Origin of the sequence: Aequorivita iocasae (assembly GCF_016757735.1) — a bacterium.
Classification (GTDB): domain Bacteria; phylum Bacteroidota; class Bacteroidia; order Flavobacteriales; family Flavobacteriaceae; genus Aequorivita; species Aequorivita iocasae.
On record NZ_CP068439.1, the window covers coordinates 2,918,358 to 2,976,028 of the forward strand.

57 protein-coding genes (2 of these 57 cut by a window edge) are annotated in these 57,671 nt (G+C 37.6%); 32 read left to right on the top strand and 25 right to left on the bottom strand.

All coding sequences use genetic code 11. From position 1 onward, the window contains the following. Window positions 1-1,040 carry the beginning of a DNA gyrase/topoisomerase IV subunit A gene (locus JK629_RS13430; RefSeq protein ID WP_225626031.1) on the bottom strand. It extends 1,630 nt beyond the left edge of the window, so the window shows 1,040 of its 2,670 coding nt (coding positions 1-1,040); its start codon is at window positions 1,038-1,040; its stop codon lies beyond the left edge, outside the window. Between the two features lie 156 nt (window positions 1,041-1,196). Beyond that, on the bottom strand, window positions 1,197-3,047 hold the full coding sequence (locus JK629_RS13435; protein ID WP_202336120.1) for a DNA topoisomerase IV subunit B: 1,851 nt from the start codon (window positions 3,045-3,047) through the stop codon (window positions 1,197-1,199). A gap of 272 nt (window positions 3,048-3,319) precedes the next feature. Between JK629_RS13435 and JK629_RS13440 the strand changes: the two genes are divergently transcribed. The 3 genes from JK629_RS13440 (at window position 3,320) to JK629_RS13450 (ending at window position 5,609) form a co-directional block, all read left to right on the top strand. Beyond that, window positions 3,320-4,228 (top strand): DnaJ C-terminal domain-containing protein, encoded by a 909-nt coding sequence (locus tag JK629_RS13440; protein WP_202336121.1) that lies wholly within the window; start codon window positions 3,320-3,322, stop codon window positions 4,226-4,228. Continuing rightward, on the top strand, window positions 4,228-4,518 hold the full coding sequence (locus tag JK629_RS13445) for a chaperone modulator CbpM (RefSeq protein ID WP_202336122.1): 291 nt from the start codon (window positions 4,228-4,230) through the stop codon (window positions 4,516-4,518). Before JK629_RS13440 ends, JK629_RS13445 begins: the two co-directional genes overlap by 1 nt. Before the next feature lie 86 nt (window positions 4,519-4,604). After that, on the top strand, window positions 4,605-5,609 hold the full coding sequence (locus JK629_RS13450; RefSeq protein ID WP_202336123.1) for a phosphatase PAP2 family protein: 1,005 nt from the start codon (window positions 4,605-4,607) through the stop codon (window positions 5,607-5,609). Between the two features lie 64 nt (window positions 5,610-5,673). On the opposite strand, the gene ychF is transcribed toward JK629_RS13450, so the two are convergent. Then, window positions 5,674-6,768 (bottom strand): redox-regulated ATPase YchF, encoded by a 1,095-nt coding sequence (gene ychF / locus JK629_RS13455; RefSeq protein WP_202336124.1) that lies wholly within the window; start codon window positions 6,766-6,768, stop codon window positions 5,674-5,676. A 164-nt stretch (window positions 6,769-6,932) separates the two neighbouring features. On the opposite strand from ychF, the gene JK629_RS13460 reads away from it, so the two are divergent. From JK629_RS13460 to JK629_RS13470, 3 genes are all read left to right on the top strand, one after another. Beyond that, window positions 6,933-7,406 (top strand): hypothetical protein, encoded by a 474-nt coding sequence (locus JK629_RS13460; protein WP_202336125.1) that lies wholly within the window; start codon window positions 6,933-6,935, stop codon window positions 7,404-7,406. 208 nt (window positions 7,407-7,614) lie between these two features. Then, window positions 7,615-8,151, top strand: coding sequence for a hypothetical protein (locus JK629_RS13465; protein ID WP_202336126.1), 537 nt, complete (start codon window positions 7,615-7,617; stop codon window positions 8,149-8,151). A 147-nt stretch (window positions 8,152-8,298) separates the two neighbouring features. Further along, window positions 8,299-8,835 (top strand): hypothetical protein, encoded by a 537-nt coding sequence (locus JK629_RS13470; protein WP_202336127.1) that lies wholly within the window; start codon window positions 8,299-8,301, stop codon window positions 8,833-8,835. Between the two features lie 83 nt (window positions 8,836-8,918). On the opposite strand, the gene JK629_RS13475 is transcribed toward JK629_RS13470, so the two are convergent. Further along, window positions 8,919-9,269 carry a 4Fe-4S dicluster domain-containing protein gene (locus JK629_RS13475; protein ID WP_202336128.1) on the bottom strand — a complete coding sequence of 117 codons (351 nt, stop codon included), beginning with the start codon at window positions 9,267-9,269 and terminating at the stop codon, window positions 8,919-8,921. A gap of 63 nt (window positions 9,270-9,332) precedes the next feature. Here JK629_RS13475 and JK629_RS13480 point away from each other — a divergent pair, with 63 nt between their 5' ends. The 8 genes from JK629_RS13480 (at window position 9,333) to JK629_RS13510 (ending at window position 16,572) form a co-directional block, all read left to right on the top strand. Continuing rightward, a complete protein-coding gene (locus JK629_RS13480; RefSeq protein ID WP_202336129.1) occupies window positions 9,333-10,358 on the top strand; it encodes an acyl-CoA reductase in 1,026 nt (341 codons plus the stop codon). Between the two features lie 68 nt (window positions 10,359-10,426). Continuing rightward, the gene (serC, locus tag JK629_RS13485) at window positions 10,427-11,494 is read left to right on the top strand and encodes a 3-phosphoserine/phosphohydroxythreonine transaminase (RefSeq protein WP_202336130.1); all 1,068 of its coding nucleotides are present in this window, start codon (window positions 10,427-10,429) and stop codon (window positions 11,492-11,494) included. Window positions 11,495-11,521: 27 nt separating this feature from the next. Then, a complete protein-coding gene (locus JK629_RS13490) occupies window positions 11,522-12,478 on the top strand; it encodes a D-2-hydroxyacid dehydrogenase (RefSeq protein ID WP_202336131.1) in 957 nt (318 codons plus the stop codon). A gap of 41 nt (window positions 12,479-12,519) precedes the next feature. Beyond that, window positions 12,520-13,155 carry a DUF937 domain-containing protein gene (locus JK629_RS13495; RefSeq protein WP_202336132.1) on the top strand — a complete coding sequence of 212 codons (636 nt, stop codon included), beginning with the start codon at window positions 12,520-12,522 and terminating at the stop codon, window positions 13,153-13,155. A 109-nt stretch (window positions 13,156-13,264) separates the two neighbouring features. After that, window positions 13,265-13,687 carry a DUF6146 family protein gene (locus JK629_RS13500; RefSeq protein WP_202336133.1) on the top strand — a complete coding sequence of 141 codons (423 nt, stop codon included), beginning with the start codon at window positions 13,265-13,267 and terminating at the stop codon, window positions 13,685-13,687. A 56-nt stretch (window positions 13,688-13,743) separates the two neighbouring features. Then, window positions 13,744-13,974, top strand: coding sequence for a DUF6787 family protein (locus JK629_RS15560; RefSeq protein WP_317193698.1), 231 nt, complete (start codon window positions 13,744-13,746; stop codon window positions 13,972-13,974). A gap of 7 nt (window positions 13,975-13,981) precedes the next feature. Further along, window positions 13,982-14,311 (top strand): hypothetical protein, encoded by a 330-nt coding sequence (locus JK629_RS13505; RefSeq protein WP_202336134.1) that lies wholly within the window; start codon window positions 13,982-13,984, stop codon window positions 14,309-14,311. Between the two features lie 47 nt (window positions 14,312-14,358). After that, window positions 14,359-16,572: a TonB-dependent receptor gene (locus tag JK629_RS13510; protein WP_202336135.1), complete on the top strand. Its 2,214-nt coding sequence runs from the start codon at window positions 14,359-14,361 to the stop codon at window positions 16,570-16,572. Window positions 16,573-16,599: 27 nt separating this feature from the next. Here JK629_RS13510 and JK629_RS13515 read toward each other — a convergent pair whose 3' ends face one another. Next, complete coding sequence (locus JK629_RS13515) at window positions 16,600-16,902, bottom strand: hypothetical protein (RefSeq protein WP_202336136.1); 303 nt, start codon at window positions 16,900-16,902, stop codon at window positions 16,600-16,602. 47 nt (window positions 16,903-16,949) lie between these two features. Beyond that, complete coding sequence (gene folE / locus JK629_RS13520) at window positions 16,950-17,549, bottom strand: GTP cyclohydrolase I FolE (RefSeq protein WP_202336137.1); 600 nt, start codon at window positions 17,547-17,549, stop codon at window positions 16,950-16,952. Between the two features lie 120 nt (window positions 17,550-17,669). Here folE and JK629_RS13525 point away from each other — a divergent pair, with 120 nt between their 5' ends. The 3 genes from JK629_RS13525 (at window position 17,670) to JK629_RS13535 (ending at window position 20,432) form a co-directional block, all read left to right on the top strand. Continuing rightward, complete coding sequence (locus JK629_RS13525; protein ID WP_202336138.1) at window positions 17,670-18,332, top strand: ABC transporter ATP-binding protein; 663 nt, start codon at window positions 17,670-17,672, stop codon at window positions 18,330-18,332. Beyond that, window positions 18,333-19,097 (top strand): TIGR02757 family protein, encoded by a 765-nt coding sequence (locus JK629_RS13530; RefSeq protein ID WP_202336139.1) that lies wholly within the window; start codon window positions 18,333-18,335, stop codon window positions 19,095-19,097. It begins immediately after the preceding gene. A gap of 129 nt (window positions 19,098-19,226) precedes the next feature. After that, entirely contained in the window at window positions 19,227-20,432 is a 1,206-nt protein-coding gene (locus tag JK629_RS13535; protein WP_202336140.1) for a sensor histidine kinase, read from the top strand. Window positions 20,433-20,441: 9 nt separating this feature from the next. Here the strand turns inward: JK629_RS13535 and JK629_RS13540 are convergent, their stop codons facing one another. Further along, on the bottom strand, window positions 20,442-20,645 hold the full coding sequence (locus JK629_RS13540) for a hypothetical protein (RefSeq protein ID WP_202336141.1): 204 nt from the start codon (window positions 20,643-20,645) through the stop codon (window positions 20,442-20,444). A gap of 28 nt (window positions 20,646-20,673) precedes the next feature. On the opposite strand from JK629_RS13540, the gene JK629_RS13545 reads away from it, so the two are divergent. From JK629_RS13545 to JK629_RS13565, 5 genes are all read left to right on the top strand, one after another. After that, complete coding sequence (locus JK629_RS13545; RefSeq protein ID WP_202336142.1) at window positions 20,674-22,608, top strand: BatA domain-containing protein; 1,935 nt, start codon at window positions 20,674-20,676, stop codon at window positions 22,606-22,608. After that, window positions 22,605-23,861, top strand: a complete 1,257-nt coding sequence (locus tag JK629_RS13550) for a dihydroorotase (RefSeq protein ID WP_202336143.1) — start codon at window positions 22,605-22,607, stop codon at window positions 23,859-23,861. Before JK629_RS13545 ends, JK629_RS13550 begins: the two co-directional genes overlap by 4 nt. Next, window positions 23,862-24,182, top strand: coding sequence for a hypothetical protein (locus JK629_RS13555; RefSeq protein ID WP_202336144.1), 321 nt, complete (start codon window positions 23,862-23,864; stop codon window positions 24,180-24,182). A 48-nt stretch (window positions 24,183-24,230) separates the two neighbouring features. Next, complete coding sequence (locus JK629_RS13560) at window positions 24,231-24,554, top strand: hypothetical protein (RefSeq protein WP_202336145.1); 324 nt, start codon at window positions 24,231-24,233, stop codon at window positions 24,552-24,554. Between the two features lie 76 nt (window positions 24,555-24,630). Beyond that, on the top strand, window positions 24,631-25,287 hold the full coding sequence (locus tag JK629_RS13565; RefSeq protein ID WP_202336146.1) for an alpha/beta hydrolase: 657 nt from the start codon (window positions 24,631-24,633) through the stop codon (window positions 25,285-25,287). A 22-nt stretch (window positions 25,288-25,309) separates the two neighbouring features. Here JK629_RS13565 and JK629_RS13570 read toward each other — a convergent pair whose 3' ends face one another. Beyond that, window positions 25,310-25,741 (bottom strand): hypothetical protein, encoded by a 432-nt coding sequence (locus tag JK629_RS13570; RefSeq protein ID WP_225626041.1) that lies wholly within the window; start codon window positions 25,739-25,741, stop codon window positions 25,310-25,312. Window positions 25,742-25,806: 65 nt separating this feature from the next. Further along, complete coding sequence (locus JK629_RS13575) at window positions 25,807-26,583, bottom strand: MBL fold metallo-hydrolase (RefSeq protein WP_202336148.1); 777 nt, start codon at window positions 26,581-26,583, stop codon at window positions 25,807-25,809. Window positions 26,584-26,662: 79 nt separating this feature from the next. On the opposite strand from JK629_RS13575, the gene JK629_RS13580 reads away from it, so the two are divergent. Beyond that, the gene (locus tag JK629_RS13580) at window positions 26,663-28,117 is read left to right on the top strand and encodes a TonB-dependent receptor (protein ID WP_202336149.1); all 1,455 of its coding nucleotides are present in this window, start codon (window positions 26,663-26,665) and stop codon (window positions 28,115-28,117) included. On the opposite strand, the gene bcp is transcribed toward JK629_RS13580, so the two are convergent. After that, on the bottom strand, window positions 28,114-28,566 hold the full coding sequence (bcp, locus tag JK629_RS13585) for a thioredoxin-dependent thiol peroxidase (RefSeq protein ID WP_202336150.1): 453 nt from the start codon (window positions 28,564-28,566) through the stop codon (window positions 28,114-28,116). The genes JK629_RS13580 and bcp overlap by 4 nt on opposite strands. Before the next feature lie 30 nt (window positions 28,567-28,596). Here bcp and JK629_RS13590 point away from each other — a divergent pair, with 30 nt between their 5' ends. Next, window positions 28,597-29,253 carry an endonuclease III domain-containing protein gene (locus JK629_RS13590; protein ID WP_202336151.1) on the top strand — a complete coding sequence of 219 codons (657 nt, stop codon included), beginning with the start codon at window positions 28,597-28,599 and terminating at the stop codon, window positions 29,251-29,253. A 93-nt stretch (window positions 29,254-29,346) separates the two neighbouring features. On the opposite strand, the gene JK629_RS13595 is transcribed toward JK629_RS13590, so the two are convergent. Next, the gene (locus JK629_RS13595; RefSeq protein WP_165586667.1) at window positions 29,347-29,499 is read right to left on the bottom strand and encodes a hypothetical protein; all 153 of its coding nucleotides are present in this window, start codon (window positions 29,497-29,499) and stop codon (window positions 29,347-29,349) included. 57 nt (window positions 29,500-29,556) lie between these two features. Further along, window positions 29,557-30,141, bottom strand: coding sequence for an RNA polymerase sigma factor (locus JK629_RS13600; protein WP_202336152.1), 585 nt, complete (start codon window positions 30,139-30,141; stop codon window positions 29,557-29,559). 255 nt (window positions 30,142-30,396) lie between these two features. Here JK629_RS13600 and uvrA point away from each other — a divergent pair, with 255 nt between their 5' ends. Both uvrA and JK629_RS13610 read left to right on the top strand, forming a co-directional pair. Beyond that, a complete protein-coding gene (uvrA, locus tag JK629_RS13605; RefSeq protein ID WP_202336153.1) occupies window positions 30,397-33,174 on the top strand; it encodes an excinuclease ABC subunit UvrA in 2,778 nt (925 codons plus the stop codon). 278 nt (window positions 33,175-33,452) lie between these two features. Then, window positions 33,453-34,754: a hypothetical protein gene (locus JK629_RS13610; protein WP_202336154.1), complete on the top strand. Its 1,302-nt coding sequence runs from the start codon at window positions 33,453-33,455 to the stop codon at window positions 34,752-34,754. Window positions 34,755-34,826: 72 nt separating this feature from the next. On the opposite strand, the gene JK629_RS13615 is transcribed toward JK629_RS13610, so the two are convergent. From JK629_RS13615 to JK629_RS13625, 3 genes are all read right to left on the bottom strand, one after another. Next, window positions 34,827-36,104: a glycosyltransferase family 4 protein gene (locus JK629_RS13615; protein ID WP_202336155.1), complete on the bottom strand. Its 1,278-nt coding sequence runs from the start codon at window positions 36,102-36,104 to the stop codon at window positions 34,827-34,829. Beyond that, complete coding sequence (locus JK629_RS13620; RefSeq protein WP_202336156.1) at window positions 36,105-38,540, bottom strand: YfhO family protein; 2,436 nt, start codon at window positions 38,538-38,540, stop codon at window positions 36,105-36,107. It lies immediately after the preceding gene. Between the two features lie 151 nt (window positions 38,541-38,691). After that, the gene (locus JK629_RS13625) at window positions 38,692-38,955 is read right to left on the bottom strand and encodes a DUF4834 family protein (RefSeq protein ID WP_225626043.1); all 264 of its coding nucleotides are present in this window, start codon (window positions 38,953-38,955) and stop codon (window positions 38,692-38,694) included. 106 nt (window positions 38,956-39,061) lie between these two features. Between JK629_RS13625 and JK629_RS13630 the strand changes: the two genes are divergently transcribed. Both JK629_RS13630 and JK629_RS13635 read left to right on the top strand, forming a co-directional pair. Next, on the top strand, window positions 39,062-40,039 hold the full coding sequence (locus JK629_RS13630) for a transporter (RefSeq protein WP_202336157.1): 978 nt from the start codon (window positions 39,062-39,064) through the stop codon (window positions 40,037-40,039). 14 nt (window positions 40,040-40,053) lie between these two features. Continuing rightward, on the top strand, window positions 40,054-41,172 hold the full coding sequence (locus tag JK629_RS13635) for a GTP cyclohydrolase (protein WP_202336158.1): 1,119 nt from the start codon (window positions 40,054-40,056) through the stop codon (window positions 41,170-41,172). A gap of 68 nt (window positions 41,173-41,240) precedes the next feature. Here JK629_RS13635 and JK629_RS13640 read toward each other — a convergent pair whose 3' ends face one another. The 3 genes from JK629_RS13640 to JK629_RS13650 form a co-directional block, all read right to left on the bottom strand. Further along, a complete protein-coding gene (locus JK629_RS13640) occupies window positions 41,241-42,506 on the bottom strand; it encodes an aminotransferase class I/II-fold pyridoxal phosphate-dependent enzyme (RefSeq protein ID WP_202336159.1) in 1,266 nt (421 codons plus the stop codon). 165 nt (window positions 42,507-42,671) lie between these two features. Further along, complete coding sequence (locus JK629_RS13645; RefSeq protein WP_202336160.1) at window positions 42,672-43,709, bottom strand: PLP-dependent cysteine synthase family protein; 1,038 nt, start codon at window positions 43,707-43,709, stop codon at window positions 42,672-42,674. A 78-nt stretch (window positions 43,710-43,787) separates the two neighbouring features. Next, complete coding sequence (locus JK629_RS13650) at window positions 43,788-45,923, bottom strand: S9 family peptidase (RefSeq protein WP_202336161.1); 2,136 nt, start codon at window positions 45,921-45,923, stop codon at window positions 43,788-43,790. 62 nt (window positions 45,924-45,985) lie between these two features. Between JK629_RS13650 and JK629_RS13655 the strand changes: the two genes are divergently transcribed. Together JK629_RS13655 and JK629_RS13660 are read left to right on the top strand one after the other, a co-directional pair. Beyond that, a complete protein-coding gene (locus JK629_RS13655; RefSeq protein ID WP_202336162.1) occupies window positions 45,986-46,309 on the top strand; it encodes a YbaB/EbfC family nucleoid-associated protein in 324 nt (107 codons plus the stop codon). 100 nt (window positions 46,310-46,409) lie between these two features. Next, window positions 46,410-46,730, top strand: coding sequence for a YegP family protein (locus tag JK629_RS13660; RefSeq protein WP_202336163.1), 321 nt, complete (start codon window positions 46,410-46,412; stop codon window positions 46,728-46,730). A gap of 1 nt (window position 46,731) precedes the next feature. On the opposite strand, the gene JK629_RS13665 is transcribed toward JK629_RS13660, so the two are convergent. Beyond that, window positions 46,732-47,754 (bottom strand): threonine aldolase family protein, encoded by a 1,023-nt coding sequence (locus JK629_RS13665; protein ID WP_202336164.1) that lies wholly within the window; start codon window positions 47,752-47,754, stop codon window positions 46,732-46,734. Between the two features lie 9 nt (window positions 47,755-47,763). Beyond that, the gene (locus JK629_RS13670) at window positions 47,764-48,393 is read right to left on the bottom strand and encodes a hypothetical protein (RefSeq protein ID WP_202336165.1); all 630 of its coding nucleotides are present in this window, start codon (window positions 48,391-48,393) and stop codon (window positions 47,764-47,766) included. A gap of 124 nt (window positions 48,394-48,517) precedes the next feature. Here JK629_RS13670 and prfB point away from each other — a divergent pair. Both prfB and JK629_RS13680 read left to right on the top strand, forming a co-directional pair. Further along, window positions 48,518-49,625, top strand: a protein-coding gene (prfB, locus tag JK629_RS13675) for a peptide chain release factor 2 (RefSeq protein ID WP_202336166.1) whose coding sequence is annotated in 2 segments (ribosomal slippage) — window positions 48,518-48,580 and window positions 48,582-49,625 — 1,107 coding nt in all. Because the reading frame shifts where the segments join, the coding sequence is not laid out codon by codon here. A 144-nt stretch (window positions 49,626-49,769) separates the two neighbouring features. Then, on the top strand, window positions 49,770-51,281 hold the full coding sequence (locus JK629_RS13680) for an Ig-like domain-containing protein (protein ID WP_202336167.1): 1,512 nt from the start codon (window positions 49,770-49,772) through the stop codon (window positions 51,279-51,281). A gap of 185 nt (window positions 51,282-51,466) precedes the next feature. Here the strand turns inward: JK629_RS13680 and JK629_RS13685 are convergent, their stop codons facing one another. From JK629_RS13685 to JK629_RS13705, 5 genes are all read right to left on the bottom strand, one after another. Then, window positions 51,467-51,637 carry a DUF1328 family protein gene (locus tag JK629_RS13685; protein WP_202336168.1) on the bottom strand — a complete coding sequence of 57 codons (171 nt, stop codon included), beginning with the start codon at window positions 51,635-51,637 and terminating at the stop codon, window positions 51,467-51,469. 96 nt (window positions 51,638-51,733) lie between these two features. Further along, window positions 51,734-53,461: a hypothetical protein gene (locus tag JK629_RS13690; protein ID WP_202336169.1), complete on the bottom strand. Its 1,728-nt coding sequence runs from the start codon at window positions 53,459-53,461 to the stop codon at window positions 51,734-51,736. A 2-nt stretch (window positions 53,462-53,463) separates the two neighbouring features. Then, on the bottom strand, window positions 53,464-54,675 hold the full coding sequence (locus tag JK629_RS13695) for a DUF4249 domain-containing protein (RefSeq protein WP_225626045.1): 1,212 nt from the start codon (window positions 54,673-54,675) through the stop codon (window positions 53,464-53,466). Window positions 54,676-54,677: 2 nt separating this feature from the next. Continuing rightward, window positions 54,678-57,440 (bottom strand): carboxypeptidase-like regulatory domain-containing protein, encoded by a 2,763-nt coding sequence (locus tag JK629_RS13700; protein WP_202338069.1) that lies wholly within the window; start codon window positions 57,438-57,440, stop codon window positions 54,678-54,680. Window positions 57,441-57,459: 19 nt separating this feature from the next. Then, window positions 57,460-57,671 carry the final stretch of a hypothetical protein gene (locus JK629_RS13705; protein ID WP_202336170.1) on the bottom strand. The gene runs 523 nt beyond the window's last position, so only the last 212 of its 735 coding nucleotides appear in the window; the start codon falls outside the window, past its right edge; the stop codon is at window positions 57,460-57,462.

Below are 57,671 nucleotides of genomic sequence, written 5' to 3' on the forward strand. Positions count from 1 at the left end.
GTACTTCTGCGAAGCATTTCAGAAACACCAACAAATAACGGCCGGTTATCCTCAATTACACAACCCAATGGCGAAATGGAAGTTTCGCAAGCTGTGAATGCATACAGCGCATCAATGGTTTTATCGGGCGAAATGCCGCTCGGCAAATGGATTTGGATTTCCACTTCGGCAGCGGTGTTATCCTCTATTTTTTTAATTTTTATTTTTCCCTTCTCGTTGGCTTTTAGAATGGTATCAATCAATGATGACGTATTGGTGCCAAAGGGAATTTCGGTAATTACAAGCGTGTTTTTGTCGAGTTGGTTTATGCGCGCTCGACTGCGGATTTTTCCGCCGCGCATACCATCGTTGTAATCGGCTACATCCATCAGTCCGCCCGTTGGGAAATCTGGATAGATAGTAAACTTTTTGCCCTGCAAATGCTTGATGGAAGCATCAATAAGTTCAATAAAATTATGCGGAAGGATTTTGGTGGAAAGTCCCACAGCAATCCCTTCCCCGCCTTGGTTCAAAAGCAACGGAAATTTTACCGGAAGGTTGATTGGCTCTTTTCTTCGTCCGTCGTATGAAGCTTGCCATCTCGTAACTTTTGGGTTGTAAACCACGTCCAACGCAAACTTTGAAAGACGCGCCTCAATATATCGCGAAGCAGCTGCGCTATCACCTGTTAAAATATTTCCCCAGTTACCTTGCGTGTCGATGAGCAAATCCTTTTGGCCGATTTGTACCATTGCATCGGCAATACTCGCATCGCCGTGCGGGTGGTATTGCATGGTGTGCCCAACGATGTTTGCAACTTTGTTGTAACGCCCATCGTCCAAATCTTTCATCGATTGCATAATGCGGCGCTGCACAGGTTTAAAACCGTCCTCAATTGCAGGCACGGCGCGTTCAAGGATTACATAGCTGGCGTAATCCAAAAACCAATCGCGGTACATTCCGGTTACCTTTTTAATAGATTCTCCGGAAGTATCGCCGTTTACGCCCAAATAGTCTGGGCCTGTTTGTTCTTCTTCGTTATTGTTGAGTTGGTCACTCATTATTTATTATCTATTCTTTATTTCTATTCCTTGCATTCTCTGCGTTGTTGCGGTAAGTTTTCACCACAGAGGCACAAAGGTCGCAGAGATTTTTTATAATGCACGCGATAAATTGCGAGCGCACTGTGAACTGCTACTGAACACTAAATACTTTTTTCATTCCTCCACCCTATCAAGTTCCACCTTCAAATTATCAATAATAAACTCCTGCCGGTCCGGCGTGTTTTTTCCCATATAAAACGAAAGCAGTTCCTCAATACTCATAGATTTATCAAGCATTACAGGATCCAAACGGATGTCGTTGCCAATAAAATGCACAAACTCATCCGGAGAAATTTCACCCAAACCTTTAAAGCGGGTGATTTCGGGTTTTGGTTTTAGCTTTTCTATAGCGTTGATGCGTTCTTCTTCGGAATAGCAATAAATGGTTTCCTTTTTGTTTCGAACACGGAACAGCGGCGTTTGCAAAATATATAAATGCCCTTCTTTTATCAATTCAGGAAAAAACTGCAAGAAAAATGTGATTAAAAGTAAACGAATGTGCATTCCATCCACATCGGCATCCGTGGCGATTACGATATTGTTGTACCGCAAATCCTCCATCGAATCCTCGATATTCAACGCGGCCTGCAAAAGATTGAATTCCTCGTTTTCATATACAATTTTTTTGGTCATACCGTAGGTATTCAACGGTTTCCCACGAAGTGAAAAAACGGCCTGCGTATTTACATCGCGGCTTTTGGTAATGCTTCCGCTTGCGGAATCTCCCTCAGTAATAAACAAAGTAGATTCCAGATTGCGTTCGTTCTTCACGTCGCCCAAATGCACCCGGCAGTCGCGTAATTTTTTATTGTGAAGACTCGCTTTTTTAGCGCGATCCTTTGCGAGTTTACGAATGCCGCTAAGTTCCTTTCTTTCCCTTTCCGCTTGAATTATTTTTCGTTGAATAGCGTCGGCCGTTTCTGGGTTTTTATGCAGAAAATTATCAAGCTGCGTTTTTACGAAATCGTTTATAAACGTCCGCACTGTGGGCAGATCGCCGCCCATATCGGTTGAGCCGAGTTTTGTTTTTGTCTGGCTTTCAAAAACCGGCTCCATTACTTTGATGCTGATTGCCGAAACGATCGATTTCCGCACATCGCTGGCATCGTAATTCTTATTGTAGAATTCGCGTACAGTTTTAACCAAAGCTTCGCGAAAAGCGGCCAAATGCGTTCCACCCTGCGTGGTATTTTGCCCATTCACAAAACTGTGGTATTCCTCGCTATATTGGGTTTTACTGTGGGTTAAGGCTATTTCAATATCATCTCCACGAAGATGGATGATTGGGTATGCGCAGTCTTCTTCGGAAATGGTTTCCATCAAAAGATCTTTCAAGCCATTTTCGGAATAGAACTTTTCGCCATTGAAATCTATCGTCAGTCCCGGATTGAGATAGACGTAGTTTTTCAGCATTTTTTCTACATATTCATTTCTGTATTTGAAGTTTTTGAAAATGCTTTCATCAGGCATGAAAACCACTTTGGTTCCTTTTCGTTTTGTGGTTTCCTCAACGGCAACGTCATTGGTCAACTCCCCCAAGGAAAATTCAGCAGCTTTTATTTGATTATCGCGAACCGATTCCACTTTAAAAAATGCGGAAAGCGCATTTACGGCCTTGGTACCAACGCCATTCAACCCAACAGATTTCTTAAACGCGCGGCTGTCGTACTTTCCGCCCGTGTTCATTTTTGAAACTACGTCGATCACTTTCCCCAATGGAATGCCACGCCCGTAATCACGCACTTTTACTTCTTTGTCTTTTATTCGAACCTCGATGGTCTTTCCGGCGCCCATTACAAACTCGTCGATACAGTTGTCTATCACCTCTTTCAGAAGAATATAGATACCGTCATCGGGCGAGGAACCGTCACCCAACTTACCAATATACATCCCCGGGCGCATGCGGATGTGTTCTTTCCAGTCGAGCGAGCGTATGTTGTCTTCGGTATATTGCGTTTCGGCCATAAGATTTGGTGTAGGGTTGCTAATATAAATATACGCTACCACTTGTGAAACCAATACTTCGGAAAGTAATTAACAATAAAACGTCTGCTATTGTTAGTAATTATTTGTTGACACAAAATCAGGAATATTTGGAGGGTTGAATAAAATAATTTGGAATGACTTATGGAATTTGGTAGGGAATTAGAGTATTGCTAAACTTTTGCAAAGAATGAGGTTCGTCATTGCCTTGTTGCATATCTTTTCATAATTTCATCCCACAAACAAAAACTTCAATGGAATTTATAGATTACTACAAAGTTCTCGGGCTGGACAAGAGTGCCACTGCAGCGGATATAAAGAAGGCATACCGCAAACTTGCCAGAAAACTACACCCCGATTTAAACCCCAATGATAAAACTGCCCAACAGAAATTTCAACAAATAAATGAAGCGAATGAAGTGTTGAGCGATCCAGAAAAACGTAAAAAATACGACCAATACGGAAAAGATTGGCAACACGCCGATGCCTTTGAAGAAGCCAAGCGGCAACAAGGTTCACAAGGTTTTGGAAGACAACGCACCTATACTGGCGGCGCACAGGGTTTTGACGAAAGCCAGTTTTCAGACTTTTTTGAATCGATGTTTGGCGGTGGTGGTTTTAGTCGCAGCGGGGGGCGCAAGCAGACTGCACAGTTTAAGGGACAAGACTTGAACGCTACCCTTCGACTTAATTTGACTGATATTCTGAAAAGCCAAAAACAGACCATTACCATTGGCGAAAAGAAAATTCGGCTAACGATTCCTGCAGGAGTTGAGGATGGACAGACCATCAAAATAAAAGGTTACGGTGGCGAAGGGATGAACGGCGGACCAAAAGGTGATCTCTTTATCACTTTTGAAATTTTCAACAATACGCGCTTCAAAAGACTGGAGAGCGATTTATATTCCACTGAAAATATTTCACTTTACACAGCACTTTTGGGCGGCGAGATAACCATTGAAACCTTAACCGGAAAAGTAAAGCTGCAAGTAAAACCTGAAACACAAAACGACACTAAAGTTAAACTGAAAGGCAAAGGATTTCCCAAGTACAAAAAAGAGGAACAGTATGGTGATCTTTATATAACCTATAAAATTGACTTGCCGAAAAACCTTTCAAAAAAAGAAAAAGAACTTTTTACTGAACTTTCAAAACTGAGATAATGGAACGAGAAAAATACATATTGGTAAAGCATTTTTGCGAAAAAACCCATATAGAGGATACTTTCGTTAAAAATCTGTTTGAATACGATTTGATAACCTATGAAAAACAGGATAACGATTTCTTTATTGATTTGAAGGACATTGCGGAAATAGAACGTATGTTTCGCCTACACAATGATTTAGGCATCAATTTTGAAGGGCTGGATGCCATAAAACAGATGTTAAAACGGATGAAAAAACTAGAAAGGGAAATGGATTTGCTTCAAAAAAGACTGAGGTTGTACGAATAGTTATTTCCAAAAGGAACGGTAAATTCTTTTTAATGAAATGTTAAATGGAATTTAGGGAAATGCACAATCCCATATCTTTATCTTCTATGAGAAAAACAACGATACTATTCACTTTATTGGTTTCTATTAATCTTTTTGCACAGCAAACCAATTTCAATTCAACAAATTCAATCAGCCACGAATCAGCACCTCAAAATAATACGGAAACAGGTTCGGGTGATTTAAGTTCAGACGCTGAAAATATCCATGACCTAACTTCAGCAACAAACTTCAATCCAACCGATAAAACCGTTTATGACGCCCAAAAAAGTAATTCCCCCTATGAATGGAAATGGGTTCGTGATGGGATCTGGACGGGTGCGGCACTTGGAGCTAGCGCCTATGGATTGATACTTATTAAAAACAAAGAAGATCTGCCTTTGTCAGAGCGGGAAAAGTTTTTGAATGAAGAAAGTCTACAAAAAGAGATCGACAAATTAAACTTTTTAGACCAATGGGTAGCGGGGAAACATAACAAAAGTGCAAATGCTATTAGCGACATTCCATTTGCACTATCTTTTGCAGCGCCTTTTGCCTTTTTATTTGATGACGAAATTAACGACCATACTGGCCAATATGTGGGACTTTACATTGAAAGTTTGGCTACAACAGCAGCTATTTATACAATAACTGCAGGATTGGTAAATAGAAGTCGTCCGTATGTATATGATAACAGTGGAGATACGGGTGATGATAGAAGGTTTAAAAATAACGGACAACGCTCCTTTTATTCGGGGCACGTAGCAGCTACGGCCACCGCAACCTTTTTTGCCGCAAAGGCTTTTAGCGATTTTAATCCAGATGCAAACGGAAAAGTTTTTGTTTGGGCAGGTGCCGCAACACTTCCGGCCGCAGTTGGTGTGTTACGGATGGAAGCTGGACAGCATTTTTTAACTGATGTACTTCTCGGATATGTTTTAGGAGCGGGGACCGGGATTTTGGTCCCAGAACTGCATAAAAAGAAGGTGGAAAATATAGATATTTACCCAAGCTCTGGAACCAGTTTTAATGGTGACAGTTACAATGGAATGGCTTTTAGATATACGTTTTAGAACTTCTTTTTGAAAATTTTCTTAAATAAAAAATCCCGCAAGAGCGGGATTCTTTTTTTTCTGATTATACATTGAAACGAAAATGCATCACATCGCCATCTTTTACGATGTAGTCCTTTCCCTCTACCCCCATTTTTCCAGCTACCTTTACTTTGGCTTCGCTGCCGTAGGTAACATAATCATCATACCGAATTACTTCAGCACGAATAAACCCTTTTTCAAAATCGCTGTGGATTACACCCGCAGCCTGCGGCGCAGTAGCTCCTACAGGAATGGTCCATGCTCTTACTTCTTTTACACCTGCTGTAAAATAGGTTTGTAGGTTTAATAATTTATAGGCACTGCGGATCAACTTTGCTGAACCCGCTTCTTCAAGTCCCAGGTCTTCCAAAAACATTTGGCGTTCTTCAAAAGTTTCCAGTTCGGTAATATCTGCTTCTGTGCCAACTGCCAGAACAAGTACCTCAGCATTTTCGCCAGCTACGGCTTCCTTTACTTTTTCAACATAGGCGTTACCGGTGGCTGCCGAGCCTTCATCTACATTACAAACATACATTACGGGTTTATCTGTAATGAACTGTGCGTTTGCAATAAATTCTTCCCTTTCTTCTTGGGATAATTCAATAGCGCGTACAGAGATTCCTGCTTCCAATCCAGATTTTACTTTTAGCAATGCGGCTTCTTCTTTTTGTGCATCCTTGTTTCCGGTTCGCGCGGCACGTTTCACTTTTTCAAGCTTTTTATCAACCGTTTCCAAATCCTTCAATTGAAGTTCAATATCAATTGTTTCTTTATCGCGAATTGGATTTATATTGCCATCAACGTGGACTATATTATCATTATCAAAACAACGCAAAACGTGTAGGATAGCATCGGTCTCACGGATGTTGCTCAAAAATTGGTTGCCCAATCCTTCACCTTTACTGGCCCCTTTTACCAATCCTGCGATATCAACAATTTCAACAGTTGCTGGAATTACGCGTTCGGGTTTCACCAATTCTTCAAGTTTCAACAATCTTTTATCGGGAACGTTCACTACCCCAATGTTGGGCTCGATAGTACAAAAAGGGAAGTTTGCACTTTGTGCCTTTGCATTTGATAGACAATTAAAAAGAGTGGATTTCCCTACGTTTGGCAATCCTACGATACCTGCTTTCATTATTTTATTTTTTCAGGGTGCAAATATACATTATCAAAAAAGAATTTTGCTAATTGTAAGAGAATGGTTTTCTGAAAAAGATTGGGTTTTATTTCACTAAAAATTTACAAGAATTTAACGATAATAGGTTTAGTTTTACTTCTTAACAATAAATAACCAGTTATATGAAAAAAGTAATCTTAAGTCTAGCCGTTGCAGTTTTGACCATAACGGGTGTATTCGCCCAGGAAAATACAGATGTTCAATCTACAACCACCGTAAAAAAAGTTACCCAAAAGGGTACTGATGTGAAAACCAAAGTTGTTGCCGAAACCGAAACCGATAAGGAAATTATAAAGGTGGAAGACAACGATAAACAAGATCAAGCATCAAAAGTAATTACTAAAAGAGATGTAGATTCAAAAGTAGTGGCAGATGATGTTTCTATTGATGCTGCCAATCAACAAGGGCAGATAGCAATTAAGCAAAGACAGGAAGCCGAACTTGCAAAAAATATTGCCATTCAAAAAGAAAAAGCTGCTGCGGAGGCTGAAAAACAGCGTCAAGAAAAATTAATGCAACAACAAAAAGAGCTTGAAGCGAGAAGAGCTGCCTTAACAAAACGTCCAGAAGGAATGGCCAAGTTGAAAAAAGATTAAAATAACTATATTCTATTTATTAAAGCCCCGTCCTTTTATTATGGACGGGGCTTTTTTTTATTGAACGTTTTCATTTTAATAGAAATTAACAAAATGAAGTGTGTATCCAAAAAAGTTTAGCAAAAAGTTATAAAATTAAGTTGGTCAATCTTGTCTTCAATAGTTATATTAATACGTAAGAAAATTAATAATCACAAAATAAACTATTATGAAAAAGATACTCATTGTTTTTGCTCTTGCAGCGTTTACCTCAGGTTTCGCACAAGTTGACAGAAACACGAACACAAAAGAAACAACTATTGTAAAGAAAACTTATATTGAAGACGACAAGGGAATTGATGTAGAAACCCAAAAGGCCACAATTTCTCAACAACGCCAATTAGCGTTGAAGAATACAGATGTGGTTAAAACTAACTATAGTGTTACAATGACGCCTATAACCATCAATACTGACTACAGTTATACTTTTAACAATAACAAATATAGTTTCAGTGCTGACAACAATGGATACATTCTGAATCAAATTGTTACCGGAGCACAAAACTCAGAATACGCTAAATTGAAACCATTAGGTCAAAAAGGATATTACCTTTTTAAAAAAGATGGTCAGACATCAGTTGGCTATTTTAACCAATACGGTAATTTTGTAGTTGAGGGATTTGATTCCAATACAGATAATGTTTCAACAACTATTTTCAAGCTTGATGATAAAAGCAAAAGCATGATGAAGGAACAAAAGATGTAAAATACCTTTTAAAGAGAGCGATAAAAAAATACCAGAAAACTGGTATTTTTTTTGCATTTAAATGAATTAGCTTTTCATTATCAAACCTTTACCACAAATTAACAAACACAAGTCCTAATTTTGAATATAACCTTTAAAAACTATATTATGAAAAAAGCAATGTTACTTTTAGCAATATTTTCCTTTTCGGCTAATTTCGCCCAAGTAGATAAAAACACAAACACAGAAAAGCAAACAGTAGTTACCAAGACCTCGGTAACCGACGATAAAGGAACTGATACGGCTACCAAGGCAGTGACCCAAACCAAAAAAGAGGTGTTGACATTAAAAGATAGTGATGCCAACCAAACCAACCAAAGTGTGGTTATGAAACCTATTGAGGTAGATACTGATGTAACTTACGACTATGAAGGAAACCGTTTTAAGTTTCTTAATCAAAAGGATGAGGAAGGTTACCGTTTAATGACTATTAAGGACAATGCAACTAATGAAGAATACGCTGTTATAAAACCAACTTCCCAAAATGGTTATTATATTATGTCTCAAGATGGAAAATCCTCATTTGGTTACTTTAATACAGAGGGCAACTTTGTGGTAGAACGATATGACGCAAAAACAGACGCAATCGTCTCGGAAGTTTATAAACTCAATGTAAAAAGTGATGTGAAAAAAGATAAAATGTAGAATAATTATTAACTATCCCCACAAAATGAAAAACGGCTCTCAGTTTGAACTGAGAGCCGTTTTTTAATTATAATAGTATTGTTTTAGTCTTTATGCATAAAAGCCTGCTTTGCCAAAAGTTCCTCCTCAGACTCCACGTGATCATCATCGGGAACACAGCAATCTACCGGGCATACTGCCGCACATTGCGGTTCGTCATGAAAACCTTTGCACTCGGTACATTTATCTGGTACAATAAAATAAATTTCATCGCTCACGGGCTCTTGTGCCTCATTGGCATCTACTTGTTTTCCGTTTGGCAAAACTACTTTACCCTCTAAATCGGTTCCATCGGCATAGCGCCAATCATCAGCACCTTCATAGATTGCGGTATTAGGGCACTCAGGCTCGCAAGCGCCACAGTTTATACATTCATCGGTTATTATAATTGCCATGGGATATTCTTTTTCTAACTTTGCGCAAATTTAATGCCTATCAATCGCAACTCCAAAATAAGTATGCAATTAAAACAAAGAATTAACGCTTTTATCGCATTAGGAACCTATCTAAAACGTATTGCATTCGAAAATGATTATGAGGAGGCGAAAAGAATATTTCAAATTGCCGAAGCTGAGAATGGCTGGTTTACACAGGACAATATAAGGTTTGCGTTAAAAAGCTGGAGCGAAGCACTTTCAGAAGAAAATATTCAGCAGTGGATTTCTAATTACCAAATGGAAGAGACCAATCCAAAAATCGTTGCTATCATAATGGCGGGAAATGTTCCCTTGGTAGGTTTTCACGATTTCCTTTCAGTGCTTATAACCGGAAACAAAGTGCTAGCAAAACTCTCTTCAAACGACAAAACACTTTTACCCTTCTTTTCAAATTATTTAATTTCCGTGGAGCCGGACTTCAAAAATTATATTGAATTTACCGAAGGTCGATTGAAAGATTTTGATGCAGTCATCGCCACGGGCAGTAATAATACCGCTCGTTACTTTGAATATTATTTTGGAAAATATCCGCACATTATTCGCAAGAACAGAAATTCCGTTGCGGTGCTAACAGGCAATGAAACCGAGGAAGAACTCACGGCCCTTGCCGATGATATATTTAGATATTTTGGTCTCGGCTGCCGAAATGTATCAAAAATATATATTCCTGAAAATTATGATTTTGAAGCTTTTTTCAAGGCAATGTACAGTTGGAAGGAAATTATTCATAACCACAAATACATCAACAATTATGATTATAACAAGGCGGTGTATTTGATGGATAGCTTTCCGCTATTGGACAATGAATTTTTATTACTGAAAGAAGACAATGGTTTCTCCTCTCCTATTTCGGTAGTTTTCTATGAAAAATTCAGTTCTTTCCAAAAGCTTAAAAAAGTATTGGAAGTCCAGTCAGAAAACATACAGTGTGTGGTTTCAAATGCCAATCTTCCAAATGAAGTACCTTTTGGAATGGCGCAAACTCCAGATTTGTGGGATTATGCTGATGGAGTAGACACAGTTGACTTCCTGTTGAAACTTCCTTGATAAAATATTCTTAATTCCCACATAATTAGTGGCATAATTCACATCTTTGTAATATAAATTTTCATCCAATGAAAAAACACAATTTTAGTGCAGGGCCCTGCATTTTGCCACAATCTGTTTTACAGAAAGCTGCGGAAGCCGTCTTAGACTTCAACAATTTAAATCTTTCATTAATTGAAATTTCCCATCGCAGCAAATATTTTGTGGAAGTAATGGAACATGCCCGAAATCTTGCATTGGAGCATTTGGGTCTTCAAGATAAGGGATATAAAGCATTATTTTTACAAGGAGGCGCGAGTCTTGAATTTTTAATGGTAGCCTATAATCTTTTAGAAAAAAAAGCAGCATACCTAAACACGGGAACTTGGAGCGATAAGGCGATTAAGGAAGCAAAACTTTTTGGGGAAGTTGTGGAGGTAGCCACATCAAAAAGTGACAATTTCAACTTTATTCCTAAAAATTTCCAAATCCCAAAAGATGCTGATTACTTTCACTGTACCAGCAACAACACTATTTTCGGAACACAGATTCATGAATTCCCGGAGTCTGAAATCCCCATGGTCTGTGATATGAGCAGCGATATCTTTTCGCGTCAGCTCGATTTCTCAAAATTCAGTTTAATCTATGCCGGTGCCCAAAAGAACATGGGGCCAGCAGGAACAACACTTGTAGTTATAAAAGAAGATATTTTAGGAAAAGTTTCACGCGCCATTCCTTCTATGTTGAATTATAAAGTGCATATTTATAAGGACAGTATGTTTAACACCCCGGCGGTATTTTCGGTGTACGTATCCATGTTGACTTTGGAATGGTTAAAAGATCTGGGAGGCATTTCAGCAATTGAAAAAGTAAACAACCAAAAAGCCGAACTTCTTTATAATGAAATTGACCGAAACCCTTTATTTGAAGGGTTTGTGGCAAATAAGGAGGACCGCTCAAAAATGAACGCTACCTTTAATTTAAAAAACGACGAACTAAAAGCCACTTTTCACAATCAACTTAAACAGGCCGGAATCAATGGTCTAAATGGTCATCGCAGCGTTGGGGGCTACCGCGCCTCTATGTATAACGCCTTGCCATTAGAGAGCGTGCAGGTTTTGGTGGATGTAATGCAAACCGTGGAAAGAGGCGCTTAGAAAATAATAATACAGAATTTTTAACAAATGAAAATATTAGCAAACGACGGAATCTCAAAAAGTGGAATCACCACTCTGGAAAAAGCCGGTTTTGAAGTATTGACCGTGCATGTTGCACAAGAACAACTTCAAAATTACATAAATGAACATAAAATTGAAGTACTACTAGTGCGCAGTGCAACCAAAGTGCGCAAGGATATTATAGATAATTGTCCCTCCCTAAAAATCATTGGTCGCGGCGGCGTGGGAATGGACAATATTGATGTGGAATATGCACGAAATAATGGTATTGAAGTAATCAATACCCCTGCAGCTTCTTCGGCTTCTGTAGCAGAATTAGTTTTTGCACATTTGTTTGGAAGCGTACGTTTTCTGCACGATTCAAACAGAAACATGCCCTTGGATGGCGATACAAAATTCAAAGAATTAAAGAAAAATTACGGCGGCGGACGCGAGTTACGTGGAAAAACACTCGGCATTATCGGTTTCGGAAGAATTGGTCGCGAAGTAGCAAAAATAGCCTTGGGCTGTGGCATGAAGGTTATTGCTAGTGATAACGAAGTGGGCGAAGCAGATATAACACTTGACTTTTACGATGGTCAAACAATAACACTCAAAATAAAGACCGAACCCGTTTCTGAATTGATACAACACAGTGATTTTATTACGCTTCACGTACCCGCACAAAACGGGTATGTAATTGATAAGGAAGAAATTTCGCAAATGAAGAAAGGAGCTGGAATAGTTAACGCTGCACGTGGCGGCATACTCAATGAAAAAGCACTTTTGGAAGCTATTGAAGATGGAAAGATTTCATTTGCAGCATTAGATGTTTTTGAAGAAGAACCTACACCTTCAATAAAAGTTTTAATGCATGATAAAATTTCATTAACGCCTCATATCGGTGCTGCTACTAACGAAGCACAAGACCGAATTGGCATCGAGCTTGCAGAACAAATTATAAGTTTAATGGCCAAAGCATAACATTTTTCTTTACCTTGTATAAGAGTTAATTTTCACAAATAATGGCTTCAATTTTAGATTTACTTAGTAGTGATATAGGCAAGCAACTTATTAGTGGCGCTAGTGCGAAAACCGGTCAACCCACAGATAAAACAGCAAGTGTATTGAGTATGGCACTACCCGTGATTTTGGGCGCAATGCAAAAAAATGCTTCAACTTCCCAAGGAGCAAAAAGCCTGAACAATGCTTTAGAAGACAATAAGCACGATGGTTCTATTTTGAGCCGATTAAGCAGTCTTTTGGAAAACCAAAACGAAGAGAATGGACTAACAAAAGATGGGGCAGGTATTTTAAATCACGTACTTGGCGGGAACCAACAGAAAGTACAGCAAGGCATTAGTAATGTTAGTGGTGTAGATGCAAGTTCCGTTGAAAAAATCATCCAAATGGCCGCACCCATTCTTATGGGAGTCTTAGGCAACCAAAAAAGAAAAGACAATGTGGGAGCCGAGGGTCTTGGCGATCTTTTGGGTTCCGTTATGGGTGAAAGCACCCATCATGACAGATCGTTAATTGAAACACTTTTAGATGCCGATGGTGATGGGAGTGTGATTGACGATATAGCCGGAATGGTTTTGGGAGGCAAAAAGAAAAAAAGTGGAATTGCCGGAATGCTCGGCGGACTTTTCGGAAAATAAGCGCCTTATATATTTAAACAATACAATTTTCCGGTCTAATTATTACAAATGAAAGTTAAATCAGGCTGTCTTCATTTTTACATTTGTTAACTTTGAAAAAATCTTTGATATGAAAATTTTTCTACTAATTGCAGTATTTTCATTTGCATTTTTTAGCTGTGGAACAGGAAATACTTCCATAAACAGCTCACCAATTGATGGAAATACAAAAAAAGATACAGTTAGAATTGCGAATGATAGCCTTGAATATGAAATAATAATTGTAGAACCAGGGTTTCAATCTTGGCTGATTTCCCAGCCACCACGGGGTTTCTATGGTCAAGCAAAATTAGAAGGGAAAAACCGACAGTTTGTAGCTGAGTACAATAGCCGTGTTTTACAGCCAAACTTATATTCCAGAAACTTGTATGGCGAACAAATAAATTACGATCCAACCATAGATTATGGATATGAAGTGAATTACTTATTGTATAATTATTTTGTCTATTTTCAGGAAAAGTACAATCAAAAATTTGTAGGCGGAAGAAATTGAAGAAGTTAAAAGAACGATGGAATATTGAAACCAACGGCCAGCTATTTATAATTTTATTGGTATTTGCAATCACTGGAAGTTCCGCAGCCAAGTTGGCTGCTCCGCTAACAGATTTCTTTAATATAACTAAGGAAATGGGATGGTACATATACTGGCCATTTCGCATTTTTATTATCTTGCCAATTTATAAAGTACTTTTAGTATTTTTTGGATGGGTGTTTGGGGAATTTGATTTTTTTTGGAATTTTGCAAAAAAAATGCTCCGAAGCATGGGATTCAAATTTTAATTAAGAAATGATACTTCTTAAAACAAAAGTTACACAAATTTTAGTCGCTACAATATTCTCGTTGGCACTGCTGCTTCCTACTGCTGTACAATTTGCGCATACTTTTGAAGGTCACGAACACAAAGCCTGTACCGATATTTCAACGCATCTTCACGAAAAACAGCTAGACTGTTTCATTTGTGATTTTCACTTTTCAATATTTGCCTTTACTCCTCAGGAAGTTCTCGACTTCCCTTTATTTCACAGGTTTCAGCATATTGAAATTTTTTACTTTACTTCTACTTTTAATTTAGATCCCGCCCCATATTTTCTTAGAGGTCCTCCGCTATTTTCTTGATTTTTAACATTTTATTTTATTAAACTTAATTTTTAAATCAAGAAAGCATGAAAAACATACTATGCTTACTTGTGGTGTTCTTTGCATATACCACGGTAAGATCACAAAATACCTTGACGGGAAACATAACTTCAAAAAACACAAAAGAACCAATACCGGCAACAATCTATATTCCACAACTTGAAAAAGGAACGGTTGCAGATTTTAACGGTAGCTACACGATAATTAACATTCCCGACGGAAGCTATAATATAGTTTTTTCTTCACTAGGGTTTGCAAGCATTTCAAAAAAAATTAATTTTTCAAACGGAAAAAGCGTTACGGAAAATATTGAAATGCAGGAAAGTGCCGTAGAAATGGAAGAAGTTATAGTTTCTACTCCTTTTCATAAATTACAGAGTGACAATGTTATGAAGGTAGAACGAATTTCCACCGAAGATCTAAACGCCTCTGGGGCTGTAACCCTAGTCGATGGCATTAAAAATATTGCGGGTGTTGATATTATTAGCACAGGTACAGGTATTGGAAAACCAGTTATTCGCGGACTAAGCTCAAACAGAGTTTTAACTTATGCGCAAGGTGTACGTTTAGAAAACCAGCAATTTGGCGATGAACATGGCCTAGGTATTAATGAAGCCGGAGTAGAAAGCGTAGAGGTTATTAAGGGCCCTGCATCTTTGCTTTACGGAAGCGATGCACTGGGCGGAGTACTTTATTTGAATCCTGAAAAATTTGCATTGTCCGGTGAAACTCACGGTGATCTAAGCAGCACTTATTTTTCAAATACATTGGGAACGGCTACAAATCTTGGAATTAAAACCTCAGGTAAAAAGCTGAAGTTTTTGGCACGGGGCACCTATGCAAGATTCAGTGATTATGATACGGGAGCAGATTATCGTGTAACCAACACTAGGTTTAATGAAATAGATTTCAAAACTGGATTGCAATATTCTGATAAAAAATTTAAATCAACACTTCGCTATAATTATAATCGCTCCAATATTGGTATACCTGAGGAAATCGGTGAGCAAACGCGTTCAAAAGATTTAGAACTTCCTTTTCAGGAAATTGACAACCACATTTTAAGTTTTGACAATACGCTGTTTTTTAATAATTCCAGTCTAGATATAAAAGCTGGCTATTTGTTTAATGACAGACGGGAATTTGAAGAAGAACCAGATGTAGCAGCCCTTCGTCTTAAATTAAATACTTTTAATTATGATGTGAAATATCACTTACCTCAATTGGGTAATTTTGAAACCATAGTTGGTCTGCAGGGAATGTTGCAAAATAATAAAAACGAAGGTGAGGAAATTTTAATTCCCGATGCTACAACTACTGATATCGGAATTTTGACAACTACACACTACCACTTGGAAAAAATTGATTTTCAAGCTGGAATCCGTTTTGACTCCCGAAAAATTAAAAGTGAAGCCGCTAGAAATCCAACTGACATGGATTTTATTCCAGCACTAAATACAACCTTTAATAGCTTTACGGCGGCCTTAGGGGCTAAACTCGATATTGTTGAAAATTTTTCAACACGAATCAATCTTGCCAGTGGATTTAGAGCCCCAAACTTAGCAGAACTAACTTCTAATGGCGTTCACGAAGGTACAAACCGCTATGAACGTGGTAATACAGCATTAACAAACGAGCAAAATTTTCAAGCTGATGTTGCCTTGGAGTACAGAAACGAACATATTGAGTTTTTTGCAAATGGTTTTTACAACGCCCTTAATGACTACATTTTTCTGTCGCCTACCAATGAAACCATTGACGATGCACAGGTATTTGATTATTTGCAGGACAACGCATCACTTTATGGAGGCGAATTGGGCTTTCACCTTCACCCCCACCCGTTGGATTGGCTTCATTTAGAAAGTAGTTTCGAAACGGTTACGGGTAAATTGAGCAATGATGATTACTTGCCATTGATACCGGCAAATTCACTACGGAATACATTCCGTGTAGAATTAAATGACGGAAAAATCAGAAAATCAAGTTCAGCTTTTATAACACTCGAAAATACCTTTGACCAAAAAAATGTAAGCAATTTTGAAACAAGAACTGGTGGTTATTCCCTATTGAGTGCAGGAATTGAAAGCAGTTTTAAACTTCAAAAGGTTTTATTTAAAATCGGCTTGAATGGAACAAATCTTACCGATAAAAAATATATAGCCCATTTGTCTAGATTAAAACCCGATGGTATCTTTAATATTGGAAGAAGTATTAATGTAAACCTAAAATTGGAAATTTAAAGAAAAAGCCCCGATCTGGGGCTTTTTTTATTCATTTACGCGAATTTCAATAGTTTGGGGTGTGGGTTGCTTTTTCCACACAAATGTGTATAACCACATTAGTGTAAATGTTGGAACTACGTCAGTAAATGGCAGAATTTCTTCTAAAAATACAAGCACAGAGGCTATCTTACCTTCCGTTCCCTTATACATTTCACTCATTTTTTTGGCTGCAATGGGCGCCCAAAGTAAATCTAAAAAGGGGCCAATTACTGGAATGGCCATTGTAGCCATACCGATTATATCATAAAAGACACTTTTTCGAAGCAATTTATATTTTTCGTTTTTCATTTGTGTTGTGCTTAATTTTATTACAAATAGCAAAAAACATTCCAAAATTAAGAAAAATCGCTACTAATCAATTTCAAAAACTCATTTCTGGTTTCTATCGCTTCAAATTGACCGCGAAAACCAGAGGTTGTGGTTACACTGTTCTGCTTCTGTACGCCGCGCATCATCATACACATGTGCGAGGCTTCAATAACTACGGCCACTCCTTTAGGCTTTAGTGTGTTATTTATACATTCCAAAATATCATGGGTAAGCCGTTCCTGCACTTGTAATCTACGTGCAAAAACATCTACAACACGTGGGATTTTACTAAGCCCAACAATATGACCATCTGGAATATAAGCGATATGCGCTTTTCCGAAAAATGGTAAAATGTGGTGCTCGCACAATGAGTAAAGTTCAATGTCTTTTATGATAACCATATCGTGATAGGCTTCAGCAAACATGGCGCTTTTTAAAATTTCAGCGGGATCTTGACAGTTTCCCGAAGTTAAAAACTGCATAGCCTTTGCGGCGCGTTCGGGAGTTTTTACAATTCCATCGCGTGAAATATCCTCGCCTACCGAACTTAAAATTTTACTATAATTTTCAATCAAGGTATCGGTTACAGGTTGATCGTATTCTTCAAAATATCTATAGGAAGCCATCTAATTATGTTTAACAATAAGCTTTCAAAAATAAACACATAACTTGGAATAAAAACAATATAACCCATTGGATTGTATTATAGCGCTATAAATAGTACTTTCACGGTTTAAATTTTTGCTATGATCGAAGCCCAAAATATCCACAAATTTTACGGGAACCTCCACGTTTTAAAAGGTGTTGACCTCCACATAAAAAAAAGTGAAGTTGTTTCAATAGTTGGTGCCTCGGGCGCAGGAAAAACCACCTTGCTGCATATTTTGGGAACACTGGATGCTTTTGACAAATCAAAAAGTAAATTAGCCATAAATGGTGTAAACATTGGCTCCCTTTCGGGAAAGAAATTAGCACAGTTCAGAAATGAAAACTTGGGGTTTATTTTTCAATTTCATCAATTACTTCCAGAATTTACAGCCCTTGAAAATGTTTGCATACCAGCATTTATTAAAAACACCCCAAAAGCCAAAGCTATTAAAAGAGCTAAAGAATTACTTGCCTTTTTGGGGCTTTCGCACCGTGAAGACCACAAACCTAACGAGCTCTCTGGCGGTGAGCAACAACGGGTAGCCGTGGCGAGAGCGCTAATAAACAATCCTTCAATAATTCTTGCAGATGAACCCAGTGGAAATCTCGATACTGAAAGCGCAGAGAATCTTCACAATTTATTTTTCAAATTGCGGGATGAATTTGGGCAAACCTTCGTAATTGTTACGCACAACGAAGAGCTTGCAGATATGGCCGATAGAAAATTGGTGATGCAGGACGGAAAAATTGTAAGCAATTAAATGAATAAGACCGAACTGAAATCATTTCTTGACGAAAAAGTCAATACATACAATAATCCTAACTTTATTGAAACAGACCCCATTCAAATTCCGCATTTATTCACATTAAAGGAAGATATTGAAATCTCTGGTTTTTTAGTAGCTACCATTGCTTGGGGAAATAGAAAAAGCATCATAGCCAACGGCAAAAAGTTAATGAAATTGATGGGTAATTCGCCCTATGATTTTGTAATGAATTTTTCTGAAACCCATTCAGAATCGCTTTCAAACTTTGTCCATAGAACTTTTAACAGTGACGATCTTTTCTATTTTTTGAAATCCCTTCAAAATATATATAAAAACCACGGCGGACTGGAAACCCTGTTTGCAAAATATGCCGAAAAAGATTCGATGCAGCCCGCAATCCATCACTTCAAAAAAGTTTTTTTTGAATTGCCCCACCTACAGAGAACACAAAAACACATCAGCGACCCCTTAAAAAATTCTGCGGCAAAAAGAATAAATATGTTTTTGCGGTGGATGGTTCGCAATGACAATACTGGTGTCGATTTTGGAATTTGGGAAAACATAACACCTTCACAACTTTCTTGTCCGCTGGATGTTCACAGTGGAAACGTTGCGCGAAAGCTTAAACTGCTAAAACGCAAGCAAAATGATGGTAAAGCATTAGTAGAACTTGATAATTCGTTGAGAGCCCTTGATTCTGAAGACCCTGTGAAATATGATTTTGCCCTGTTTGGCCTAGGTGCTTTTGAACGATTTTAGTTTTAATCTTAACCCATTTCACATAAATTTTCAACCTTAAACAATTCTTTGTAAAATGTTGTACATTTACGTTTGAACCTGCCAAAAATAGTATTTGCAGAATTTTAATCAAAAAAAGAGTACCACACTTTGATAGCACCCGAATTTCCCATAGATGAAGCGCAACGTTTGGACGCGGTCCATTCCTACCATTTATTGGACACTTTGCCTGAAAGAGATTTTGACAATATTACGGCCTTAACGGCAAATATTTGTGACGTGCCTATTTCATTGGTAACCCTATTGGATGCAGACCGAAATTTTTTAAAATCACATTACGGCATTCCGTTTAATGAATCTCCGCGTGATATTTCTTTTTGTGGACACGCTATTCTGGAGGAAAAAGACATTTTTATAATAGAAGATGCCAGAAAAGATCCTCGATTTAAAGATAACCCCTTGGTAACCGATATGAACGCCGTGTTTTATGCCGGCGTTCGCTTGATAAATACTGACGGTTATCCGCTGGGCACGCTTTGTATTTTTGATACTAAACCACGCGTTTTATCAAAATCCCAGAAAAATGCACTTATTGCAATGGCTTACCAAGTTGTAAATTTGTTTGAGGCCCGAAAACGTAACAGAGCATTGCTTTCTGTCCAAAAAGAACTTAGAGAACGCAATGAGGAACTTAAAAATTTTGCCGGCGTAGTATCGCATGATATGAAAATGCCTTTGGCAAATATGATTATCACTTCAGATATGCTTCGCTCAAAATATGGCCAGCATTTAGACCAACAGGGCAAGGAGTATTTAGATTATATTAAGCAATCATCATTCACATTGAGTGAATACGTTACAGGTCTTTTAGAGCACTACGAGACTGATAAAACCGCCTCATTAAAGAGCGAGCCCTTTGACAGCCAAGATCTTTTAGAAGAAATTATTGAGTTGTTAAACATAAATGTGGACTGTGAAATAAATTTGCCAGAAGAGAACATTGAAATGCACGCGAACAAAGTTGCATTAGAGCAAATTATGCTTAACTTAATTGGCAACAGTCTAAAATATAATGATAAGGACAAAATAAAAATTGACATCGAGTGTACCGAAAAAGATGGATCTTATCATATAAAAATTTCCGACAACGGCATGGGCATTGCAAAAGATAAATTATACAATATTTTTGATTTATTCGTTACTACAGGTACTTTGGACAGAAATGGCAAAAAAGGAAATGGAATTGGACTTTCCACAGTAAAAAAACTGGTAAATAGACTCAATGGTGAAATAGAAGTTTCTTCAACTTTGGGAGAGGGCACAACTTTTATGTTTACTATCAAAAAACTAAATTAGCATCCGCTTTCATAACAGGAAATTCAAAACCCTTTTATCTGGGCCCCAATTCAGATTATATTTACCTGCATAAAACAATACTGGTTTACCTTTTTTATGACATTTCCCGAACTCCCCGAAAAGGAAGTAGCACGCCATTTCTCTGGACTCTGAGCCCGGAAAAGGAAGTACCTTCACGTTTACCGTCCAGAAATAGCTGTAATTGCGTTCCATTTTTTATCTTTGGGCAATATTTATAGGAATGCAGTTCAAACACCCAGAAATTCTTTACGCTCTTTTCCTGCTGCTCATCCCTATATTTATTCATCTTTTTCAACTTCGAAGGTTCCAAAAAGTAGCTTTTACAAATGTCGCTTTTCTTAAAAAAGTGACTATACAGACCCGAAAAAGCTCACAACTCAAAAAATGGCTTACTCTAATAATGCGCTTGCTAGCTTTAGCGTGCATCATTATTGCTTTTGCACAACCTTTTACCGCTTCCAAAATTGCGCTAAATACTGAAAAGGAAACTGTCGTTTATATAGACAACTCGTTCAGTATGCAGACCAAGGGCGCCAAAGGACCGATTTTAGAAAGAGCACTGCAGGATTTGTTCAACCAAAACAATGGAACCGAAAAGATAAGCTGGTTTACCAATAATTCGGAAAGAAAAAACACAACCCAGGAAGATTTTAAAAACGAAATACTTTCCGTTGAGTACTCACAAAACCAATTGACGCCAAACCAAGTTTTATTAAAAGCCAACCAACTTTTTTCGAACGAGAAAGGAGTCTTAAAAAGATTGGTTTTTCTGTCTGACTTTCAGCAAAAAGAAGCCTTTCCTTCTATCCCAGAAGATCTGGCCGTGGACGCGGTGCAATTAAAGCCTGTGAAAATTTCAAACATTTCCATAGACAGTGCTTACATTGCTTCAAAAAATGCTTCGTTAACGCAACTCAAGGTAAATGTTTCAACACTTCGTCAAGCCCAGGGAAATGAAGTTTCCGAAATTCCACTTTCACTGTATAACAATGAAAAACTGATTGCAAAAACCGCTGTGGATTTTTCGCAAAACACCAGTAGTTCAGTTACTTTCGATATCGATAATTCTACAGCATTTATTGGGAAATTAGAAATTAACGAACCAAACATATCTTTTGACAACCAATTGTATTTCAGCATCAACAAACCCGGAAAAATAAAGGTCTTGGCCATAAATGAAGCCGACGGTAGTTTTTTGCAACGCCTGTTTGAAAAAGAGGAATTTCAATTTAAGCAACAAACATTTAAAACTTTGAATTATAATGAAATTCTCGACCAAAATTTTATTGTTCTTAATGAGTTGAAAGAGATACCCGCATCATTGGCCACGGCGCTTAAATCTTTCAGTGACGAGGGCGGAAGCATATTAATTATCCCTGTGTCAGAAATAGATTTGAACAGTTATAACAACTATCTTTTAACAATGACTTTAGGAACACTTTCTGAAGAAAAGGTACAGGAAAAAAAGATTACGAAGATTGTTTTTTCACATCCGCTTTTTAAAGATGTATTTGAAAAAGAAGTAGCAAATTTCCAATATCCGAAGGTCAATTCGTTTTACGATGTTTCATCAAAGGCAACTCCAGCAATAAGTTTTGAGGACAACCACCCCTTTTTGCTTCAAAAAAACAAAACCTATCTATTTACTGCTCCTATAAACAAGGAAAATTCCAATTTTCAGAATTCGCCATTAGTTGTCCCCACTATTTATAATATGGCTTTGCAAAGTCTGCCTTTACCCCGCTTGTATTATACCATTGGACAGCAAACCGAAATTGCAGTACCCATACAATTGGGTCAAGATGAAATCCTAACAGTTAAGAACAGTGCGGAGCAGTTTATTCCGCTACAGCAAACCAAGGCTAATTATGTTTTGATGACAACCACTGAGGAGCCCGCGAAAGCTGGGAATTATCAAATAATGAAGAAAAACGAGTTCTTAGAAAATATAAGTTTCAATTATTCACGCAGCGAGAGTGAATTACAATACTTGAACCCCGAAGATTGGGAAGGTGTGGAGGTTTATAGTTCGGTGGAAGCTCTTTTTGATTCTATTGAAGATGCAAACGCAATTAACAGTTTTTGGAAATGGTTTGCTATTTTTGCATTGCTCTTTTTACTTTTTGAAATGCTTATCTTAAAATTCTACAAATGAAGATACTACTGAAATCAGCAACCATAGTAGATGCTTCCAGCAAGCATCATTTAAAGAACCGGGATGTTTTGATAGAAAATGGTAAAATTTCAAAAATTGCGGCAACAATTCCTTCTTCCGAAAAAGTAAAAGAGGTTTCTTTAAAAAACCTGCACATTTCCCCAGGTTGGTTTGATAGCAGTGTTTCCTTTGGCGAACCCGGTTTTGAAGAACGGGAAACTATCGAAAACGGTTTAAAAACAGCAGCTTATAGCGGATTTACAAGTGTTGCCGTAAATGCCAACAGCTTTCCGGTTACGGACAGCAAAGGGCATATAAAATTTCTGAAAAGTAAAGCCGAAGGAAATGCCGTGAGCCTCTACCCTATTGGCGCACTAACTGTGGGCAGCAAAGGAACAGATCTTGCCGAATTGTACGATATGCAGAGCGAAGGCGCTGTTTCCTTTTACGATTATAAAAACCCCATTGCTAATGCAAACTTGCTAAAAATAGCGCTGCAATACACACAGAACTTTGATGGCTTGGTACAATCGTTCCCTTTTGAAAAATCTGTGGCGCGAAACGGAATGGTGAACGAAGAGGTAAACAGTACCCGATTGGGCTTAAAGGGGATTCCCGCCCTTTCGGAAGAACTACAAATAATTAGAGATTTATATATTTTGGAATATACCGGCGGCAAGCTTCACATCCCGACCATTTCCACAAAAAAATCAGTGGAATTGATCAAGGACGCCAAAAAGAAAGGGCTGAATGTAACGTGTAGCGTTTCCATTTTCAACCTTATTTTAACAGATGATGTTTTGGAAGAATTTGACACTAACTATAAATTGCTTCCGCCCTTGCGCACCAAAGAAGATACAAAAGCATTATTAAAAGGACTGAAAGACGGTACCATTGACGGCATTACCAGCGACCACAATCCAATAGATGTTGAGCACAAAAAAACCGAGTTTGACCACGCGCATTTCGGAAGTATTGGTCTGGAAGGCTGTTTTGGCGCGCTCAATATGGTTTTGGGAATTGAGGAATCTGTTAAGGCGCTTACCGGTTTGAAAAAAACGTTCAATATTCCTTCGGAAAAAATTGAGGAAGGAAACCGTGCCGAACTCACTCTTTTTAACCCTGAAGAAAATTGGGTTCTTGCTGAAAAGGATATTCTATCAACTTCAAAAAATGCCGCACTTCTGGGATCAAAATTAAAAGGAAGGCCCTACGGAATTGTATCCAATAACCAATTGGTATTAAATAAATAAATGAAAAATACTCCCGCAGGAAAATCTACCGCGCTCATTGCATATGCACCCTTTGTGGGTTTTATTATTGCCTATTTTTTCAATAGGGAAGAAAACCACCCCTTTGCCACTTGGCATATTAAAAATATGTTTGGGATCACTTTAATGTTTATCGTTTCACTAGTTATACAAGCACAGATAGATGTGACTATTGGCGATATTCTATGGCTCATTTGTGTTTTACTGTGGCTATTTTCTTGGTCTATGGCTTTTTTCAACAAAAAGAAGGGTATTCCTTTTTTAACTGAAAAATTTCAGGATTGGTTTACTTTTTTAAATTAAAGTATTAATTACCTTTAGCTTAAATAACACTAACCTAAAATAAAAAAAATGGAAACAACTACAGACAATGGTAAAACGGTTGCTATAATTGCCTACATCACACTTATTGGTTGGATCATCGCATTAATAATGAACAATGGAAACAAAACTGCGCTAGGTTCCTTCCACGTACGCCAATCTTTGGGCATAATGTGTGTGGGCGTGATTTTGGCCATTATAAGCGGAATTATTGGTATATGGATTTTGTCAACAATTGTAAACTTGTCACTTTTGGTGTTTTGGCTATTGGGGTTGATAAGTGCAGTGCAGGGCGAAATGAAACCCGTTCCGGTACTTGGCGAACAATTTCAGGAATGGTTTAAGGGAATATAATTTTAAACAATTTTTAACGAGACCTTTTCTGCTGAAAGAACTTCAGTTTAAAAGGTCTTGTTTATTTTTGCAGTCTATGGAAAAACAGACTTTACTTTTAAAACATAACTATAGACCCGCAAAAAATGCTTCTGAAAATCCGCCCGCAATTATTATGCTTCACGGTTTCGGGAGCGATGAAAATGATTTGTTTTCCTTCGCCAACGAACTTCCGGAGAAATATGCAATCATTTCTTTAAAAGCTCCAATTCGTTTGGAACCTTACGGAAATGCTTGGTACAATATCTATTTTGACAATTCGCAGGGGAAATTCAGCGATGACGAACAGGCAATAGCTTCGCGCGAATTGGTTTCAAAATGTATTGATGAAGTAGTTGAAAAATACAAAGTTGACAAAAATAATATTACGCTTCTCGGGTTTAGTCAAGGTACCATTTTAAGTTTTGCAGTTGCATTGAGCTATCCCGAAAAGGTAAAAAACGTAATCGGCCTGAGTGGTTATATTAATGAGGAAATTTTAAAGGAGGGCTATGCTACAAACGATTTCAGCAACCTAAAGGTTTATACTTCACACGGCAGCGTGGACCAAGTGATTCCCGTGCAATGGGCCCGAAAAACAGAGCCTTTTCTCAAAAAATTAAATATTGACTGCAAGTATTCGGAATTTCCCGTAGGTCACGGGGTTGCTCCCCAGAATTTTTATGAACTTAAAAGTTGGTTGGATAAAAATTAATCGGTGACCTTCATTCAAATATTTAATTTTGATATAAAAAGGAAGCGATTGGCGTCAATTCAAGTTCGTTTTTATCGTTGAAATAATATTCCAAAATCATTTCGCCCCAATAGGTGTTATCGGTAAAGTCTGCATGGATCCATTTATGATTGAGAAATTTCAGTTTGTTTATTTTCATATCACCCGCCATTCCCTCAAATGGAACTAAAGGATTGTTCCCTTTTTTAAGATTGAAATCATAAATCTGATCAGAAACCATTGCTTCCACCTCGGCTGCCTCATAACCGCGGTTTTCAAAATAGGTCATTGCATTGTCATTTCCCATTAAGGTGAAATAATTCAAGTTCCTAATTTGGCCTTGAAGACCTTCGATAGAGTCGTTATATTTTTGGACTTTGGCTTCCAGATTTTCGATTTTAGTCTCCTGCGATTCAAAAATACTTTTCTCGTTCATATATTGGTAAATAATGAATAGCAAAGCAAAAAGAAACAAGTACATAAAAATTTTATTCCTCATAATCAAATTGTTATAGTAAGTGTATCATAAGCCAAGTGAACGTTTTTCGGAAGTTTTTCCTCCACTTCCTCGTGAAAGCCCATCAAATGGCTAATATGGGTGAAATATGTTTTTTCAGGTTTTATTTTTTTAACGAAATCAAGTGCCTCCGAAAGATTGAAATGTGAATAATGTGGCTCTTCGCGCAAGGCGTTTACAACTAAAACTTTTGTTCCTTTTATTTTTTCAATTTCCTCTTCGGCAATGGTTTTAACGTCCGTTAAATAAGTAAAGCTTCCCACCCTAAAACCTAAAACCGGCAAGGTGTCGTGAAATGCTTCAATAGAAACAACTTCCTTTCCACCTATTGTGAAAGGTTTGTCTTTATCAATTTCAATTTCTTCTACACTGGGGGCTCCAGGGTATTTATTTTCAGTTTCAAAAATATAGGCAAAGCGTTCGTGCAATGACTTAAAAACTCGCTTATGGGCATAGAAAGGCATATTGCCCTGCATAAAATTAAATGGGCGGATATCGTCCAAACCTGCGGTGTGGTCACTGTGCTCATGCGTTAAAAGAATGCCGTCCAGTTTTGAAACATTTTGGCGTAACATTTGCTGTCTAAAGTCTGGACCGCAATCAATAACGTAAGCAAAATCATCCCATTGCAACAAAACCGAAACGCGCAAACGTTTATCTTTTGGGTTACTGCTTTTACAAACAGGGTGATCGCTTCCTATTACGGGTATGCCTTGTGAAGTTCCAGTGCCGAGAAATGTAACGCGAAATGTTGATTTCATCTGCGCAAAAATACTGGTATTTTTTTTGTTTACCTATTGTATTTGCTACCTTTGTTATATAAAAAAATAGAACGTTGCTATGCCGGAAACCATAATAGGAGACAAGGAATTTGAAAATATCCCCTCTATAAAAAGTAAGGCTTTACGAATTAATCTGAACGAAAACATTTACGGCACTTTTGCTGAAATTGGAGCCGGGCAAGAAACCGTTCGGAATTTTTTTAGGGCCGGTGGTGCTTCAGGAACCATTGCAAAAACGATGTCTGCCTATGATAAAGACTTTAGCGACGCAATCTATGGAATAGAGGAAGATGGTAGATACGTAACAGAATCAAGGCTTCAAAAGATGCTTTCGCATGAGTTTAACTTGATTGAAGAACGTATAAATCGTGAAAAACACCCAAACAGACTTTTCTTTTCGTATGCAAATACTGTTGCCACAATCGATTTTGCTAAAAAATATAAAGGTCACGGTTGGGTAGGTATTCGGTATCAAATAGACCCTAAGGAACCCTATAACGAAATAACCCTTCACATTCGTTTTCACGAAAATGATGCCCAATTACAGCAGATTACACTTGGTACCTTAGGCGTAAATTTAATTTACGGTGCTTATTATAAATATGACCAACCCAATAAATTGCTTCGTTACCTATACGATCATATAGATAAAGATAAAATTGAAATTGATACCATAAACTTTTCTGGGCCCCGTTTTAAGGACGTTGATAACAGATTGATGAGTCTTCAGCTAATTAAAAATGGCATGACCGATGCGGTTATGTTTAATCCTGAAGGTCACAATATACTTCCGGCAAGAATTCTTTATAAGAAAAATATATTGGCCCTTCGCGGAAGTTTTAGACCTGTTACCAAGGTTAACATAGATATGTTTGAACGTTCTTATGAAATGTTTTTGAAGGAAAACAGGGTAGAAAAAGATAGAACTGAAGTAATATTTGAAATTACACTTTCAAATTTGCGGGCAGAAGGTGAAATTGACGAGGAAGATTTTATGGACCGCGCCAGACTCCTCTGTTCTTTGGGGCATACGGTTATGATTTCAAACTTTCAGGAATACTATAAACTAGTAGAATATTTCTCCAGATATACAAAGATGCGCATGGGACTTGCCATGGGCGTCAATAATTTGGTGGATATTTTTGATGAAAAATACTATCGACACTTAAGTGGCGGTATTTTGGAAGCCTTTGGAAAACTATTTTTTAAAGATCTAAAGGTTTACCTCTACCCTATGAAAGATGCAGAAACGGGAGAGTATACTAATAGTGAAAACCTGAAAGTGCATCCACGAATGAAAGAATTGTACAAATTCTTTAAATACAACGGCAAGGTTGTAGATATCACAGATTACAACCCTGACAACATGGAGATATTTTCTCGTGAAGTGTTGGCAATGATAGAAAATGGTGATGAAGGATGGGAACAGATGTTGCCACCTGGGGTTTCAGAAATTATAAAGGATAAACAACTTTTCAATTATAAGCCTACGGCTGAAAAGGTAGATAATTAATTCAGTATCTGCGCAGCGTGATCTTTGGTTTTAACCTTATCGATGACACGGGTTATGGTTCCGTTTTCATCCATTATAAAAGTTTTTCTGTGAATTCCGTCAAATTCCCTTCCCATAAACTTTTTGGGTCCCCACACTCCGAAACCATTGATTACCTCCATGTTCTCATCTGCCAGTAACGGAAAGGGGAAATCAAACTTTTCTTTAAATTTTTTTTGCCGTTTTTCACTATCGGCACTTACGCCCAATAATTCATAGCCTTCTTTTTGCAATTCTTTATAATTGTCTCGAAGATTACAGGCTTCCGCGGTGCACCCAGGGGTATTGGCTTTGGGATAGAAAAACACAATCCATTTTTTTCCTTTATAATCTTTTGACGAAATTGTATTTCCGTCCTGGTCATTCACTGTAAAATCTGGAGCCTTATCTCCTACCTTTAATGTTTTCATTATACTTATTTTTGCATAAAAGTACTTAAAATGACCAAGCAAGAAAAGGTAACCTTTGTTATTGATACGTTAAATAAGATTTATCCACAAGTTCCAATTCCCCTAGATCACAAAGACCCCTATACCCTATTGATTGCAGTATTGCTTTCTGCACAAAGTACAGATGTTCGCGTCAATCAAATTACGCCACTTTTGTTTGAAGTAGCCGATAATCCTTATGATATGGTGAAACTTTCCGTAGACGAAATTAGGGAAATCATAAAACCAGTGGGTCTCTCGCCAATGAAATCGAAGGGTATCCGCGGACTATCAGAAATATTAATAGATAAATATAACGGGCAAGTACCAGCTGATTTTGAAGCGTTAGAGTCTTTACCCGCTGTAGGTCATAAAACAGCAAGTGTCGTCATGAGCCAGGCTTTCAACGTACCTGCTTTTCCAGTGGATACTCACATACACCGATTGATGTACCGTTGGGGTTTTTCGAATGGAAAAAATGTAGTGCAGACAGAAAAAGATGCAAAACGTTTATTCCCAAAAGATTTATGGAATATACTGCATCTTCAAATTATTTGGTACGGAAGACATTACTCTCCTGCCCGAGGCTGGGATTTGGAAAAAGATATCATTACCAATACTATTGGGAGAAAAACAGTTATAAAGGATTACTGGAAAAGCAAGAAATAGCTGGTTGAGAGTTTCGAGAGTTACTCCTATATAATCCCCTAACTTTTTTCAAAAAAAAACCCCGAAAAGCTAATTCCGGGGTTTTTCCAAAGTTTAGTTTAGAAGTGCTTCAAACTTCATTTTATGGTAATCTATAACACTTAAAGCCATCGAATAATCCAGAAGAAATTTAATGGTTTCTTCTTTTGGAACGAGATTTTTATTCACGCCGTCCACACGTGATGTTTCTGAGTAAAATTTTTGCATAGAACGTTATTTTGAGGTTTTATTTTCAAATAACGTAACAAAAATTACTTTATTGTATCAATTGGTCAATATAATATTATGTTTATCAATCACTTTGCGCAAATTGATTAAGGCATACCGCATCCTGCCCAGAGCAGTGTTAATGCTAACGCCTGTTTGTTCGCTTATTTCCTTAAAACTCATATCCTTATAAATTCGCATAATAAGAACTTCTTTTTGGTCGTCTGGCAGCTCTTGAATCAAACGCCGAACATCATCTTCAACTTGACCCTTTATTATCTGTTTTTCAACGTTTAAGGCATTGTCGCTTAATACCGAAAATATATTGAAATCATTATTATTTTCAAATTTCGGCATGCGGTTGTTCTTTCTGAAATGGTCTATCACCAAATTATGGGCAATTCGCATTACCCAGGGAAGAAACTTGCCTTCTTCATTATAGGCGCCTCTTTTTAGGGTTCTAATAACCTTGATAAAGGTATCTTGGAAAATGTCTTCAGCGACATCCCGGTCAAAAACTTTCGAATAAATAAAACTGTAGATTCTTTGCTTGTGTCGAGTTATCAACTCGCTAAGTGCAGATTCATTACCGTTCATATAAGCGCTCACTAAAAACGCATCAGAGTTTGTGCTTTGCTTCATATCAATACTTCTTTAAAAAATAAACAACTATGGATTTGGTTGCTTAGTTACAATGTTTATTTGTTAAAAGTAATGATCAGCTATAGGCAATAATTTTTTTATATGACGTTAAGAGCCGTAAATATAACAACAAAGAAATCACAAATGCAAAAAAAAGGTTAAATTTTTCATTAAAAAATAATAATAACCGCAAATGTGTATTGCTAAAACCGATATAGTATCTTTGCAAAAAGCTATAAAAAAAGGAAAAATAAATTGAGTACCGAAACCATAGATACTAAAAAAAACATCCTGATTCAGGGTGCTAAACTTCATAATCTTAAAAACATTTCTGTTGCTATTCCTCGAAATAAACTGGTAGTAGTAACAGGTCTTTCCGGAAGCGGAAAATCCAGTTTGGCTTTTGACACGCTCTACGCAGAAGGCCAGCGCCGTTACGTGGAGAGCCTTTCCAGCTATGCCCGGCAATTTTTGGGAAGACTGGATAAGCCAAAAGTAGATTCCATTAAAGGCATTGCTCCCGCAATTGCAATTGAACAAAAAGTTAATTCTACAAATCCTCGGTCAACCGTAGGTACTTCCACAGAGATTTATGATTATCTGAAATTACTTTACACCCGGATTGGGAAAACCATTTCTCCAATTTCTGGAAAGGAAGTTAAAAAAGATACAACTACAGATGTCATAAACTTCATAAAAAAAATTCCCGAAGGTGAAAAATTACTGCTTGTGGCCCCTATTTTTTTAGAAGAAGGACGAACAATGGAAAACAAAATTCAAGCATTAGCACAACAAGGCTACTCAAGAATTAAAATAAATGATGAAGTATTACGGATTGATGAATTAGAAGGCAAATCCTTTCCGAATAAAATAGATTTGGTAATTGATCGAATCATTACAAAAGACGAAGAAGATTTTTACAACAGATTGGCCGATGCCATGGAAATAGCTTTCTTTGAAGGAAAAGGCGAACTTTATATTGAATCCCTTTCAACAAAAAAAATCACTGAATTCAACAATAGATTTGAAGCTGACGGAATGGTTTTTATGGAGCCGAACGTGCATCTATTCAGCTTTAACAACCCGTACGGCGCTTGCCCGACTTGTGAAGGCTACGGCGATGTTATTGGTATTGATGAAGATTTGGTAATCCCCAACACTGCGCTGTCTGTTTATGAGAATGCCATATTTCCTTGGCGAGGAGAAAGCATGAGCTGGTATCGCGATCAATTGGTGAATAACGCTTATAAGTTCGATTTTCCCATTCACAAACCGTGGTTTCAACTTACCGATGAACAAAAACAATTGGTTTGGGACGGCAATAAATATTTTGAGGGATTGAATTCTTTCTTTTCCTTTTTGGAGTCAAAAAGCTATAAAATCCAAAACCGGGTGATGCTTTCGCGCTATCGCGGAAAAACAAAATGTACCACGTGTAAAGGAAAACGTTTACGTCCCGAAGCTGGCTATGTAAAAATAAACGGAACCGCAATTCAGGAATTGGTAGAACTACCACTGGATAAAACTGCGGAATTTTTCAAAAAATTAAAGCTTTCAGAATTTGAAGAAAAGGTTGCAAAACGCTTATTGCTCGAAATAAACAATCGGCTTCGTTTTTTACAGGATGTTGGGCTTGGCTATTTAACATTGAATAGAAAATCGAATACACTCTCGGGCGGCGAATCGCAACGAATAAATCTTGCCACCTCTTTGGGAAGCAGCCTTGTAGGCTCGATGTATATTTTGGATGAACCGAGCATTGGGCTGCACCCAAAAGATACAGAAAGACTTATCGTTGTTTTAAAATCGCTTCGAGATTTGGGAAATACGGTAATAGTAGTAGAGCACGACGAAGATATAATGAAAGCCGCTGATGAGATAATTGACATTGGCCCAGAAGCCGGAACTTTTGGTGGCGAAGTGGTTGCACAAGGAACCTATGCTGAAATTTTAAAATCTGATTCCCTAACCGCAAAATATTTAAATGGCGAAATGGAGATTGAGGTTCCGAAGAAACGACATACTTCAAAGAATAAAATCTCAATTACGGGCGCAAGGCAGAACAACCTAAAGAATATTAATGTTACTTTCCCATTGAATGTTTTCACTGCGGTAACGGGTGTTTCGGGTAGTGGAAAAAGTACTTTGGTGAAGAAAATTCTCTATCCTGCCTTAATGCGTGAAATTGGTGGATATGGCGAAAAACCAGGACAATTTTCAGAAATAAAGGGAGATTTCAACACCATCAAAAGTATTGAATTTATTGATCAAAACCCAATTGGACGTTCCAGCCGAAGCAATCCCGTAACCTATATTAAAGCATATGATGATATTCGGAATTTGTATGCTTCGCAGAAATTATCAGATATTCGCGGTTACAAGGCAAAACACTTCAGTTTCAATGTAGATGGGGGTCGCTGCGAAACTTGCAAAGGCGAAGGTGAAGTTACTATTGAGATGCAGTTTATGGCTGATGTTCATTTGGTTTGTGATACGTGCAATGGTAAACGCTTCAAAAAAGAAGTGCTGGAAGTTACTTTTCAAGGTAAAAACATAGATGACATTCTCACGATGACCGTTGATGACGCCGTGGCCTTCTTCAATGAATATAAACAGGATAAAGTTGCAGCAAAATTACAACCATTACAGGATGTGGGATTAGGATATGTGCAATTGGGCCAAAGCTCCTCTACCCTTTCCGGTGGTGAGGCACAACGTATCAAGCTTGCTTCCTTTTTGGTGAAAGGAACTTCAAAGGAAAAAACGGTATTCATTTTTGATGAACCTACAACCGGACTTCATTTTCATGATATTAAAAAACTTTTGGCTTCCTTTTATGCTTTACTCGACAGAGGCCACACGGTAATTGTGGTAGAACACAATTTAGATTTGATTAAATGCGCAGACCATATAATAGACCTTGGGCCAGAAGGAGGTGAAAATGGCGGAAATGTTGTAGCTGAGGGCTCTCCGGAAGAAGTCGCAAAAAGCAAAGAGTCTTTTACCGCTTCCTATTTAAAAGAAAAACTTTAAGAGTTAGTTTTTTGGCACACTAATTGAAATCAAAATAATAGAAATAAGACTTTTAGTTTTTTTGGTTGGTTAGTTTTTAAAATCCGTTGAAGTGGTAAAACAGTTCAGCGGATTTTTTATTTGAATATCTTTAAAATTCCCTTCCAATCATATAGCAATCCAAAAAACCTTTTGAAAATCAGATACTTAAAACTTTGGCACGGTCGTTGGTTATTTAATAGCGTACTCAGCTGACCAAAAATTTAAAGCAAGTACGAACCTTTTAAAAATTGAAACTTATGAAAAACATAGCATTTATTTTTAGCGTCCTTTTGATGGGATTTTCAGCAAATGCAACTTCTATTGAAAGTGAAGACAACCTAAGAAGAGGATATGACGGAAGTGCCTACATCTTTGTTGAAGGCGATGTGGAATTTTCCGTTTTTCCCGATGGTCAATTTGATTTTGTATATGTGGGACCTCAAAAAGGTTCAAGCGTTACAATAAACACTCCCAATGTAAATATAAGTTTCAATTCGGGATATGATTATGACGCTTATGTACAGTACGATGATTACGGAGCGGTCATACAAGTAGAAAGTGTCCCTATCTATTATGATTACTACGGACGTATCATTCAAGCGGGTAATGTGGACATTCAATACAACGACCGACGCTTAGTACGCGTTGGCGGGCTTCACATAGTTTATAATAATTATGGCTATTTTTCACACGCCACCGGTGTTATAAATGTGTACAATCCTTATTACGTTTACCGTCCTTGGCACGTATATTACGCACCTCCTATTTATACACACTGTGTAGTTTACGATCTGCCCTACAGAAGATATTACAGTCCAATTAGATACAGTTACCATGACCATGTTGTCTATTATAAACAGAGACATCGGGTAGCTTACCATAATGGCCGCAGAGATTTTTATCGTCCGGGAAGCCGAGTTTACGATAAAAAAGGTAGAGCCTCAATAAACAGGAGTTATAATCCAAACAGAAAAAATACTATGATTGCGACCAGCAATACACGATCTAATAGTACTGTAAGAAATAATAGCACCATCCGCAACAATACTTCTCGAAGCAATAATGCTATCCGAAACAACAACTCTCGTAACAAAAGTGAAATAAGAAGCAATAATACGCGTAGCGAAACCATATCTAAAAATAGAAGCTCGAATAGTAAAAGTGCTGCTGTTATTAATAGAAGCGGTCAAAATAATAGAAGTTATTCCAATACACCAAGTAGAAATACTGTAACTTCTCGAAATAGCGGTAACACAAAGGTAAAAAGCAATACCACTCGTAACAATGTAAGAAGTACACGAAGCGAAAACACAGTTCGGTCAACTAATAATAGAACTGTTTCTAGCAATAAAACAGTGCAAAGACAAACTCGAGCAACTTCAAACAACAGAAGCAGTTCAGTGAGCAGAAATAAAACCCAGGCTCCAAAGCGGGAAACCGCTAGCCGTAGCCGTAGTACAGTAAATAAATCCAGCGCTCCTTCGCGCAGCAGTTCAAAAGCTAGCACCTCTCGAGGCAATTCATCTAGAGAAGCTAATTCCAGAAGAGGACGCGGATAAAGATAGTTTTTTGGTTGGTTGGTTAAACCTCCGTGATTCGCTATTGGCGGGGATCGGGGGTTTACTTTTTTTTTAATTCAAAACCAATGAAGCCATTTGCTTCGTCAGTTCCCTTCTACTGTATTTTTCAATCCCTTCGGAAGAAACCATTAAGTCGCCACTTTTGAAATCTTTGTATAATTGAAGTAGCGCGTCTTTCAATTCATCGTTATCCCAATAGCTGAAAAATTTCCCCGAATTGGTTTCAGCAATAATTCCCTCAATATCACTTTCCTTTGGCCCCAAAGCAATTATAGGGCGTTTGGCAGCTAGATACTCAAATAGTTTTCCTGGAATAATAGCACGGGTTTCCGCACGGTTTATTTCAACCAAAATTAAAACCTGACTTGTATGTTGAAGCCGTAGTGCTTCGGAATGGGACACATATCCCAAAAACTTACAATTTTCCAATAGTTGGAAATTTTCAAGGCTTTGCTTCACTTCATCACTTACGGCTCCAGCAAATTTCAGCTGTAAATCATTTTTGAAAAGGGCATTTTCTTTGCAAATTTCAGCAAGCACTTTCCATAAAATCTCTGGGTTTCGTTCACTCAACAAGGAGCCTATATGTGAAATTGAAAAGACAGAATCTATCTCAAAATCAATTTTCTCCGTAATATCGTAACCGTTCGTAATAACCTCAATTGGCTTTTCCGTAATCATCCCAAACTCCTTTTTGGTCGTTGGGCTCGTCACTGTAATAATATCTGCCGATTTTAAAACCGAAGCTTCTAATGCTTTGTGTTTTCGCTTTGAAGATTTGCTTAGTCGAAGTGAGCTGTGGTAATGGATTGTCGTCCACGGATCCCGAAAATCTGCCATCCATTTTACATCCAATTCCTTATGAAGTTGCATCCCGATCAAGTGAAGGCTGTGCGGCGGTCCTGTAGTAATCACTACATCTACAGGATTTTCAGAAATATATTCTGAAAGAAATTTTACCGAAGGTTTTACCCAACCCACGCGCGCATCGGGAATAAAAAAATTGCCGCGAATGTAAAGCATCAGCTTTTCCAGAACGGAAATTTCCTTTTTTGAAATAATACCGCTGCTTATCTGTTTGGTTTTCTTTTTTGAAAAGAGTTTCGCAAATCGATACGGTTCCTTAATTGGCTTTTTTAAAATTTTGATATCCGAAGGAATTTCAGAAGAAAAATTTTCATCAATCAAAGGATAGTTCGGATTTTCGGGAGCATACACTATGGGTTCCACGCCAAATTCCCTAAAATATTTTACAAACTTCAACCACCGCTGTACGCCCGGACCGCCCGCGGGAGGCCAATAGTATGTGATGATAAGGGCGCGTTTCATTTATTCTTGCTGTTCTTTTTTTCGAAAGGCAAAATACAGCCCGCTCAATAAAATTAATAGGAATATAATACTGCTCACCAAAGAAATGGTACTTCCGGTTTGGATTACTTTCGGCTCAAACTTGAGTTCTATTTTATTATTTCCCGCCGGGATAACCATAGCACGAAGAACATAATTGGCTCGGAAATATTCAGCAGGTTTACCATTTATGTATGCGTTCCAACCTTTTGGGTAATATACTTCCGAAAAGACTGCCAATTGTGGCGACTTGGTAGAAGCTTCGTAAACCAAATGATTGGGTTGATAAGTGAAAAGTTCAATAGTTGCCGTACTATCCCTTTCAATTTTTTGGCTCGGAATTTTTGAAAGAAATTCTTTATTGATAACTGCGGTTCTTTTGGTGTCCAAACTGTCCAAAAGCTGGATTTCCTCATTTGCATTTTCCGCAGGAAGTACATTTTCAACAAACCAAGCATCGCCGTTGGCATACGGATTGCGCTGAGCCACGGGTCCGCCATTTTTACTTTGAACAATAATATAGCGCACGTTCAGCATATTTAGGATGCCTATATTGCCTTTGCTAATATAAAACTCGTTTAAATCCTGCATCCTGCCGGGCTTTGCAGCGTGGTAACCCCCTAAAGCATTGTGATAATAACTGGCGCGCCCACTATTGAAAGCATTTGCGGCAGCATCATAAACACGGTAATGCCCATCATCTTCCAAAATTTGTATGTCTGCGCCATTTTTTTGGAAAGGCTGCTCAACCAACTTTGCCTGTACAAAATCTTCTTCATTCACATATCTTCTATCAACGCCTACCAAATCTACCAATACCAATAAGCAAAGTGCAGCAACGGCAAAACCTTTTTTAACAGTGCCTTTCATAAAAAACCAAAGAACTGCAGCCGTTAAAAGCACAAATATCAACGAACGGATAGCATCTGAAGTGAAAAGCGACATTCTATCTTCACGAATGGCCTCCAAAAATGGAAGTCCCATTTCATCCCTAAAATAGCTATCGTACGGACTCGCAAAATCGAACAATGTTGTTTTAAAAAGAATAAATAGCAAGGTAATTCCACCCACAATTCCTGTTGACCAAAGCAACGCTTTTTTCTTTTCATCTTCTTTTTCAAAATGACTAAAAAACTGATGTAAACCAACAATAGCAAGGATTGGAAGAATTAATTCAATAATTACTTGGATTGAGGAAACTGCGCGGAATTTATTGTACATCGGCACATACTCAATGAAAAACTGAGTCAGCCCTTTAAAATTGTCTCCCCAAGAAAGTAGTAAGGTTAAAATAAAACCTGAAACTATCCACCACTTTAATCTCCCACGAACTAAAAAGAGCGCCAACACGGCAAGAAATATAACAATCGCACCTATATATGCCGGAGCTCCCACATAGGTCTGTTCACCCCAATACATTGGAATTTGGTTTAAAACTTGATTGGCTTCCTGTGCCGAAGCACCCATTCGCATTAAATTTTCAACAGTTTTTGAATCCTTCGGAAATTCTTCGGAAGAACTACCGCCCATAAAACGGGGAATAAACAAGTTGAAACTTTCCAGCCTGCCGTAGCTATATTCGGTAATGTAATCGTAATCTAGCCCTGTTTTGTTGTCTTTCGGCGTACCGTCTGCATTTATTGTCAATTCAGTTTTTCCGCGAGTAGAAGTATCCGCATATTCCTTGGTTGCCAAAATATTTGTAGCATTCAAGCCTACGGAAATTATTACTGCAACCATCATGATACCTACAGCTTTGAAATAATGGGGCAGCATTTTCCTCTTAAAAGCATCAATCAAATAAACAATGCCGATGATTACTACTAACAGCATCAAATAATATGTCATTTGGAAGTGGTTTGCAACCAGCTCCAGTCCCATTGAAACGGTCAGCAGTAAAAATCCCCACAAATATTTTCCACGGAACGTGAGAAATATTCCGCTTAAAACAAAGGGCATATAGGCTATTGCATGGGCTTTTGCGTTATGGCCCACGCCTAAGATTATTATCAAATAGGTTGAAAATCCAAACGCAAGCGCACCCAGAAAAGCCAATTTATAATCGACCTTCAGAACCAAAAACAGGATATACATTCCTATGAAATAAAGGAAAAGATAATCTGCCGGACGGGGCAGAAAACGAATGGCAAGATCGAGCTGTTTTATGTAATTGTTTGGGTATTTTGCACCCAATTGATACGTTGGCATTCCGCCGAAAGCGGCATCGGTCCAATAGGTTTCTTCGCCGGTTTTCTCTCGGAAATCATTTTGCTGTTTTGCCATTCCGGTGTATTGTACAATATCACTTTGGAATATCTTTTTTCCCTGTAAAACCGGGTTAAAATAGGCTAGCGAAGCCACTATAAACAAAACGAAAACAACTAAATGCGGAAGGAATTTTTTATAGCTGGACTGCATAATTTGGTAGATGGATTTGAAGTGGGGAAATTAAGGATTTTTTTTTGGAAACACCACTGAAAAAGGAAACACGAACCATGAGGTTTTGATACACGACTAAAAAAAGGTCTATTTGCCGTGAGTCAAAACGTCGTGAGTCAAAACGTCTTTATCAATCCACTTCCTCAAACTCCACATATTCCCCAACCTTTTTACTATTTCGGGAATTTGGCGAAGGATTTTTATCAATGGTAATACTCCCCTCCTTTTCGCGCTGGGTGTTCATTTTTGGATTATTTCCGAAGAATTGCTCAAACTGCTGTCCTGCTTTTTTTGAAATATAGCGTATTAAATAAGGGGTTGCCAGTCTAATAAGAAACTTTAGACCAAAGTATACCAGAAGAACGATTAATATCGTTTTTAGGAATGTCATCATAACTGTAAAATTCTTTCCAAAAATAACGATTGGTGTAGAAAAAGACGAATGTTGACTATTAAATAAATGGTAAAATCTTATATCTTTGAACTAAACCCAACTTTCCATGAATATCAAACTTCCCTCTCTATTTCTGCTTTGCACTATTTCTTTTTCAACTGTTTCGGCACAATATACCGAAATGATCAACACTAACCGGCCAGGAGGCTCGCAAGGTGCTTTTTCGGTTGGTACTAATGTACTTCAGGTTGAAACTGGATTTAGCTACGGAAAAGAAAAGCACGATCTTTTGAAAACAGAGACAAACGGTTTTAATATTGATTATTCCGTACGCTATGGTTTTTGGAAAGAACGTCTGGAAGTGAGCCTTATGGGCGAGTTTCAATCAAATTCGGTTACAGATAATCGATCATCATCAACAAGGGAATACAGTCTTTCGAACTTTAAGAGCAATACACTTGGCGCTAAATATTTAATATACGATCCCTATCGAAAACGTGACCTAAAAGGCCCTAACCTTTACAGCTGGAAAGCAAATAACAAAACGCAATGGGCAGATTTAATTCCGGCAATCTCTATCTATGCGGGCGCCAATTTTGATTTTGCCGACAATCCATTTACTCCAGAGGCCGAGAGCAGTATTAGTCCAAAATTGGTGCTTTCTACCCAAAATAATTTTATTGGCGGGTGGGTTTTTGTAACCAATATTATTGTAGATCGGGTAACAACAGATTTCCCTACTTATGGCTACATAATAACGCTTACGCACGCTACCAATCGCTATTTTTCGGTCTTTCTTGAAAATCAAGGTTTAAAAAGTGACTTTTATGCAGACCAATTAATCCGCGGTGGCGCTGCTGCCCTCATTAATCAAAACCTACAAGTAGATCTTTCACTAACTTACAGTTTTAAGGATACTCCATCTAAATTTTATGGACGAGCAGGCCTAGCCTATAGATTTGATATGCACAATAAAGATGAATATTTAGAGGATGATGCAAATAAAGAGATGAAAGACAAAAAAGAAAAGGATAAAAAAGAAGAACGCCAAGAAGAATTGAACTTGGACGAAGGTGGTGAATAATAACATTTTTGTGTATGATTACAATAAAACAACTTACCTCAAAAAGTGATCTTAAAAAATTTGTCACTTTTCCCTTTAAATTATACAAAGACAGCAAATATTGGGTTCCATCACTCATTAAGGATGAGATGGAAACCTTGGATACTGAAAAAAATCCTGTTTTTAAAAATGCCGAAGCTTGGTATTATTTGGCTTATAAAGGAGATGAAATTGTTGGTCGTATCGCAGTTATTTTAAATCATTTGGAGGTAAATGAACAGGGGAAGAAAAAGATACGCTTTGGCTGGTTGGATATGGTTGATGATATTGAAGTGACCAAAGCCTTACTTGAAAAAGCATACGAAAAAGGCCATGAACACAACCTGGAATATGCCGAAGGCCCCGTAGGCTTTAGTAATATGGAAAAAGCGGGAATTTTAACAATGGGTTTTGAGGAAATGAACACCATGATTACTTGGTATCATTACCCATATTATGCAGAGCACTTGGAAAAACTGGGCTTTGAGAAACAGGCAACTTGGGTAGAATATAAAATGAACATACCTCCTGCTATTCTTGATAAAGTGAAAAAATTCTCAAAGTTAGTTCGCGAACGTTATCAAATATCTGTTATTCGTTTTAAAAACAAAAAAGAAATCCTTCCGTACGTAGATAGTATGTTCGATTTGCTGAACAAAACCTATAATAGCCTACAGACCTTTGTTCCAATCCAACAATATCAAATTGATTATTATAAAGAAAAATATTTTAGTTTTATACATCCTGATTATATAACCTGCATAAAAGACAAGGAAGGAAAGCTTATAGCATTTTCAATCGTAATGCCTTCTTTTTCCAAAGCACTGAAAAAAGCCAACGGCAAACTCTTTCCGTTTGGTTGGAGTCATATTTTGAAAGCCCAGAAAAAGAATGATACAGCCGCTTTTTATTTAATAGGAATTGACCCAGAATACCAAGGCAAGGGCGTTACGGCTATTATTTTTGAAGAGATGCAATATCTCTTCAATTCCAAAGGAATACAGACCGTTGAAACAAATCCCGAATTAAAGGAAAACACTGCGGTACAGTTGCTTTGGAAAGATTATAATCCAGTACAACATAAAGAGCGGAGTACTTTTAGAAAGAATATTTAAATAAAAAATCCACCCAAAAAAGGTGGATTTTTCAATATTATAAGATTCCCGCCTGCGCGGAAATTTGTTTAAATCTTCTCTCCCATCGCCTCAGCAACAGCGGCAGAAAGACGTTTATAAGTACCGTTCTCCAAGCGCTCGCGGATGGATGAAAAAGCTTCCAAAGTCTCTTCAATATCCTGCATAGTATGTGAAGCCGTTGGAATCATTCTTAAAAGAATCAATCCTTTCGGAATTACTGGATAAACTACAATTGAGCAGAAAATACCGTGGTTTTCACGAAGATCTTTTACAAGAGCCATGGCTTCCGGAATACTTCCTTTTAGATAAACTGGTGTTACGCAACTTTGCGTGGTTCCTATATCAAAACCTCTTTTTTTCAATCCACCCTGAAGTGCGTTTACATTTTCCCAAAGTTTTTCCTTCAATTCGGGCATGGTGCGAAGCATATCCAAACGCTTCAAAGCGCCTTCCACCAAAACCATTTGCAAGGATTTTGCAAACATTTGCGAACGCAGGTTGTATTTTAAGTAATTCATAATCTCTTCGTCACCCGCAATAAAAGCTCCGGTACTCGCCATAGATTTTGCAAATGTGGCAAAATAAATATCAATTCCATCCTGAACGCCTTGCTCCTCGCCTGCTCCAGCACCAGTTTTACCAAGTGTTCCGAAGCCATGGGCATCATCCACAAAAAACCGGAAGTTGTATTTTTTCTTAAGTGCAATAATTTCCTTCAATTTTCCCTGTTCCCCTCGCATTCCGAAGACTCCTTCAGAAATAAGAAGAATGCCACCGCCAGTTTTTTCAGCTACTTTTGTGGCACGCTGAAGGTTTTTTTCGATACTTTCCATATCGTTGTGCTTGTATGTAAAACGTTGCCCCAAATGAAGGCGAACACCATCAATAATACATGCATGGGCATCAACATCATAAACAATCACGTCGTCTTTTGAAACGAGTGCGTCTATAGTTGAAACCATTCCTTGATAACCAAAATTCAAAAGATAAGCTGCCTCTTTGCCTACAAAAGCTGCTAGCTCTCTTTGTAATTGCTCGTGAAGATCGGTATGGCCACTCATCATCCGGGCGCCCATTGGGTATGCAGAGCCCCATTTTTTGGCAGCTTCAGCATCTACTTTTCTAACTTCTGGGTGGTTGGCAAGACCTAAGTAATCATTAATACTCCAAGTTATTACTTCTTTGCCCTTAAACTTCATCCTGTTAGAGATTGGACCTTCCAGTTTTGGGAAAACAAAATAGCCTTCCGCTTGTTCAGCCCATTTTCCTAACGGACCTTTATCTTTATAGATTTTATCGAATAAATCTTTCATTAAATCTTTAGTTAAAAATGCGGGACAAAATTAATTAAATTATTTGTGAGATATTAGATTTTGGGCAGTAGATTTTAGAATGTCACTATCAGAAAAAAAAATCCCGAAAGCGCGTTGCAATCGGGATTTAAGTGATTTAATACTTTTTACTTCTTATTTGGGAAACTATTTCACAAATTCTATTTGATGAATTTCAGCAGTTTCAGAATCAAAAAAGCCCTGCTGGCTCATCCATTCATCATTGTAAATTTTGCTCATGTAGCGTGAACCGTGATCGGGAAATATAACAACTATATTGCTGTTTTGGTCAAATTCACCTTCTTCTTCAAGTTGCTTCAAACCTTGCATTGCCGCCCCGCTTGTATAGCCCACAAACAGTCCTTCAGTTTTTGCAAGTTCGCGGGCAGTGTGGGCACTGCTCTCATCTGTTACTTTTTCGAATTTATCAATAATATTGAAGTCTGTAGCGGTAGGAATTAAGTTCTTTCCCAAACCTTCAATGCGATATGGATAGATTTCATTGGCATCAAATTCCTTGGTTTGGTGATATTTTTGAAGTACAGAGCCGTAAGCGTCAATACCTATTACTTTTATATTTGGATTCTTTTCTTTTAAAAAACGTGCCGTTCCAGAAATGGTTCCTCCGGTTCCACTGCAAGCTACCAAATGGGTGATTTTCCCCGCTGTCTGTTCCCAAATTTCCGGACCAGTAGTTTGATAATGTGCATCAATATTTAATTCATTAAAATATTGATTTATGTAAACCGAACCTTTTATTTCATTGTGAAGTCTTTTTGCAACCTCGTAATAGGACCGAGGATCATCTGCGCTTACGTGTGCGGGGCATACGTAAACCTTAGCTCCCATTGTTTTCAGCATATCAATTTTATCAGCCGAAGATTTTGAACTTACGGCCAAAATACATTCGTAACCTTTAATAATACTAACCATCGCTATGCTAAAACCTGTGTTGCCGCTTGTGGTTTCTATAATAGTATCGCCTGGCTTAAGAATACCTTTTCTTTCGGCTTCTTCAATAATATAAAGTGCAATACGGTCTTTGGTAGAATGTCCCGGGTTGAATGCTTCAACTTTTGCGAAATAATTACCCTTCATCTTCTGGGTAATCTTGTTAAGCTTTATCAACGGTGTGTTGCCTATAAGTTCCAACACGTTATTGTGGGCTTTTATTTCTTCTTTCATAAAGAGGGAGTTCGTTTTAAAATGACTTCAGTATGAAACTGAAAATTTTAACCGCACAAAGGTAAGGAATTATTTTTATTACTCCTTAATTCCTTCCAAATCCAATAGAAAGGCATAGTCCATAGCTACTTCCTTTAACGCCTCAAAGCGTCCGGAAGCACCGCCATGGCCAGCATCCATATTGGTTTGCAACAGCAATATATTATTGTCAGTTTTTAAATCTCTAAGTTTGGCGACCCATTTCGCGGGTTCCCAATATTGCACTTGGCTGTCGTGCAGACCCGTTGTAACCAGCATATTTGGATAGGCCTTTGCCGCAACATTATCATAGGGTGAATAACTTTTCATGTAATTGTAATATTCAACCTCATTGGGATTTCCCCACTCGTCATACTCTCCTGTAGTTAACGGAATGGAATCATCTAGCATAGTTGTAACCACATCCACAAATGGTACAGAGGCTATTACGCCATTGTACAATTCTGGAGCCATATTTACAATGGCGCCCATCAAAAGGCCGCCAGCAGAGCCACCAGAAGCATAAAGATGCTCTGGAGAAGTATAACCCTCTTCTATTAAATATTTGGAAGCATCAATAAAATCGGTAAATGTATTTTTCTTTTTTAGCAATTTTCCGTCCTCATACCATTGACGCCCCATATATTCCCCACCGCGAATGTGCGCAATTGCGAAAACAAAACCACGGTCCAACAAACTTAACCTAACCGTAGAAAAGTAAGGATCTATAGTAGCACCATAGGAACCATAACCATATACTAACGTTGGGTTTTTACCATCTTTTTTAATTCCCTTTCTGTAGATAACCGACATAGGGATTTTTGTTCCATCCGCGGCAGTTGCCCATAAGCGCTCGGTTTCATAGTTATTTTTATCAAATTTTCCTCCCAAGACTTCGGTCTCTTTCAAAACCGTTTTCTCTTTGCTTTCCATATTGAAATCAATAACCGAAGCGGGTGTATTCAATGAATTGTAACCGTACCGAAGCACCTTTGTGTCAAATTCTGGATTCTGGGTTGTATAGGCTGTATAGGTTTCGTTATCAAAAGGCAAATAATAATCGGTTTCACCTTTCCATTTTTTTATTCGAATTTTGGTTAAACCGTTATTACGCTCGCTCACCACCAAATAATCCTTAAAAATATCGATATCTTCCAACAGCACATCATCACGATGCGGAATCATATCCACCCAATTTTCTTGGGAAGTTTTGTCTACCGATGTTTTCATAAGTTTAAAGTTGAGCGCTTTGTCCTTATTGGTCAGAACATACCAATGGTTGCCGTAGTGCGAAATGCTATATTCCAACCCTCTTTCACGCGGCTGGAAAATTTTAAATTCGCCCAATGGGTTATCGGCATCCAAAACCCTGTATTCTGAAGTCAGTGTACTGTAACTCCCTATTACTATATATTCTCGAGATTTTGTTTTGTAGACGTAGGTGCCAAAGGTTTCGTCCTCTTCAGTAAAAATCAACTCGTCCGTTATAGGATCGGTGCCTAAGGTATGACGGTAAATTCTATCGGCACGCAGCGTTTTCTCGTCCTTTCGGGCGTAAAAAAGTGTTTTATTACCGTTTCCCCACGTTGCACTTCCCGTTGTTAAAGGAATACGTTCTGGGTAAATTTCACCGGTTTCTAGATTCTTTATATAGATGTCGTATTTTCTTCGGCTTAGGGTATCTACCCCAAAAGAAACAAGCTTATTGTCTTCAGAAACATTCAATCCTGTTAGATTGTAATAGGAATACCCCTTCGCCATTTCGTTCACATCAAAAAGAATTTCTTCCGCAGCGTCCAAAGAGTTTTTTTTGCGGGTATAGATCGGATAATCCTTTCCGGTTTCATATTTTGTGATGTAGTAATAACCATTAAGTTTGTACGGAACTGACTCGTCATCCTCCTTTATGCGCGCCTTCATTTCCTCAAAAAGATTTTTTTTGAAATCTTTTGTGTGTGCAGTCATTGCTTCGTAATATTCATTTTCTTCCTTCAAATAATTTATTACCTTTTCATCCTCGAGATTGTTGAGCCAGTAATATTCATCAATGCGAACATCTCCGTGCTTTTCAAGTTTTTTATTAATTTTTTGAGCTTTCGGGGGCGTGATTTTCATGATTTCTTCTGCAGTTTTCTGTGCATTAATTGAAGGCGCAAAAATAAGATAAGCAATTGAAAAGAAGGCCAATTTTTTCATAAAGAAGGCTTGATTAATAAGTGTACAAAGTAGTAAATTTGCATTAAACTAAAACAAAAAAAATGTTTGGAGATTTAATGGGAATGATGGGAAAACTTAAAGAAACCCAAGAGAAAGTAGAAGCAACCAAAAAACGGCTTGACAACGTATTAATTGACGAAGCTAGCAGTGATGGACTTTTAAAAATAACCTTAACGGCAAACCGAAAAATTAAAAGTGTTGAAATAGCAGATAGTTTGCTGGAAGATAAAGAGCAATTAGAAGATTATTTAATTTTAACCTTGAACAAAGCCATTGAAAAAGCTACAAATGTTCACGAAACAGAAGTAGCTGCGGTTGCAAAAGAGGGCATGCCCAACATTCCAGGAATGGATATGTTTAAATAATATGCTAAACTTATTATAAATACACTCAGCAATTTTTTAAACACCTTGTTTTTCACGATATTGAAGTTTTAAATATTCAGTCAACCTTTAACACCAAATTATGTTTGAACTCAAAAAAAGCGGTGATAAATTTCACTTTGTATTAAAAGCGGCCAACGGCCAAGTTATTTTAACCAGCCAAATGTACGCCACCAAAGCTTCCGCTATGAATGGAATTGAATCTGTCCAAAAAAACTGCGGAAAAGACAGTAGTTTTGAAATAAAAACCGCAAAAAACGGAAAAATTCACTTTAATATTAAAGCTACCAACGGACAGATAATTGGGAGCAGCCAAATGTACGCTGCAGAAAGTGGCGCAAAAAACGGAATTGAATCCGTGCGTAAAAATGCTCCAGGAGCTACGGTAAAAGAAGTTGAGTAACCTATTTATAGTTTTTCAGGATTTTTAAAAACGATTCGTGCTTACTTTCGGTGTAATCGAGATGCGTAACAATACGTAGCTTGCCCTGCCCCATTGCGCTGATTTTTATGTTTTTTTGAAGAAGGTCATTCATAAACTTCTCTTCTGAAATTTCTTTTTCCAAATAAAATATTACAATATTGGTCTCGGTAGGTTCTACCTTTTTTACATAGGCTTGTTGCGAAAGTACTGCTGCAATTTCAAATGCCTTTTTGTGGTCTTCTGCTAACCGTTCCATTTGATTGTCCAATGCGTAAATTCCGGCAGCTGCCATAAAACCTATTTGACGCATACCTCCTCCTAGCACCTTGCGTACACGCATGGCTTTCTTCATAATGTCTTTTTTGCCAATTAAAACACTCCCCATGGGCGTGCCCAAACCTTTGCTTAAGCAAACAGAAATGGTATCAAAAACTTTTCCGTATTCTTTTGGATCTTCCTTTTTGGCAATTAAAGCGTTCCAGATGCGCGCTCCATCCAAGTGAAAGCCAAGTTGGTGTGTATCGCAAACCTGTTTAATTTTTTCAATTTCTGAAAAATTGTAACAGGCGCCACCACCTTTATTCGTAGTGTTTTCCAAACAAACCAAACTAGTTAGCGGACTATGGTAAAAGTCTGGTGGATTAATGCTCTCTTCCACTTGTTCCGCAGTTATCATTCCTCTGTTGCCGTCAATTAATTTGCACGAAACACCACTATTGAAAGAAACGCCCCCACCTTCATAATTATAAACATGGGCCCATTTATCGGCTATCAACTGTTCTCCCGGTTGGGTATGCATTTTAATGGCCGCCTGATTTGCCATACTTCCCGTGGGAAAAAAAAGAGCGGTATCCATCCCAAACATTTCTGCCAATTTTTGTTCCAGGTTATTGGCCGTGGGGTCTTCTTTATAAACGTCATCGCCCACTTCAGCATTTAGTATGGCTTCCAGCATGCCCATTGTGGGCTTTGTAACGGTATCGCTTCGTAAATCTATAATCATCTGTATTTTTTACTTTTCTCTTAATAAACTTCCAGAGTCCTCCATATTTTTGAACATTTCCGATAGCAAAATATCCAATTTTACTAGTGGTAGTGATCTATTATGCTCTGCATTAACGTTTTTATATTTTGACTCGTTGGTCAAATCAAATTCCCGAAAGCTCTTTTCAAAAGATTTTCCATCAAAAACGAATTTATATTCTTTGTGGCAAGAATTCACAGTCATATTTCCGTAGGCATTCTCATCTACTTTTTCACCTTCATAAGGTTTTATCTCGCCCTGTTTCAACGCCTGTTTGTCTTTAAAGAATTTCTCAATAGTCTTTTTTCTACTTATGCTTATAGGCATAAAACTTCCGCAATTGTCAAACTTTTGTAGCTTCATAACATCTTCATCTTCGCTCCAAAAAACATACACAGAATAATAGGTGGATTTGGATGTGCACAGTTTGCCGTCAGGTAAATTAAACATCTGAATATTCCCATCACAATAATCTTTCCTGTAAAAATATTCAGGGTTTTGTTGCAATTCAAGTTCTGCCATTTTTTGGGCAACCAGACTATCAACAAAGGCTTCATCATTTTGTGCGAAACCTATAGCTGTAAAGATGCATGTAAATAAAAGCAATGATTTTTTCATAAAAGAAAAGATTTAAAGGATTATTAATTCAGAATTGATAATCTCTAAGAAATTATAAAATTAGCCGAAAAATTCGTTCGGCTCACGAAGTTAATAGTATTTTTGCTGAAATTCTTACCTAAAAATGACTACAACAGACCAAATCAAAGACCTTAAGGTGCGGCTAGATGCCTTGAGGCGCTATCTTTGACATTGCTGGCAAAAGCATAGAGATTACAAACGACGAAGAAAAAACCTTTGACCCCAACTTTTGGAACAATCCGCAGGAAGCCGAAGCTTTTATGAAAGTTCTCCGTACCAAAAAAAAATGGGTTACCGATTACGAAACCGCAAAAACACTTACCGAAGAAGCTGAAATTCTGCTCGAATTTTATAAAGATGGCGAAGGCAAGCCAGAAAATGTAGATGCCGCTTTTGAAAAAGCTGAATCTGCAATTGAAGATTTGGAGTTCCGCAATATGCTGGGCGAAGAAGGCGACGACATGAGCGCCGTACTACAAATTACAGCAGGTGCCGGCGGAACCGAAAGTTGCGATTGGGCGCAAATGCTCATGCGGATGTATTTAATGTGGGCACAAAAAAACGGTTATAAAGTAAAAGAATTGAATTTTCAGGCGGGCGATGTTGCAGGGGTAAAAACCGTAACGCTGGAAATTGAGGGCGAATACGCCTTTGGTTGGCTAAAAAGTGAAAATGGAGTCCATCGTTTGGTGCGTATTTCTCCATTTGATAGCAATGCAAAAAGACACACAAGTTTTGCGAGTGTTTATGTATATCCATTGGTTGACGATACGATCGAAATTGAAATAAATCCCGCAGATATTTCTTGGGAATTTGCCCGCAGTAGCGGCGCCGGCGGACAAAACGTAAACAAGGTAGAAACGAAGGCCATCCTGACCCACCACCCTTCCGGTATTGTTATTCACAACAGCGAAACCCGAAGCCAACTAGACAATCGCGAAAAAGCGATGCAGATGCTCAAATCACAATTGTATGAAATTGAACTTCGCAAGCAAATGGCACAGCGTGCCGAAATTGAGGACAACAAACTTGCCATAGAATGGGGCTCGCAAATACGCAACTATGTGTTACACCCTTACAAACTTGTAAAAGATGTACGTACAGGCCACGAAACCGGAAATACGGACGCTATGTTGGACGGTGAGATTGATGAATTTCTAAAAGCCTATTTGATGATGACGGGACAGAAAGAGAAGAGTGATGAACTGTAAAAAAAACAAAGGGAACAAGATTCTAAAATTTTCATTCCCCTTATAATTTTCATATTGGATATAATAATTTAAGTCTATAACATCCTTTTCGCACCTACTAAAACATCTTCTGAATATTATTAATATATTACTCTAAATAAAATTATGAAAAAAACGCTACTCTTATTTGTAATACTAGCTTTGAGCCTTAAATGTTCAAAAAAGGATGATGATATTCAGAGAGTCGAAGGTGCGCCAATTGCTGTTGATGACTCAACGACTACTCCAAATAATCGTTCTGTGGTAATTGATGTACTATTGAACGATGAAGCAGGGGATAATCCTTTAGACCCCTCTTCGGTGATTATAGAAAATGCTGTAAGCCATGGAATTACCGAAATAAATCCCATAACAGGCGAAGTAAAATACACTCCAAATTCCACATTTATCGGGGTTGATACCTTTACATACAAAGTTTGTGACAATAGTAGTAATGCACTATGCGATAGTGCAAATGTAACCATAAATGTAACCAATGGGGGCGGGGATGACACCCCACCCTGTCAAATGGTCGAAAATTTCACAGCCACATATACTTCCGATAGCATTACAGTTTCATGGAATCCTTGTGTAGATCCTAATGGAGAGGAGGTAACTTATTTATTAACTTTTGTAAAAGAAGGCTATGACTGTTATTTTGATGGTACCTATGATATGTACTGGCTTGATTTTACTACCACGGAAAATTCACTCACCTTTACAAATGCAAACACAGATAATCAACTTCAGCTATTTCATCGATATTATATTAATATAAGAGCCCAAGACCCAAGCGGTAGTACTTCTGACCCAAATTCAATTTCGGTGAACTTTATGCCAATTGGTACACTTAATCAGGATATTATTTTACGGCATCAATATGCAGTAGATTTATTTGAAGGACATCAAATCGATGTTGTAAATGGAGAGATTTATACATATGAACCTTGTATGGACTTTGGAATCCCCACATCGAGCCCTATAATAGACCTCTCTCCATTAACTGGAATTAAGGAAATTAATGGAGATGTTACTCTTACAAGTTTTGGTTTACACCAATTTCATACTCTAGAAGGCTTTGAAGATGTTACAAAAATTACAGGGAAATTAAAAATAGAAGGCAAATATGACCGCAACTTTGTCAACGATGTAAGTCAATTATCAAATTTAACAGAACTGGGTGGGTTCGAAATGGTCGGTAACTCAATATCATCTATTAATGGAATAGATAATCTACAAACGCTGGGCGGAAATTTTTATTTAGAAAACAATAAAAGTTTAAACCAAATATCTGGTTTCTCTAATCTTCAAACAATAAAGAGCGTTGAAATAAGTAGAAACCCTAATTTAAATAATTTAAATGGCTTACTAAATTTAACCACAATTCAAGATTTTCTAATTCTAGATGATAATGATTCCATAACAAACCTTGATTTCTTATTGAATTTGGTACTCATTGAATGTGGTGGAGGTTCTAACAATGATTTAACGATAACTAACAATTATTATTTAGAAGATTTTTGTGGGCTAAGGGACTTTCTTACAAATGGGGGATTATGCTCTGGAAATTACGTAATAGCGGGCAATGGATTTAATCCAACCGCTCTTCAAATAATAAGCGGCGATTGCCGCCTATAAAAAACAAAGGGAACAAGATTCTAAAATCTGAGTTCCCTTTGCAAATCATATTCCTTCTGCTGGCATTATCCGTGTCGAAGTTTTACGGGTGTATTCTCAGCTGTTTTTGAAACTTAAGCACCCCGATATGATATGTGAATGAATTTACAAAAAATATTTATTCCAATGTGTTTATTTTCAAAATTTTAACTTTTACGTTTTCCTACAAAATCAGCGGCCCAAAAAACTAATAAAAGCAACAGAAATATTCCAGCAATGTATTTTGCCGGTTCAATTTCACCATCGCCAATACCTATAAAACCTATTACTCCAAAGACAATAGCCAAGATAATATAGATTGCTTTCCAATGAAGCATGAGATGGCAGGTTTTAAGGTTGTTTAATAAAAGGTATTAAAGTTAAAATATTTCTGTCTAAATTTTAACAATCGCGCTTTTTTTTAATACAAAAATCTATGGTTCTAGAACCTTAAAATATCTTTTAGCGGAAATATGAATACCCCTGTCGTTAAAACCTTCCAACAAAATTTCATATAAACCCGGAACGTCTGAGGTATAAAAAGTGGTGGAATACGCTGTGTCCTTAAAAGAAAGGCTAGGCTCCCAAAGCAATTGTACCCGATAGTCAGGTATTCTTGAAATTACATTCCTATTGCTATAGTCTGGACTGTAATATTTTTTTTGCTTAACCGCAGGAGGCAAATTTATCATCTCAACAAAACTTTTTGAAAGGTTAGGAACAAAATCCCCTTTTTTTGTTTCCACAGCAATAATCCCACTATAAATCTTAGTTCCGTAGCGGTAAGGTGTGTTTATAATCCGAATGCTCTCAATATCCCTGGCTTTATAATTTATTAATTCCGAATTATTCTGGATTAACATTCCATCCATTAGTACCAAGGGGTCTATGTCATTAAATTTTGCAATCCGGTCAGGGTCATATTCGTTATGGATAATAAATTTAGCATCATCTCCATTCCCTCTAATTGCCGCGAGGGTAATTACCTCCACAAAAGTTTCACGCACGGAAGGAAATCTGGTGTAGTCATCCAATTTAAAAACCGTTCCCAAATCTTCATAAAAGCAAGGATTGGTTTTACTGGGTAAAATACTATCCTTTTTAGTATCAAAATAAGCATTTTCAACTTGTAATTGAATGCTTCGCTCCAATAACCAATCTTTCAAGGCTTCATCAAGTTTTAAAAAATAGGATTTATTTTTCTGTATTGGAAGTTCTTTTTTATCCAAAACCACTTTATATGAATTTTTTTCCATTTCGTTACCATATAATTGAACGATACTATTTTCAGAATTATAGTCCTCTGAAACGGAAAAGAAAAACCTGCCATTGCTGTTTGTTTTTGCCACTTTAAAGATATAATCCTCTCCAGGAACAGTAAGTGCAACTTCTATATTTGATACAGGCATACTGTCTATTTTAGACAATACCAATCCCGAAATAAGCTCTCCTCTAAGCTCTGGCACATAGAAAACTTCTGAATAAATTTTTGCTGCTGTTGGGATCTTGCCCGAAATTTCAATAGGATTTATTTTTCGTACCGAAAGTACATACCTGCCTTTCATCCCTTTAAGAGAATTTTCCAGTTTTAGACTGACTTTTTCACGGAAACCATAACTTTCTTTATCTAAATTAATTTTAGCCTTTGCTGGATTATTTTCTTCTGAAAAGTGAGGACTTTTTTCAACAATATGATTCATAAAAATTGTATCGCCCGTTTTACTGAAAGCCTCTTGTTTCGTAAAAGTATTGATGATGTAAATATCTTTCTGTACAAAAGCAGCAGCTTCATTATTCCTTGAATAATTGGTGTAGCTTATCAGTTTGTACGCTCCTGTCTTCAAATTTGAAGGAATGAAAAAATCTCCGTTGGCAGTCCCGTCCAACAATTTCAATTTATGGTTAAAGACCAACGAGTCCTGCTGGTCTCGCAATGAAACATAAGCTATCGCGCTTAAAGAGCCTTGGTGGGATAACGCATTGGTGACGTATACTTTGTATTGAAGTAATTCTCCAGCTAGAAAAACCTGCGAGTTGATGGACAACTCCACGTTTTCCTCTGGAAAAACACTTACATCAATTGTGAGCTTATCTTTAGGAATTTGAGCCGTAGCAGTGAATCCATAAATAACAAAAACTATAAAAATTAATTTTTTTACCATAATCAATCTTCCCAGAAATCGGGTCTTACATTTGATGAAAAAGAGGTACACACAGTGCATTCGGGCTTCGCGATAGTATACAAAACACCCTGGGCAAAGCTGAATACTTGATAATCATAGAATGTTAAATATGTGTAGATTATCTCCCTTTCATCGGGATCATTATCTAGGTTTGTATTGTCGCGATAATCAAGCAATAGTAAATCACAATCTACAAAATAGGGTGGCTTTTCCAACCCAAAATCGTCATAATTAAAATAGATTCTCTTTGATGTCATGGATGAAACTTCAAAAAATCCCAAAACCTTTTCATCGGGATTTTCCTCAGAAACCATATTGCCCGCTACATATCCAGGCTGTCCTTGTGACAGAAGACTTTCAATACTACCAAGTTCTTTAATGATTTTATAAAAAGTATAGGCTTCAACGCTTTGTACATATTGTTTTACCAAAATACTGTAACGGGTCTGCATTTTTGCATCAAGTTTGGAGAGATATCTCACTGGAAAGCGGAAGACTTTATTTTCGTTCAATTCTGTTGTGGTGGTTTGGTTTATTCCGGTTGAAAATTCTGTGGAATAACAAATTTCCTCTGGCTCCCTGGGAGTAAGAATCACCTGATATGTACCAGAAATGGGATCAAAATCAATAATTTCTGAATTGTAGGGAGATGGATACGGAGCCACTATTTTATATGTTTCTTCATACGCATACCTATAATATTTTGCATTACCGGTTGGATCTTCTGTGTCTATCAAAATCTGAACTCCATCTTTTTCTTCTGTTGCATCCACAACTCTTTCCGCATAAAGTTCATCAATACCTACAGATGGCGGTAAGGTAACTGCGGAAGAAGAGTATCGTTTTCCGTCTGATGTTATAATATTCAAAGTATAGGAAACGCCAGGTTGTGCGCTAAATGAGTTTTGGGATATAAAATTGCCGGTTTCGCTATCCCAATAAAAGCTGAAACTCTCGCCATTGCTTCCGGTGACGGTAACATCGGCATCATTTACAAGCAAAATTTCGGGATTTTCCAAGGACGAAGTTTTACTCAGCTTTACAATTTGAGGTTTAAACTCATCTGTTATAGTACTTTCTACCACCAAAACGCTTTCGAAATCTACGGTTTCTATCTCAAAAGGTTCCGTACAGCCCACTTGAAAAAGCAGAAGTGCGAAAAGACCGATCAATATAATTCTGTTCCTCATCATTCCTAAAACTTAAAGTTATACGTAATAGTAGGCACGGGCACGGAGAAAATAGAAGTTTTATACGCTTTTATTTCTCCAGCTTCATTTACAAAAAAGACCGAATATGGATTGTTTCTTCCCAAAACATTATAAACTGAAATATTTATAAAACTGTGCGCTAACTTATTCAATTTGTGGTTGCCTTCTATATTTACACCTAAATCCAATCTATAATAATCTGGAATTCGGAACTGGTTCCGGTCGCTATATAGTACTTGTTCCTCGCCCGCAAAAATATACCTGCCAATAGGGTATGTAATCGGGCGTCCCGTTTGGTAGGTGAAATTGCCCGAAAAACTAAAACGCTTGGTAAGTTTGTAATTGGCTACTACCGAAAAGTCATGGGGCTTATCGTAATTTGCAGGAAAAAATTCACCATTATTCACACGTTCCTGCATTAACTGGCTGTCCAGCTTTATCTGGGAACGGGAATAGCTATAGCCCAAATAACCGTTGAACCTGCCCGAATTCTTCTTTACCAAAAACTCTACTCCGTACGCTTTTCCTTCACCTTGCAGAAGATCGGTTTCAAGGTCGTCGTTTAAAATTAACTGGGCGCCAACCTTATAATCCAGCAAATCGTTCATTGTTTTATAATATCCTTCAAGACTGAATTCAACGTCTTTTCCGGAAAGATTTTTAAAAAAGCCCAGACTATATTGGTTTGCGCGCTGGGGAGCAATATTTAAATCTGAAAGTTTCCAAATATCTGTGGGAGATTGGGTGGTATTCGTGGATAGTAAATGCAAATATTGAATGGTCCTGTTGAAACCCGCCTTTACCGAAAAATCATTGCCCAACAAATAACGCGCAGATATTCTATATTCTGGCCCACCATAGGTTTTTATGGATTCGTTTTTACCGAATTCCTTCACCTCTACAATTGAATTTTCACTTTTAGGAACTCCTTCAGCATACACGTTTTGTATTGAGGGCCCTAAAGCCATATAAAACGAATAACGCAATCCAAGATCGAGCAAAAATTTATCGCTTACTTCCCATAAATCTGAAAGATAGACTGCCGATTCCAGCCCTTTTTCACGGTCAATTGTTTTGGCCTCCACATCAGAATTTTCACCAATAGGCTCAATATTTCCGGGATCTATGGAATAAAGCTTGCTGCTTAGGCCATAACTGAGTTTGTGCTTATTACTTAACTTATAATTGAAATTCAGTTTTGCCTGATACTCGTTTAGTTCATAACCAAAGTCGAAATCTTCGTTGGCATCTGCCTCATAGTTAATACCATATTTGTATTGGCTATTTACCAAAATCACTTCTGCCCTGCTCTTTTCACTAAATGTATGTCCGTATTTTAAAGAAATCAATCGATTGTTATAATCAAAAATAGAATCAGAAGTTATGCTGAAACGGTCTTTACTATAGTAAAATGTACCCTGGATGCTATTATTGTTGTCTATATTATGTTTGTATTTCACGATACCATCGTAAAAGGTAGCTTCGCTGTTTTTAAGTGCCTCTTCATCTAAACTTCGCAATATCCAGTCTGAATATGTGGCCCTGAAACCCGCAATTACAGAAGCTTTCTTATTTACCACTGGAACTTCAACGGCGAGATTTGCGGTTATTGGCCCAACGGAACCTTCGCCAGCAAATTTTTCCATATTGCCCGATTTGGTCTCAATATCAAAAACCGAGGAAAGCCTTCCGCCGTATTCCGCCGGGATACTTGCTTTATAAATTTCGAGACTTCCCGTTGTAAAAGGATTTACTGCAGAAAAGAAACCTAAAAAGTGTGAGGGATTATAAAGAACGGCATCGTCTAAAAGAATAAGGTTTTGATCTGCACGACCGCCACGAACATTAAATCCGCTTGCGCCTTCCCCCGCTGTTTTTATACCGGGCATAGTGGTTGCAACTTTTAGAATATCGCGTTCACCTAAAACCAGGGGAATTGTTTTAATCGCTTCAATGTCAATATTCGTAACGCCCACCACGGCATCGCGTACGTTTGCATCCTTATTTGATTTTACGACCACTTCCTCCAGCGATTCGGTATTTTCTCGCAATTCAATATTCAAAGAACCATCGCCGTACATAATTACATCTTGACGAATTTTTTCAAAACCCAAAAGATTTGTTTCCAGTTTGTTTAATCCGTAGGGAAGTCGAATACTGAACCGCCCCTCGGCATCTGTAACAGCATATTTTGTTCTGTCTATAGTTGAAATAGAAAGATTTTGAAGCGGCTCCCCAGTTTTTGAGTTTTTAAAAACACCTGAAAGTGTATAGGTTTTGTTTGCTGCGTTGGCTGTTTGCTTGCCGATGGTTACAAGTTTTCGGGTCTCAACAGTTCCCTGTGCGGCATATTCTTCTTGAAAAATGGGTGCATTTTTAGTGTCCTCAAGCTGCTTTTCTTCGGTCTTTTCTTCATTAAAATAATCAGGGGGCAAATCAGTATAAACGTAAGTATTGTTCAATAAAATGACATTGCCATCCTTGAACACAAAGTTGATGTTGGTATTGCTGAAAAGTTCTTCCAAAACATTCTGGAGCGATTCATTTTCAAAATCTTTCGTGACAAAATGCCCCTTTAGCCAGGTTTCATCAAAATAGAATGTTTTATTTGAAAGGGTTTCCACCTTTAGAACTGCTTCCTTTAAAGGAGTGTTGTTGAATGAAACCGTAATATTTTTATTGTTTTGCCCGAAAGTTGCGGCAGTAATCAAAAAAAATAAAACATGGACAAAAAATCTATTTTGCATGGATAATTTCAACTTCAAATTAGAATTGGTTTTTGGTCGTTTCCAGACTGTCAAGGAATGTTAGAAGCTTGATCATAAAAAGGTCTGGATTGGATTTATTGAGCGCTTTATAGGTTTTATAGAAGTCGCGAATCTCTTTGTCTTTTTCAGGAATGAATTCACGTAAATCCTTTTCGGAATCTACCAATGAATACCTTCCCTTGCTTTTCACTATATAAAAATTTGCCTCGG

Coding starts and splice junctions, on each gene's coding strand:
- JK629_RS13700 (WP_202338069.1), bottom strand. CDS start 57,440: ATGCAAAATAGATTTTTTGTCCATGTTTTATTTTTTTTGATTACTGCC.
- JK629_RS13680 (WP_202336167.1), top strand. CDS start 49,770: ATGAAAAAAACGCTACTCTTATTTGTAATACTAGCTTTGAGCCTTAAA.
- JK629_RS13615 (WP_202336155.1), bottom strand. CDS start 36,104: ATGAAACGCGCCCTTATCATCACATACTATTGGCCTCCCGCGGGCGGT.
- JK629_RS13575 (WP_202336148.1), bottom strand. CDS start 26,583: ATGAAATCAACATTTCGCGTTACATTTCTCGGCACTGGAACTTCACAA.
- JK629_RS13450 (WP_202336123.1), top strand. CDS start 4,605: ATGAGAAAAACAACGATACTATTCACTTTATTGGTTTCTATTAATCTT.
- JK629_RS13435 (WP_202336120.1), bottom strand. CDS start 3,047: ATGGCCGAAACGCAATATACCGAAGACAACATACGCTCGCTCGACTGG.
- JK629_RS13635 (WP_202336158.1), top strand. CDS start 40,054: ATGATTACAATAAAACAACTTACCTCAAAAAGTGATCTTAAAAAATTT.
- JK629_RS13490 (WP_202336131.1), top strand. CDS start 11,522: ATGAAAATATTAGCAAACGACGGAATCTCAAAAAGTGGAATCACCACT.
- JK629_RS13650 (WP_202336161.1), bottom strand. CDS start 45,923: ATGAAAAAATTGGCCTTCTTTTCAATTGCTTATCTTATTTTTGCGCCT.
- JK629_RS13525 (WP_202336138.1), top strand. CDS start 17,670: ATGATCGAAGCCCAAAATATCCACAAATTTTACGGGAACCTCCACGTT.
- JK629_RS13655 (WP_202336162.1), top strand. CDS start 45,986: ATGTTTGGAGATTTAATGGGAATGATGGGAAAACTTAAAGAAACCCAA.
- JK629_RS13590 (WP_202336151.1), top strand. CDS start 28,597: ATGACCAAGCAAGAAAAGGTAACCTTTGTTATTGATACGTTAAATAAG.
- JK629_RS13660 (WP_202336163.1), top strand. CDS start 46,410: ATGTTTGAACTCAAAAAAAGCGGTGATAAATTTCACTTTGTATTAAAA.
- JK629_RS13610 (WP_202336154.1), top strand. CDS start 33,453: ATGAAAAACATAGCATTTATTTTTAGCGTCCTTTTGATGGGATTTTCA.
- JK629_RS13505 (WP_202336134.1), top strand. CDS start 13,982: ATGATACTTCTTAAAACAAAAGTTACACAAATTTTAGTCGCTACAATA.
- bcp (WP_202336150.1), bottom strand. CDS start 28,566: ATGAAAACATTAAAGGTAGGAGATAAGGCTCCAGATTTTACAGTGAAT.
- JK629_RS13620 (WP_202336156.1), bottom strand. CDS start 38,540: ATGCAGTCCAGCTATAAAAAATTCCTTCCGCATTTAGTTGTTTTCGTT.
- JK629_RS13580 (WP_202336149.1), top strand. CDS start 26,663: ATGCCGGAAACCATAATAGGAGACAAGGAATTTGAAAATATCCCCTCT.
- JK629_RS13625 (WP_225626043.1), bottom strand. CDS start 38,955: ATGATGACATTCCTAAAAACGATATTAATCGTTCTTCTGGTATACTTT.
- JK629_RS13645 (WP_202336160.1), bottom strand. CDS start 43,709: ATGAAAGAAGAAATAAAAGCCCACAATAACGTGTTGGAACTTATAGGC.
- JK629_RS13445 (WP_202336122.1), top strand. CDS start 4,228: ATGGAACGAGAAAAATACATATTGGTAAAGCATTTTTGCGAAAAAACC.
- folE (WP_202336137.1), bottom strand. CDS start 17,549: ATGGCTTCCTATAGATATTTTGAAGAATACGATCAACCTGTAACCGAT.
- serC (WP_202336130.1), top strand. CDS start 10,427: ATGAAAAAACACAATTTTAGTGCAGGGCCCTGCATTTTGCCACAATCT.
- JK629_RS13540 (WP_202336141.1), bottom strand. CDS start 20,645: ATGGAACGCAATTACAGCTATTTCTGGACGGTAAACGTGAAGGTACTT.
- JK629_RS13690 (WP_202336169.1), bottom strand. CDS start 53,461: ATGGTAAAAAAATTAATTTTTATAGTTTTTGTTATTTATGGATTCACT.
- JK629_RS13695 (WP_225626045.1), bottom strand. CDS start 54,675: ATGATGAGGAACAGAATTATATTGATCGGTCTTTTCGCACTTCTGCTT.
- JK629_RS13560 (WP_202336145.1), top strand. CDS start 24,231: ATGGAAACAACTACAGACAATGGTAAAACGGTTGCTATAATTGCCTAC.
- JK629_RS13685 (WP_202336168.1), bottom strand. CDS start 51,637: ATGCTTCATTGGAAAGCAATCTATATTATCTTGGCTATTGTCTTTGGA.
- JK629_RS13630 (WP_202336157.1), top strand. CDS start 39,062: ATGAATATCAAACTTCCCTCTCTATTTCTGCTTTGCACTATTTCTTTT.
- ychF (WP_202336124.1), bottom strand. CDS start 6,768: ATGAAAGCAGGTATCGTAGGATTGCCAAACGTAGGGAAATCCACTCTT.
- JK629_RS13665 (WP_202336164.1), bottom strand. CDS start 47,754: ATGATTATAGATTTACGAAGCGATACCGTTACAAAGCCCACAATGGGC.
- JK629_RS13550 (WP_202336143.1), top strand. CDS start 22,605: ATGAAGATACTACTGAAATCAGCAACCATAGTAGATGCTTCCAGCAAG.
- JK629_RS13515 (WP_202336136.1), bottom strand. CDS start 16,902: ATGAAAAACGAAAAATATAAATTGCTTCGAAAAAGTGTCTTTTATGAT.
- JK629_RS13595 (WP_165586667.1), bottom strand. CDS start 29,499: ATGCAAAAATTTTACTCAGAAACATCACGTGTGGACGGCGTGAATAAA.
- JK629_RS13545 (WP_202336142.1), top strand. CDS start 20,674: ATGCAGTTCAAACACCCAGAAATTCTTTACGCTCTTTTCCTGCTGCTC.
- JK629_RS13440 (WP_202336121.1), top strand. CDS start 3,320: ATGGAATTTATAGATTACTACAAAGTTCTCGGGCTGGACAAGAGTGCC.
- JK629_RS13460 (WP_202336125.1), top strand. CDS start 6,933: ATGAAAAAAGTAATCTTAAGTCTAGCCGTTGCAGTTTTGACCATAACG.
- JK629_RS13555 (WP_202336144.1), top strand. CDS start 23,862: ATGAAAAATACTCCCGCAGGAAAATCTACCGCGCTCATTGCATATGCA.
- JK629_RS13470 (WP_202336127.1), top strand. CDS start 8,299: ATGAAAAAAGCAATGTTACTTTTAGCAATATTTTCCTTTTCGGCTAAT.
- JK629_RS13475 (WP_202336128.1), bottom strand. CDS start 9,269: ATGGCAATTATAATAACCGATGAATGTATAAACTGTGGCGCTTGCGAG.
- JK629_RS13500 (WP_202336133.1), top strand. CDS start 13,265: ATGAAAATTTTTCTACTAATTGCAGTATTTTCATTTGCATTTTTTAGC.
- JK629_RS13530 (WP_202336139.1), top strand. CDS start 18,333: ATGAATAAGACCGAACTGAAATCATTTCTTGACGAAAAAGTCAATACA.
- JK629_RS13670 (WP_202336165.1), bottom strand. CDS start 48,393: ATGAAAAAATCATTGCTTTTATTTACATGCATCTTTACAGCTATAGGT.
- JK629_RS13495 (WP_202336132.1), top strand. CDS start 12,520: ATGGCTTCAATTTTAGATTTACTTAGTAGTGATATAGGCAAGCAACTT.
- JK629_RS13570 (WP_225626041.1), bottom strand. CDS start 25,741: ATGAACGAGAAAAGTATTTTTGAATCGCAGGAGACTAAAATCGAAAAT.
- JK629_RS13480 (WP_202336129.1), top strand. CDS start 9,333: ATGCAATTAAAACAAAGAATTAACGCTTTTATCGCATTAGGAACCTAT.
- JK629_RS13465 (WP_202336126.1), top strand. CDS start 7,615: ATGAAAAAGATACTCATTGTTTTTGCTCTTGCAGCGTTTACCTCAGGT.
- JK629_RS13565 (WP_202336146.1), top strand. CDS start 24,631: ATGGAAAAACAGACTTTACTTTTAAAACATAACTATAGACCCGCAAAA.
- JK629_RS13510 (WP_202336135.1), top strand. CDS start 14,359: ATGAAAAACATACTATGCTTACTTGTGGTGTTCTTTGCATATACCACG.
- JK629_RS13640 (WP_202336159.1), bottom strand. CDS start 42,506: ATGAAAGATTTATTCGATAAAATCTATAAAGATAAAGGTCCGTTAGGA.
- JK629_RS13600 (WP_202336152.1), bottom strand. CDS start 30,141: ATGAAGCAAAGCACAAACTCTGATGCGTTTTTAGTGAGCGCTTATATG.